Annotated in this window: 43 protein-coding genes and 2 pseudogenes (1 of these 45 cut by a window edge); 29 read left to right on the forward strand and 16 right to left on the reverse strand. The window is 57.7% G+C overall.

Annotated elements, in window-relative coordinates:
• Together ALO43_RS22060 and fecA are read left to right on the forward strand one after the other, a co-directional pair.
• A protein-coding gene (locus ALO43_RS22060) for a FecR domain-containing protein (RefSeq protein WP_054998051.1) crosses the window boundary here: on the forward strand, nucleotides 1-452 show its 3' end. It extends 526 nt beyond the left edge of the window; only the last 452 of its 978 coding nucleotides appear in the window; the start codon falls outside the window, past its left edge; the stop codon is at nucleotides 450-452.
• Between the two features lie 219 nt (nucleotides 453-671).
• Nucleotides 672-3,020, forward strand: a complete 2,349-nt coding sequence (gene fecA / locus ALO43_RS22065; RefSeq protein ID WP_054998052.1) for a TonB-dependent Fe(3+) dicitrate receptor FecA — start codon at nucleotides 672-674, stop codon at nucleotides 3,018-3,020.
• A 208-nt stretch (nucleotides 3,021-3,228) separates the two neighbouring features.
• Here fecA and ALO43_RS22070 read toward each other — a convergent pair.
• Nucleotides 3,229-5,731 (reverse strand): annotated as a pseudogene (locus tag ALO43_RS22070) (TonB-dependent siderophore receptor).
• Between the two features lie 245 nt (nucleotides 5,732-5,976).
• On the opposite strand from ALO43_RS22070, the gene ALO43_RS22075 reads away from it, so the two are divergent.
• Nucleotides 5,977-6,405: an HPF/RaiA family ribosome-associated protein gene (locus tag ALO43_RS22075; protein ID WP_005891304.1), complete on the forward strand. Its 429-nt coding sequence runs from the start codon at nucleotides 5,977-5,979 to the stop codon at nucleotides 6,403-6,405.
• Between the two features lie 84 nt (nucleotides 6,406-6,489).
• Here the strand turns inward: ALO43_RS22075 and ALO43_RS22080 are convergent, their stop codons facing one another.
• Both ALO43_RS22080 and ALO43_RS22085 read right to left on the reverse strand, forming a co-directional pair.
• Complete coding sequence (locus ALO43_RS22080) at nucleotides 6,490-7,452, reverse strand: FecR family protein (RefSeq protein WP_053931908.1); 963 nt, start codon at nucleotides 7,450-7,452, stop codon at nucleotides 6,490-6,492.
• A complete protein-coding gene (locus tag ALO43_RS22085; protein ID WP_005891300.1) occupies nucleotides 7,449-7,991 on the reverse strand; it encodes a sigma-70 family RNA polymerase sigma factor in 543 nt (180 codons plus the stop codon). The genes ALO43_RS22080 and ALO43_RS22085 overlap by 4 nt, the downstream gene beginning before the upstream one ends.
• A gap of 164 nt (nucleotides 7,992-8,155) precedes the next feature.
• Between ALO43_RS22085 and ALO43_RS22090 the strand changes: the two genes are divergently transcribed.
• Complete coding sequence (locus tag ALO43_RS22090; protein WP_005891299.1) at nucleotides 8,156-8,488, forward strand: DUF3509 domain-containing protein; 333 nt, start codon at nucleotides 8,156-8,158, stop codon at nucleotides 8,486-8,488.
• A gap of 19 nt (nucleotides 8,489-8,507) precedes the next feature.
• On the opposite strand, the pseudogene ALO43_RS31635 reads toward ALO43_RS22090, so the two are convergent.
• Nucleotides 8,508-8,627 (reverse strand): annotated as a pseudogene (locus ALO43_RS31635) (sel1 repeat family protein); the annotation flags it as partial.
• Nucleotides 8,628-8,870: 243 nt separating this feature from the next.
• On the opposite strand from ALO43_RS31635, the gene ALO43_RS22095 reads away from it, so the two are divergent.
• A complete protein-coding gene (locus ALO43_RS22095) occupies nucleotides 8,871-9,203 on the forward strand; it encodes a YXWGXW repeat-containing protein (RefSeq protein ID WP_024671361.1) in 333 nt (110 codons plus the stop codon).
• 61 nt (nucleotides 9,204-9,264) lie between these two features.
• Here the strand turns inward: ALO43_RS22095 and ALO43_RS22100 are convergent, their stop codons facing one another.
• Nucleotides 9,265-9,753: a phosphate-starvation-inducible protein PsiE gene (locus ALO43_RS22100; RefSeq protein ID WP_005891296.1), complete on the reverse strand. Its 489-nt coding sequence runs from the start codon at nucleotides 9,751-9,753 to the stop codon at nucleotides 9,265-9,267.
• A 399-nt stretch (nucleotides 9,754-10,152) separates the two neighbouring features.
• On the opposite strand from ALO43_RS22100, the gene ALO43_RS22105 reads away from it, so the two are divergent.
• From ALO43_RS22105 to ALO43_RS22140, 8 genes are all read left to right on the forward strand, one after another.
• Nucleotides 10,153-10,419: a YebG family protein gene (locus ALO43_RS22105; protein WP_005891294.1), complete on the forward strand. Its 267-nt coding sequence runs from the start codon at nucleotides 10,153-10,155 to the stop codon at nucleotides 10,417-10,419.
• A 707-nt stretch (nucleotides 10,420-11,126) separates the two neighbouring features.
• Complete coding sequence (gene wecB, locus ALO43_RS22110) at nucleotides 11,127-12,377, forward strand: non-hydrolyzing UDP-N-acetylglucosamine 2-epimerase (protein ID WP_053481652.1); 1,251 nt, start codon at nucleotides 11,127-11,129, stop codon at nucleotides 12,375-12,377.
• A 171-nt stretch (nucleotides 12,378-12,548) separates the two neighbouring features.
• The gene (locus ALO43_RS22115; RefSeq protein ID WP_054998053.1) at nucleotides 12,549-14,762 is read left to right on the forward strand and encodes a cellulose biosynthesis cyclic di-GMP-binding regulatory protein BcsB; all 2,214 of its coding nucleotides are present in this window, start codon (nucleotides 12,549-12,551) and stop codon (nucleotides 14,760-14,762) included.
• 12 nt (nucleotides 14,763-14,774) lie between these two features.
• Nucleotides 14,775-16,895, forward strand: a complete 2,121-nt coding sequence (locus tag ALO43_RS22120) for a glycosyl transferase family protein (RefSeq protein WP_024671363.1) — start codon at nucleotides 14,775-14,777, stop codon at nucleotides 16,893-16,895.
• Nucleotides 16,892-18,856, forward strand: a complete 1,965-nt coding sequence (locus ALO43_RS22125) for a bacteriophage N4 adsorption protein A (protein ID WP_054998054.1) — start codon at nucleotides 16,892-16,894, stop codon at nucleotides 18,854-18,856. Before ALO43_RS22120 ends, ALO43_RS22125 begins: the two co-directional genes overlap by 4 nt.
• A gap of 31 nt (nucleotides 18,857-18,887) precedes the next feature.
• Entirely contained in the window at nucleotides 18,888-19,760 is an 873-nt protein-coding gene (locus ALO43_RS22130; protein ID WP_005891287.1) for an alpha-amylase family protein, read from the forward strand.
• 86 nt (nucleotides 19,761-19,846) lie between these two features.
• Entirely contained in the window at nucleotides 19,847-20,650 is an 804-nt protein-coding gene (locus ALO43_RS22135) for a SirB1 family protein (RefSeq protein WP_005891285.1), read from the forward strand.
• Between the two features lie 139 nt (nucleotides 20,651-20,789).
• Complete coding sequence (locus tag ALO43_RS22140; protein WP_005891283.1) at nucleotides 20,790-21,293, forward strand: MEKHLA domain-containing protein; 504 nt, start codon at nucleotides 20,790-20,792, stop codon at nucleotides 21,291-21,293.
• 223 nt (nucleotides 21,294-21,516) lie between these two features.
• Here ALO43_RS22140 and ALO43_RS22145 read toward each other — a convergent pair whose 3' ends face one another.
• Nucleotides 21,517-22,074: a hypothetical protein gene (locus ALO43_RS22145; RefSeq protein WP_054998055.1), complete on the reverse strand. Its 558-nt coding sequence runs from the start codon at nucleotides 22,072-22,074 to the stop codon at nucleotides 21,517-21,519.
• A 287-nt stretch (nucleotides 22,075-22,361) separates the two neighbouring features.
• On the reverse strand, nucleotides 22,362-22,814 hold the full coding sequence (locus tag ALO43_RS22150; protein ID WP_054998056.1) for a flavodoxin: 453 nt from the start codon (nucleotides 22,812-22,814) through the stop codon (nucleotides 22,362-22,364).
• Here ALO43_RS22150 and ALO43_RS31770 point away from each other — a divergent pair.
• The 8 genes from ALO43_RS31770 (at nucleotide 22,813) to ALO43_RS22185 (ending at nucleotide 26,901) form a co-directional block, all read left to right on the forward strand.
• Nucleotides 22,813-22,941: a hypothetical protein gene (locus ALO43_RS31770; protein ID WP_268811973.1), complete on the forward strand. Its 129-nt coding sequence runs from the start codon at nucleotides 22,813-22,815 to the stop codon at nucleotides 22,939-22,941. The genes ALO43_RS22150 and ALO43_RS31770 overlap by 2 nt on opposite strands.
• Nucleotides 22,942-22,999: 58 nt before the next feature.
• Complete coding sequence (locus ALO43_RS22155; protein ID WP_054998057.1) at nucleotides 23,000-23,605, forward strand: hypothetical protein; 606 nt, start codon at nucleotides 23,000-23,002, stop codon at nucleotides 23,603-23,605.
• A gap of 149 nt (nucleotides 23,606-23,754) precedes the next feature.
• On the forward strand, nucleotides 23,755-24,324 hold the full coding sequence (locus tag ALO43_RS22160; protein ID WP_024671368.1) for an antibiotic biosynthesis monooxygenase: 570 nt from the start codon (nucleotides 23,755-23,757) through the stop codon (nucleotides 24,322-24,324).
• 237 nt (nucleotides 24,325-24,561) lie between these two features.
• Nucleotides 24,562-25,272, forward strand: coding sequence for a dihydromonapterin reductase (folM, locus tag ALO43_RS22165; RefSeq protein WP_005891271.1), 711 nt, complete (start codon nucleotides 24,562-24,564; stop codon nucleotides 25,270-25,272).
• A 20-nt stretch (nucleotides 25,273-25,292) separates the two neighbouring features.
• On the forward strand, nucleotides 25,293-25,856 hold the full coding sequence (folE, locus tag ALO43_RS22170; protein ID WP_005891270.1) for a GTP cyclohydrolase I FolE: 564 nt from the start codon (nucleotides 25,293-25,295) through the stop codon (nucleotides 25,854-25,856).
• A complete protein-coding gene (gene folX, locus ALO43_RS22175) occupies nucleotides 25,856-26,227 on the forward strand; it encodes a dihydroneopterin triphosphate 2'-epimerase (RefSeq protein WP_005891269.1) in 372 nt (123 codons plus the stop codon). Before folE ends, folX begins: the two co-directional genes overlap by 1 nt.
• Before the next feature lie 43 nt (nucleotides 26,228-26,270).
• Nucleotides 26,271-26,567 (forward strand): DUF1244 domain-containing protein, encoded by a 297-nt coding sequence (locus tag ALO43_RS22180; protein WP_005891268.1) that lies wholly within the window; start codon nucleotides 26,271-26,273, stop codon nucleotides 26,565-26,567.
• The gene (locus ALO43_RS22185; RefSeq protein WP_024671369.1) at nucleotides 26,560-26,901 is read left to right on the forward strand and encodes a HopJ type III effector protein; all 342 of its coding nucleotides are present in this window, start codon (nucleotides 26,560-26,562) and stop codon (nucleotides 26,899-26,901) included. The genes ALO43_RS22180 and ALO43_RS22185 overlap by 8 nt, the downstream gene beginning before the upstream one ends.
• 152 nt (nucleotides 26,902-27,053) lie before the next feature.
• Here the strand turns inward: ALO43_RS22185 and trxB are convergent, their stop codons facing one another.
• Nucleotides 27,054-28,016 (reverse strand): thioredoxin-disulfide reductase, encoded by a 963-nt coding sequence (gene trxB, locus ALO43_RS22190; protein WP_005891266.1) that lies wholly within the window; start codon nucleotides 28,014-28,016, stop codon nucleotides 27,054-27,056.
• A gap of 363 nt (nucleotides 28,017-28,379) precedes the next feature.
• On the opposite strand from trxB, the gene cysZ reads away from it, so the two are divergent.
• Both cysZ and ALO43_RS22200 read left to right on the forward strand, forming a co-directional pair.
• Nucleotides 28,380-29,141 (forward strand): sulfate transporter CysZ, encoded by a 762-nt coding sequence (gene cysZ, locus ALO43_RS22195; RefSeq protein WP_005891265.1) that lies wholly within the window; start codon nucleotides 28,380-28,382, stop codon nucleotides 29,139-29,141.
• Between the two features lie 187 nt (nucleotides 29,142-29,328).
• Nucleotides 29,329-29,673: a hypothetical protein gene (locus tag ALO43_RS22200; RefSeq protein ID WP_024670440.1), complete on the forward strand. Its 345-nt coding sequence runs from the start codon at nucleotides 29,329-29,331 to the stop codon at nucleotides 29,671-29,673.
• Between the two features lie 97 nt (nucleotides 29,674-29,770).
• On the opposite strand, the gene ALO43_RS22205 is transcribed toward ALO43_RS22200, so the two are convergent.
• Nucleotides 29,771-30,367, reverse strand: a complete 597-nt coding sequence (locus ALO43_RS22205) for a hypothetical protein (protein WP_053931905.1) — start codon at nucleotides 30,365-30,367, stop codon at nucleotides 29,771-29,773.
• A 319-nt stretch (nucleotides 30,368-30,686) separates the two neighbouring features.
• Between ALO43_RS22205 and ALO43_RS22210 the strand changes: the two genes are divergently transcribed.
• Together ALO43_RS22210 and ALO43_RS22215 are read left to right on the forward strand one after the other, a co-directional pair.
• On the forward strand, nucleotides 30,687-31,004 hold the full coding sequence (locus ALO43_RS22210) for a hypothetical protein (RefSeq protein ID WP_054998058.1): 318 nt from the start codon (nucleotides 30,687-30,689) through the stop codon (nucleotides 31,002-31,004).
• The gene (locus ALO43_RS22215; protein ID WP_054998059.1) at nucleotides 31,001-31,498 is read left to right on the forward strand and encodes a hypothetical protein; all 498 of its coding nucleotides are present in this window, start codon (nucleotides 31,001-31,003) and stop codon (nucleotides 31,496-31,498) included. Before ALO43_RS22210 ends, ALO43_RS22215 begins: the two co-directional genes overlap by 4 nt.
• Nucleotides 31,499-31,541: 43 nt before the next feature.
• On the opposite strand, the gene ALO43_RS29425 is transcribed toward ALO43_RS22215, so the two are convergent.
• Nucleotides 31,542-32,039, reverse strand: coding sequence for a flagellar protein FlhE (locus ALO43_RS29425; RefSeq protein WP_235662555.1), 498 nt, complete (start codon nucleotides 32,037-32,039; stop codon nucleotides 31,542-31,544).
• 269 nt (nucleotides 32,040-32,308) lie between these two features.
• Here ALO43_RS29425 and ALO43_RS22220 point away from each other — a divergent pair, with 269 nt between their 5' ends.
• Nucleotides 32,309-33,520, forward strand: coding sequence for a glycosyltransferase family 4 protein (locus ALO43_RS22220; RefSeq protein ID WP_005891257.1), 1,212 nt, complete (start codon nucleotides 32,309-32,311; stop codon nucleotides 33,518-33,520).
• Here the strand turns inward: ALO43_RS22220 and ALO43_RS22225 are convergent.
• The 4 genes from ALO43_RS22225 to ALO43_RS30405 form a co-directional block, all read right to left on the reverse strand.
• Nucleotides 33,489-34,592 carry an NADH:flavin oxidoreductase gene (locus ALO43_RS22225; RefSeq protein WP_005891256.1) on the reverse strand — a complete coding sequence of 368 codons (1,104 nt, stop codon included), beginning with the start codon at nucleotides 34,590-34,592 and terminating at the stop codon, nucleotides 33,489-33,491. The genes ALO43_RS22220 and ALO43_RS22225 overlap by 32 nt on opposite strands.
• A 186-nt stretch (nucleotides 34,593-34,778) precedes the next feature.
• Nucleotides 34,779-35,267: a glutathione peroxidase gene (locus ALO43_RS22230; protein ID WP_054998060.1), complete on the reverse strand. Its 489-nt coding sequence runs from the start codon at nucleotides 35,265-35,267 to the stop codon at nucleotides 34,779-34,781.
• Between the two features lie 129 nt (nucleotides 35,268-35,396).
• Nucleotides 35,397-35,882 (reverse strand): FKBP-type peptidyl-prolyl cis-trans isomerase, encoded by a 486-nt coding sequence (locus tag ALO43_RS22235; RefSeq protein ID WP_005891250.1) that lies wholly within the window; start codon nucleotides 35,880-35,882, stop codon nucleotides 35,397-35,399.
• Between the two features lie 149 nt (nucleotides 35,883-36,031).
• Nucleotides 36,032-36,196: a hypothetical protein gene (locus tag ALO43_RS30405; RefSeq protein WP_155495993.1), complete on the reverse strand. Its 165-nt coding sequence runs from the start codon at nucleotides 36,194-36,196 to the stop codon at nucleotides 36,032-36,034.
• 80 nt (nucleotides 36,197-36,276) lie between these two features.
• Between ALO43_RS30405 and pta the strand changes: the two genes are divergently transcribed.
• Nucleotides 36,277-38,367 carry a phosphate acetyltransferase gene (gene pta / locus ALO43_RS22240; RefSeq protein WP_005891247.1) on the forward strand — a complete coding sequence of 697 codons (2,091 nt, stop codon included), beginning with the start codon at nucleotides 36,277-36,279 and terminating at the stop codon, nucleotides 38,365-38,367.
• 62 nt (nucleotides 38,368-38,429) lie between these two features.
• Nucleotides 38,430-39,347, forward strand: coding sequence for an acyltransferase (locus ALO43_RS22245; RefSeq protein WP_024670445.1), 918 nt, complete (start codon nucleotides 38,430-38,432; stop codon nucleotides 39,345-39,347).
• A gap of 121 nt (nucleotides 39,348-39,468) precedes the next feature.
• Here ALO43_RS22245 and ALO43_RS22250 read toward each other — a convergent pair whose 3' ends face one another.
• Complete coding sequence (locus ALO43_RS22250) at nucleotides 39,469-40,158, reverse strand: OmpA family protein (RefSeq protein WP_024670446.1); 690 nt, start codon at nucleotides 40,156-40,158, stop codon at nucleotides 39,469-39,471.
• Nucleotides 40,159-40,607: 449 nt separating this feature from the next.
• On the opposite strand from ALO43_RS22250, the gene ALO43_RS22255 reads away from it, so the two are divergent.
• Entirely contained in the window at nucleotides 40,608-41,804 is a 1,197-nt protein-coding gene (locus tag ALO43_RS22255) for an HD-GYP domain-containing protein (RefSeq protein ID WP_053931902.1), read from the forward strand.
• Nucleotides 41,805-41,816: 12 nt separating this feature from the next.
• Here ALO43_RS22255 and ALO43_RS22260 read toward each other — a convergent pair.
• Nucleotides 41,817-43,403, reverse strand: a 1,587-nt coding sequence (locus ALO43_RS22260) for a helix-turn-helix transcriptional regulator (RefSeq protein ID WP_217999786.1), incomplete at its 5' end; no start/stop codon positions are given.

Raw genomic sequence — 43,403 nt, forward strand, 5'->3', positions numbered from 1 at the left:
TGAGCGCCGAGGGCACAATCAGGGCTTCGACAGCCAATAGCCGTTTCAATCTGCGTCAACTGGACGGCCAGACGCAGTTGGCGGTGTTTGCCGGAACGCTTGAAATCGCCCCGGCCAACAGAAGCGACCCGAGCCTGATACTGCGGGCCAGTCAACAGGTGACGTTCAGCCGAGATGCCTGGACCAGCGTGCAGACGGTGGATGCGAGCAACGGTGCGTGGGCCGACGGCATGCTGGTGGCGTCGCGCATGAAGCTGTCCAACTTCCTCGCAGAGCTGAGTCGTTATCGGCGCGGCCGTCTGAACTGCGACGCGAAGGTGGCCGACCTGTTGATCTCCGGCAGCTATCCGCTGGCCGACAGCGAGCGCATCCTCGACATGCTCCAGCTCGCCCTCCCCGTGCGCGTGCAGCGTTTCACCCGGTACTGGGTGAACGTGCAGGCGCGGGCTTGATAGTAATTGCTGGTTCCCACGCCCTAAGCGCAGAAGCGCCTCGCTCCAGTTTACAGCCCGACTTCGTCAGATTCCTTCGCGATAAAAAAGCGCTTTTACGTGCGCGAGAAGCGAAAGTTGGACCTTGAAAAATAATTTCAAAAACCGTGAGCCGTTTTCTGTTGCTCGCGTGACAGACAGGGAAAGCATCTCTCAACCTTCCGGTCAAAGGACTCTTGCATGTCAGCCCGCCCTACCCAATTTTCACCGCTGGTGCGCACGTTGCGCCATGTCATTTTTGGCGCCAGCCTGTCGGTCGGCAGCTTATCCATGGCATACGCTGCGGAAGTGGCGCCCAAGGTGTATCACATTGCGCCGAGCGAGCTTGAAGCTGCGCTGAGCCAGTTCGGCCGAGAGTCGGGCGTGCTGATTTCCTATGGTTCGCAGGTCACCAGCGGTTTGAAAAGTCGTGGGCTGGAAGGTCAATACACGCCAGAACAAGGTCTCAATGCCTTGCTTGAAGGGACCGGTCTGCAGGCGGTGGGTGATGGCAACAACGGTTTCACGCTGCAATCGGCCAGTGCAGCTGGCGCACCGATTGAGCTGGGCGTTTCCACAGTGGTCGGTGACTGGCTGGGCGAGGCGCAGCAGACCAATGTTTTCGAACACCCCGGGGCGCGTGACGTGATCCGCCGTGAGGAGTTCGAGCGTGTCGGGGCGACGTCGGCGCGCGAGGTGCTCAATCGCATTCCCGGCGTCAATGCACCGGACAATAACGGCACCGGCAGCCATGACATGGCGCTGAACTTCGGCATCCGCGGCCTCAACCCGCGCCTGGCGTCACGCTCCACGGTATTGATGGACGGTATCCCGGTGCCGTTCGCGCCCTATGGTCAGCCACAGCTGTCGTTCGCGCCGATCAGCATGGGCAACATGGACGCAGTGGACGTGGTGCGTGGCGGTGGCGCAGTGCGCTATGGCCCGCAGAACGTGGGCGGCATCGTCAACTTCGTGACCCGCGCCATCCCCGACGCACCCACGCTCAAAGGCGGCATACAGACCGAAACCAGCCCGTCGTCCAGCCATGACGGCTTCAAGACCACCGGTAACTTGCTGGCAGGCGGCACGGCAGACAATGGCCTGGGCGGCGCGATTCTGTATTCCGGTGTACGTGGCGGTGACTGGCGCGAGCACAGCGATACCCAGATCGACGACTTGATCCTCAAAGGCAAGTACCAGATCGACGAGGCCAATAGCCTCAATGCAATGGCTCAGTATTACGACGGCGAAGCGCAGATGCCCGGCGGGCTGAACGTGGCTGACTACGATGCAGACCCGTACCAGTCGACGCGTCTCAAAGACAAATTCTGGGGCCGTCGCACGATGTTCAATTTCGGCTATCGCTACGAACAGGATGCACGCGTGTTCACCGCCAACACGTTTTTCACCAAGACCTTGCGCAGCGGCTACCTTGACCAAGGCAGCTTTGTGTCCCTGTCGCCCCGTGAATACTGGGTGCGCGGTCTGGAAACACGCTTTTCGCAAGGCTTCGCATTGGGTGAAACCTGGCATGAAGTGGGCGTCGGCTATCGCTACATCAACGAAGCCGGTCATGAACTGCGCTATCGCGAACCTGTGACGGGCGACCTGCCGACCACCGCCAGCCGCAACGACCGCGATACTCGGGGCGCCACCGAAGCGCATGCATTCTATATCGATGACCGGATCGACATCGGCAAGTGGACCATCACGCCGGGCGTGCGCTACGAGATGATCGACACTGCGCAGAACAACAACCTGACCAACGCCCGATACCAAGGCGACTACAGCACCGCGCTGCCTGCATTGAACGTGCTGTATCACCTGACCGACACCTGGAACCTGTACGCCAACACCGAGGGCTCGTTCGGCAGCGTGCAGTACAGCCAGATGCCCAATCGCGTTACCGGGGATGAGGTCAAACCGGAAAAAGCACGCACCTGGGAGCTGGGCACACGCTACGACAACGGCAACCTGCGGGCTGAAATCGGCGCGTTCCTGATCAACTTCGACAACCAGTACGACAGCAACCAGACCAACGACACGGTGATTGCACGCGGCGAGACACGTCATCAAGGGATCGAAACCAGCGTCAACTACGCACTGGAAGGCCTGAGCCCGATACTGGCGGGCTACGATGTCTACGCAACTTATGCGTTCGTTGACGCGACTATTCGCGAAGACGGGCCGAACAAGGGCAATCGTGTGCCGTTCTCGTCAAAGCATAAAGGCACGATGGGCGTCAGCTATACCGAAGGGCCGTGGAAGCTGAACTTCGACAGTTCATTCCAGAGCGACCAGTTTGCCGACAACGCCAACACGGCAGCGGAAAGCACCGATGGCAGCACCGGGAAGATCCCTGGCTACATGCTGTTCAGTACCCGCGCCAACTACGATTTCGGTCCGCAGCTGTCGGACCTCAACGTCGCAGTCGGGATGAAAAACATCTTCAACCGCCAGTATTACACCCGCTCGTTTGACGACAACAACCGCGGCAAATACGTCGGCGAACCACGCACCGTGTATGTGCAGACCTCGGTCGCATTCTAGTTTTCAGAAAAACACAGGGCTCAAGAGCAGTACCATGCGGCCTGGAGAAACACTTACGGTCTGGAGAAACAATCGTGCCCATGCTCCGCGTGGGCATGCATTTCCGGACGCTCTGCGTCCGATCCTCAGCAAGTGGCGCCGCGCAGACGCGGGGCGTCACGAAATGCAGTACCACGCTGAAGCGTGAGTAACGAGAAGCAAACTCCTGTTACCAGCGATAGGTAGCACTCGCCTGCACGGTGCGTTGCGAGCCGTACCAGCACCATGAGTACGTGTAGCAGGACGCGACGTATTCCTTGTTGGTCAGGTTGGTGACGTTCAGCGCCAGTCGCAGGTTGTCCATCGTGTTGCTGATGTTTGGAATGTCGTAATGCACGACAGCGTCGAACAAGGTGTAACCCGGCACTTTCAAGGTGTTGGCTTCATCGCCCCAGCTTGCGCCCACATAACGCGCCCCGCCGCCCACGCCAGCACCTTTCAGTTGCCCGTCATGAAACGTGTAATCAGCCCATGCCGATGCCGTGTGGCGGGGGATCGCAGGCGCGGTGGTGCCCTTGACCGCCACTTCACGTCCCGGCGCGTCATCGATGATGCCTGACGTCACGTTGACCGCGTTATTGGACTTGGTCACCCGGTTGTCCAAGTAGGCATAAGCAGCGGTGATGTCCAGGTTGTCGTTCAGACTGGCCTTGCCTTCCAGTTCGAAACCACGAGACTGCACCTCGCCGGTCTGCACCTGGCACACCGAGCCATTGCACATGTTGCCTTCCGGGTCCTGGGTCAGCACGTTGGATCGGCGCAGGTCGAAAATCGCGGCAGTGATAAAACTGTTGCTGCCAGGCGGCTGGTATTTGACGCCCAGTTCGTATTGCGTGCCTTCGGTCGGATCGAACAATGAGCCATCCAGCCCTGTACCGCTCTGCGGCTCGAAGGATTCCGAATAACTGACGTAAGGCGCTAACCCGTTATCGAACAGGTAAACCAGGCCCATGCGCCCGGTGAATGCTTCGCTGTCGGCAGAAGACCGGGTTTTTACGCGCGACGTCAGGTTGCTGGAACTGTTGCTGCTCTCTGCCCAGTCGTAGCGACCGCCCATCAACAGCACCCACTTGTCCCACTTCAACTGCTCCTGCAGATACAAGCCTTTCTGCTGATCACGCTGCGTGCCGGACTCGGTATAGGCAGGCACCTCGACGGGCGAACCATAGACCGGATCGAAGATATCCAGCGTCGGCCCTGTGCCGTAGCCGGCCTTGGTGTCGGTGCTGGTGTTCTGGTAATCCGCACCCAGCAACAGCGTGTGCTGCAGCGGGCCGGTGTCAAAACTGGCCTGCATCTGATTATCGAGCGTGTACGAATCCAGGTTCACGTCAGTGGCGATGGTGGCCCGCCGGGAGGTGCGATAGTCGGTCTCCAGAGTGCCCCAGCCGTTATAGATACTTCGATAAAGCCCTTCGCTGCGCATATAGCGGGCGTTCTGGCGGAAGGTCCAGACGTTGTTCAGATGATGTTCGAACATGTAACCCACTGCGTGATATTCACGGTCACTCTTTTCGAAGTCTTTCTCGCCATCATAGAAATCGAAGTCGATGTGCCGCCCGGTCGGACTGTTCACGACTGAGCCGTAAGCAGGCATGGAGCCATAAGAAGCGCCCTTGGGGTCGCTCTGATAATTGGCCAGCAAGGTCAGCGAAGTGGCGTCATCAGGCCGCCAGGTGAATGCCGAGGCGATAGACTGACGACGCGTCTCGGTGTGTTCGATCTGGCCGTCGGCATCATCGTACAGACCGGACAGACGATAAGAGTAAACGCCCTGATCATCGACAGGGCCGCCAAAATCGAAGGTGGTGCGTTTCTTGTTGAAGGTGCCGTAGGTCAGGCCGATCTCATGAAATGGCGTGTCGGTAGGCAACTTACTGACCATGTTCACCACCCCGCTGGGGCTGGCCTGACCGTACAGCACAGATGCAGGACCGCGCAGCACTTCCACCCGTTCCAGATCGAACGCGTCCTTTTGCGGCGCGGCGTCGCGATTGCCTGGCATGCGCAGGCCGTCCAGATACAACTCGGGCGAGAAGCCACGGATGCTCAGCATGTCCAGACGCGACGCCGTAGAGCCACGTGTCTCAGGCACCACAGCGGCGCTGTAACGCAACATCTGACTGAGATTCTCCGCCCCTTGAGCTTTCATCTGATCCTTGGTCACGACCGAAATCGATTGCGGGGTTTCGATCAGCGCTGTGTCGGTCTTGGTCGCCGACAGCCCGCGTGTAGCCACATAACCGGTCACGGGCCCGGTGGGCGGTCTCGAATTGAGACGCGCCGCTGATGTTGGTGGCCTGCAACTCCATCGAACCCTCGATAGCCTCCGGCGCCGCCTCGATGCGATAGCGATTGGCCGACAATGCCCTCGCGCGCAAGCCACTGCCGCCGAGCAACCGGGCAATCGCTTCGTCGGTGCTGTACGTACCCTGCAGCCCGGTGCTGCGCTTACCCCGCGTAAGCGCCGGGTCGAATGCCAGCGCAAGGCCCGCCTGCTCCGAAAAGCTATTGAGCACCTGGCCCAGATCCCCGGCCGGTATCGAAAAGCTGCGCGCCGCAGTGACGTCCTGATTCGGTACTGAGGATTCGGCTGCGTGCAACGGCATCGCCGCACAGGCCATCAGAACGGCAAGTGCCAAGGGGTGCAGCGAACTGGCGGGACGGGGCATGACAGATCCTTGGTATCGATTGGGTTTCCTTAGCCATGACGCACACGGTCGCAAAACGGACAGGGAATGAGAGGGATTTACATTCAAATGATCGTCAGAAATTTTACGTCGAAATATTTCTTACACATTGGGGTTGAATTGTCTGTCCATTGGCGCCAACACTGTGAATGAGCGCAAACGAAATCGATTCCGCACGGGATCGCACTGTCCAGCCTCACACGAGCAAGCCCTAATAAGGATTAACTATGCAAATCCAGGTCAATAGCGATAATCACATCGAAAGCAGTATCCGACTGGAGGAGTGGGTTCGTACCACCGTTGAAAGCACGCTCGCACATTACGATGAAAACCTGACTCGCGTGGAAGTCCATATCCGCGATGAAAACGGCGACAAGCCCGGCCCGCACGACATCAAGTGCCAGATGGAAGCCCGGCCCAAAGGTCACCAGCCCATTTCTGTTTCCCACAAGGCCGATACGGTAGATCAGGCCGTGGACGGTGCTGCCGTGAAGCTTGATCACGCTCTGGAGCACCTGTTTGGCAAGCTGCGCGGCAAGCGCAGTGCCGCGCCTGCTCTGGCCGAGCAGGACGACGATCCGGTCAGCCCGGATGCATTGCTTGAAGAAGAATTTCTGGAAAAAGAGCAGGAGAAAGAAGCTGCTCGTCTGAGCTGAGGTATGGCTGACACGTTTTGCAAATAAAAGGGCGAACCTGCGAGGGTTCGCCCTTTTTCATTGTCGGCGCCGTTGACCCGCGGCTTATCGATTCGTCGGTTTGACGATTACCAGCAGGTCGGTGAAGCGCTCGACCGTGATCGGCAGATTATCGGCCAGAGTAGCCAACGCAGCGTCGGTGTCATCAAGGCGGAATACGCCTGATACGCGCAGGCCTTCCAGCGCCTGTGCATCAAAACGCAACATACCGTGGCGGTAAACCGCCAGGGCTCGCAACACCTCACTCAAAGGACGGTCATCCACCTTGAGCAAGCCACGTGTCCAGGCCGCAGGATCCTGGTTGTCCAGGGGATGCGGCACCTGCACTCGCCCATCCTTGAGCAAAGCCTGCTGACCGGTGGCCACATTCACCACGTCTGCCGTGTTGGCTTGAGCGGCAATAGCCGATTCCAGCACGCTGACAGTGGTGCCCTCCTCTCCCCGCTGCACCAGAAAGCGTGTGCCCAGTGCGGTGATCGTGCCTTGATCGGTGCGCACCACAAACGGTCGCTGCACATCTTTGGCCATCTCAACCCACAGTTCGCCTTGCAGCAACTCGACCACGCGTTGCCGTCCATCGAATTTTACATTCAGTGCCGAACCGCTGTTGAGCTGCACCTGGCTGCCATCGGCGAGAGCGAATTGTCGTCTTTCGCCAACCTCAGTGTGTTGATCGGCCATCCATACCGGCAGTTGTTCAGCGCCCATCCAGCCACACACCAGAACACCGATCAATGCCACTGCCCGGACAATGCGGGAGGTCGGTTTCGGTCCCGCAGACACGAAAGTCTGACGCAGTGCAGCACGCTTCGGAGGGTCGGACAACTCATCGAAACTGCCCCACAGCGACTGCATCCGCGACAGCGCCAGCTCGTGTGCGGGGTCAGCCTGGCGCCATTGTTCGAAGGCCGTTCTGTCAGCCGCGCTTACCGGTTCGTCATGCATCAAAGCCAACCAGGAAGCGGCCTCGGTGATCATCAGCTCGGAGGGTTCACGAATGTCGCTCATGCAAAATGGCCCGAACCGTGCAGTGTCTTGTAGCAGTGCACCATGACGCTTGCCATGTACTGCTTCACCATGCTGGAGGACACACCCAAGTGAGTGGCGATTTCGCTGTACGTCAGTCCATCAAGGCGATGGAGCAAAAAGGCCTGCCGCGGTTTCTCGGGCAAGCCTTCGAGCATCCGGGCGACCCGCTCCAGTATCTGCAGTGCGACGTGGATCGCTTCAGGGCTAGGAATGCTGGCTTCGTCGGCATGCAACGCCAGTGCGTCCAGGTAAGCACGTTCGACCTTGCGTCGCCGGGTCCCGTCAATCAGCAGCCGCGTGGCGGTCGTCGCCAGAAAAGCGCGCGGCTCCTTGAAATTGAGCGGTTCGGTCAGAGCAAGAATTCGCACAAAAGCATCATGCGCGAGGTCAGCGGCCCGGTGCGAGCAGCCCAGCTTTTTCCGCAGCCAGCCGTGCAACCACGCATGGTGATCGCTATAGAGCTCGGTCATTTGCTGGCGACGACGCAAATCGTCATCAACGGCGGAAAAGTCACGCATACGTCAACGCTTCTCAAACACGAAAAATTATCATTAACGCGAAAGATGACATCAAAACCCATCAGCAGCAAGCGCAGGAGTAACGCAACCGCTGATCTGTCATCGAGAACCAAAAGGACGAATACCCGGTCAACTTACGCAGAACCATTGAGCAGGTGAATGATATGGACAATCCTTTTCAGATGATCACGGACACTTTTCACCCCGATTATCGGGTGAATCTGAGCATTCAAGGGCTGGACGGCAGCATCATGCTGACTCTTTCCAACGAGTGTGGAGTTGTTGCCAAGCGCCTGATCAGCGCCGCACAGCGAAACGACCCACAACGCCTGCGCAAGCTTATCGAAAGCGTGCAGTTCGGCATCGCCATCGAGCGCGGCGAGAGTGCGATCAAGTTCCTCGCGGCGATGACCGATAACGCGACACTGCAGAAAACAACAATGCCTGCGAATGGTCCGTGGTCACGAAATCAGGCAACGGTGACCGCCGGGGCTTGATGCGCACTCACCCTGACCATCAGTCTTTCTTGCTGTAAACAGGTGAGCCTGGCATTGGCTTGCCTGTTTTGGGGTCGAGCATCATGGCCTTGGCCAGTTGCTCGATCAACGCTTCGGAGTGCTTGGGTGGCTGGATGCTCCGCATCGCTTAGCTTGAAATGTCCAAGCATATTGCCGTTTTGCAAGTTGATGTAACCCGCCCCTGAAGCAGCAAACCATCTCGGAAGTGAACATAATCAAGGCCTTGCGCCACCACGTGCCCTCCCTCAGGTTCAGCAAAAGTACAGATACGACCTGCTAAAACAATCCTTGCAGAAACATTCGAGCGACTGGGCATGACGTTCAGCGCCACTGCACCTGCGGATGATTCCGAGGAGGCAACATGTTCTTACGTTACGGGGTATTGATCGCATCGCTTGCGATAGCGTCAGGTTGTGTCGAGGAGCGGGTCGTGCATGAACGATCACACGTACATCATGAATACGTCGAGGAAGTGATTGCGCCGCAAGCGCCACCAGAACGCGTGATCGAAGTGGAGCCTGCGCCTCGCGCCGGCTATGTATGGGCACGCGGTTACTGGCACTGGAACGGTGAGCGATACGTGCCGGTTCACGGTCACTGGGAAGCGGAACGTCCCGGTTATCGCTATGTGCATCCGCACTGGGAAAGCGCGGGTGATGGCTGGCACTGGCATGCCGGAGCCTGGCTCAACTAGGCATCTCTTATCGGTGACAGGCGCTTGGCGACATCTTTCATGGATGCCGCCAGTGCGTCGATCAGACCTCGCCTTTCTCTTCCGTCACGGCACCTTTGACCGCGCTGGATGAGTCGGGGATTTTTGCCGAAGGGTATTTGTACGATGCATAGCGTACAACCAGAATCGCGAACGCCAGCAGCAGAATACCGCCGCACAGGTAGATGATGCCGATGTCGGGCGGGTTGTGGTGGGACACGTCGGAAATCAACAGGCGAGTCAGTGCGGTGATCGCGACGTAGATCAGAAAACGCACGGGCATGTGGTTGGTCTTGAAATAAATCCCGGTCATCGCCCCCAGCTCCAGGTAGATGAACAGCAGCAGAATGTCATCAACGGTGACGTTGCCTTTCTCGATCATTCCCAAAAAAGCGACTACTGATGCCCAGGCGGTGATTGCGCCGATCGCGAACAGCGCCAGAAAGTGAAAGCTTTCGACACACAGGTTGCCCAGTGACTCGGCCTGGCCATGCACACGGTGCCTTATCTTTACTGCCCATTTGTTTCCCATGACGCTCTACCTCTGAACCTTCGTTTATGCCGATCGGATGATGCCGAGGACTGATGACCTTTTGTAGCCTGCTTTCTAAAGCAGGAACAGGGCCATAGGCTATGGTTGAGAGCGTGACGGGATGTCGCAAGGCACATTTGCAGCGGAAAAAAGGTAGTCAAAGGCCATCATTCATACAGTGCTTGATTGCAATCCTGTTTTTACTGTATAAAAACACAGTACTCAGGGATTCACATGCATACGCGTCGGTGAACAGCCTTCAACGGGGTGCCCTGCTCTACCTGACCGGCACGCTGGTCATGCACGATCACTGCTGTTGCATCACCCGCTGGTCAGAGCGTGAAGCGCTGAACGTCCGGGTCTAGCCCTTTCAACACTGGATAAGACGACGAGGCCAAAATGGCTGTTGAAACCCTTTACCGCAGTACCCGCGATCTGGAGACTACTTTCGTGGACCGTAAACTCGCCGATGCGCACGATCAAATGCTCGAGCTGGCCGAGCTTCTCACTGACGTCCTGGTCAAGAACGTACCGGGGATTTCCGAGAAGCACGCAGAGGACGCGAGCATTTACATGGCGAAAAACCGGGCTGTCTTCGCAGCGGCGTTCAAAAACAACGCCACGGCGCTCAACGAGCTGTCGGAGCCTTCCGCTGCGCAGAGCTGACAGCCACCGTGGATAGCGGCCTTTCGCAGGGGGGTCGCTAATCATTCTCATTTATAGATTGCTCAGAGGCGTGGCACCTGCTACAACTCCACCCCTCATACATTCAAATGAATAGTTTCACGCCAACAGTATGTAACGCGACATATGCACTCCTCGCTTTGCCCCTTCGCTTCGGCAACCTTACATATTAAAGTTCCTCACCGTCATAATAGCAGCGCCATTTTTGTGAACCGCATTTCTGTAAATGTCATTAAACAGGCGTCAGGATTTTGCTGTAGTGAGGGACTTCACAGTGCGCCATTTTTTATTTGAACTTTTTGCCATCACCGACACTTTGCATCGCACCTAGTCACACTTTAAAACTCATCAAGCCCGCGCCACTGCGGAGCTAAACCCCTGCAATCACTGGCCGAAACGCCCAACCAGGGCCATTAAACCTTCCACTGACCGTGCTTAAAAATGAAAGTTCAGACCAATCAACACATTGAAAAATAGTTAATAAAAAGTTTGGCTTTGCTAATTTCTTCTGCTAATAATCCGACCAAATCCGGGTAACAAGGCAAATGGCTACATCACACTGAAGTGAACATCGAGTATTAACTCCGATTTTTCCCGCCCGAGAAATTCATCAACTCGCACACCCAACGAGCTGTCCGCAGCCCGGACTCATTGCTGTGCAGAGCGCTAGACAGCGCTGGAGGAAATCAATGGCTGGTCAGCACCCCAGAATGAAGGTTCTTTCAATCTTTGGCACTCGTCCAGAGGCCATCAAGATGGCTCCTCTGGTCAGAGCTCTGGCCGCCGAGCCAGGTATCGATTCGAGAATCTGCATCACTGGCCAGCATCAAAGCATGCTGCAGCAGGTACTGGACATGTTCGAGCTCAAGGCTGATTACAGCCTTGATGTGATGCGCCCTGAGCAGACTCTGAATTCCCTGACCGCTGCGCTTTACGCGGCCATCGACCCGATTCTTGACGAGTTGAAGCCAGACAAGGTTCTGGTACACGGCGACACGACCTCAGCAATGGTGGCTGCCATGTCGGCGTTTCACCGCCGCATTCCCATTGGTCACGTCGAAGCCGGCTTGCGTACGGGCGACATTCGTCAGCCTTGGCCTGAAGAGATGAATCGTCGCTGCATCGACCTGATCTCCGATCATCTGTTTGCCCCCACTGCCGAGTCGCGCCGCAACGTGCTGGGCGAGCGCCTGCAAGGTGTGTCCTTTGTGACAGGTAATACGGTCATCGACGCATTGCATCTGACGGCCGAGCGGATCGACAGCAACCGCCAGTTGCGCCATGCGCTTGATCGCCAATTCTCGTTTCTGGTGCCTGAACGCAAGGTCCTGGTGGTCACCGGACATCGTCGCGAGAACTTCGGTGATGGCTTCCTTAATATCTGCAAAGCCCTGGCTGAGCTGGCCCGGCGCGACGATATCCAGATCGTTTACCCGGTACACCTGAACCCCAATGTTCTGGGTCCGGTGACCGAACATCTGGGTGATCTGCCCAACGTTCATCTGATCAAGCCGCTTGATTACCTGTCGTTCGTGCGTCTGATGCAGCGCGCCCACGTGATTCTCACCGACTCCGGCGGCGTGCAGGAAGAAGCACCGTCACTGGGCAAGCCGGTGCTGGTCATGCGCGACGTCACCGAGCGCCCGGAAGCCGTTGCTGCAGGCACCGTGCGCTTGGTAGGCACAGAGCCGGACGCGATTATTCGCGGCGTGAATGCGCTGTTTGATGACCAGATTCTCTGGCAGAACGCGTCACGTGCAGCCAACCCGTACGGAGACGGCAGAGCCAGTGCGCGCATTGTCGACGCACTGATGGGCCGTCCGGTAGAAGAATTTGTCGCTGAGTTGCCGCGTCAACGTCTCGACCTGCACAGTGCTCAGCCTGACACCCATATCAAGCCTCAGCACCAGCACGTCCAGATGCGCTCGATGGCCGGCTAGATAAAAACTGCGCATTGCGCATTCAGCACACACCAACACCTAACGAATTCGCAGGATGCAGTCGGCAAGCGTAACGGGTATCTGACTTTGGTCAGGTACCCGAAAACGTTTATGCGGATCAGTAGCCTGCATCAAGACCCAGGGCCTTGAGCCCTTAGCGAGATCTGTCCGATGAAATCTTCCGTTACCGTAAACACGGGCGCGTTGAACGTCCTTGCCTGCGGGATGACCCTGCTGGCGCTGATGCCTGCATTCGCCCTGGCTGCAGAAAGCCCTCTGACCCAGGCGATCAACAGGATCACTGCCGACAATCGTCAGGAACGAGTGATCGAGCTGAGCGAGCTGGGTATTGATCGCCCGATCATCCTCGGAGCCACTGACGCGCGCCGGGAGCTTTACCTGCCGGTGCCAGCCAATGTGCCGCTGACCGATGCAACGCTGAACTTCGACGCCAGCTACCTGAACGGTGAAGCTGGCCGCAACACATTGTTGCTGTCGCTGGACGGTTATCCGGTTCGTGCAATGGGCCTCAACGAAGAACAGGGCAATGCCAGTACGGTTTTGGGTGTTGACAAGGCGGCGCGGGAAAACGGCTCGGTCCGGTTGGGCATTGCCTGGACCTCGGTCATTTCGAAGGTGCTCTGCGAAGACCAGCGCGCCATCGGTAACGTACTGCGCATCGATCCGCACACGCGCTTGACTTACAGCTACGACGCAAGCCAGTTGCAGGATGTAGGTGCGGCATGGAATGCCATGCCGGGCAAGCCGGGCCTGATGGTCGCGCCCGGCACGTTGTCCAGTGCCAGCTACGACGCCGCATGGCGTCTGGGTGTGGCGCTGGAAAGAATCGGCAAACAGGCGCGCATCCTGCCATTCCCGGCAGTTCAGGACAGCGTGGACCTGAGCAACCTGAACATCCCTGCAGAACTCAAGCAAATACCCGCGTTTGCCAGCCTCGACGGCAAAGGCCAGTACACGTTGCGCGACCCGGCAGAAATCGGCGCCTTGCTGATGCTCGGTCAAACCCCTGCGTTGCAGGCGGACATGGCCATCAGCGATCCGCAATTGCTCAAGGCAATCGATGATGCACTGAACGCCCTTCAGGCACAGGTGCAGGGCCTCGATGCATCGGCTGCCAGCGCGCTGGGCCAGTGGCGCGAGCGTCATATCAAGCAACCGCTCGCCAACAGCTCCGAGGACGTAAGCCTGGCCCTGCTGGGCAATCGTGCGCTGTTGATGATCAAGCCTGAGTCGGCCAGCAAGGCCATCGGCCTGTTCAGCTCGGCGTGGAACAAACTGGCACGCAATCGCCAGTTGACCATTGGCGAAGAGGCAGCCATGCCCCTCAGCGAAGACGGTCGTGTTGCGCTGACCCGTCTCGGCGGCAAGCCCGGTACGGTCGATGTACTGGCGAAAACCGACTGGAGCGCCTCGTTCCCGCTGGGCAGTGTGGCCTATGACGGTCGCGTACCGGTGACCGCGATGATAGACGTCGCCGCGGCACCCGGCGCGTCGGGAACACCGCCGGTTGCGACGCTGTTCCTCAACGATTACCTGATCGGCGCCATGCAACTGACTGCCGACGGCAAAAAGGAACGCATCGAAGCCAGAATTCCGCAATACGCGCTGGCAGCGCAGAACACCCTGCGGGTCTCCTTCCAGCGTCAGCCGGTCAGCAACCAGTGCCTGGAAACGCCTCAGGCCTTTCCGATTTCGGTACTGCCGACCAGCCACGTAGTGTTGGACAAGATCACCCCCGACGAGAATTTCTCGGGCATGGCGGCGCGGTTTGCGACCGACACTCAGGTGATGGTGCCTAAAGGTTATCTCGAGCGCCCGGCCAGCAGCCTGCCGCAGGTCATTCGTATCGCCAGTGCCTCAGGGGTCTCGCCACTGCGTGCGCAACTCAGTGTCAGCGACGATGCAAGCGTTGCGGTAGCACCGGGCAAATCCTTCCTGGCGTTTGAGTTGCCGATCAAAGACGGCGCCGAGTCAGTCAAGGCAAGCAGCGATGGGCACCTGCTGATCAATCACAAAGAGCAAACGCTGCTCGACCTCAAGTCCCTGAATCATGTGGCCTCGTTGCAAGTGATCGAAGCTGGCGGTCAGCACGGCATGGTCTATCGCACCCTGGGCGGTCAGGCACCGGTCTTCGAGCGTCCGGTATTGCTGGAGCGCGGCAATGCTGCACTGCTGTCCGACAGCGGCTCGCTCGCCACCTTTGACGCCAAGGATCCGACTGGCAGCCAGATGATCGAGGACGAAGAAGTCACCGGCATTGAAGCCTGGCGCAAACCGTCGCTGCTGTGGCTGATTCCGGCCGGCATCGTGCTCTTTCTCATTCTGTTGCTGGCTGGCCGTAGCGCCCGTCGCAATCGCTCGTAACGGGTCGCCTCAATGACGTCGCTTTATTGGCCTTACTGGCTGGCCCATTACTACAGCGTGCTGGAAGTCGCGACGATCATCGTCGGGCTGATCATTCTCGTCTCGAGTATTGACGACCTGATCATCGACATCTGGTACTGGGCCAGGCGGCTGTACCGCAAGTTCACCGCCGAACGCCGCTACCGGCCGCTGACCGCCGAACAACTGATTGCCCGCGACGAACAGCCGCTGGCAATCATGGTCCCGGCATGGCTGGAATACGACGTCATCGCGCCGATGATCGAGAACATGGTGTCGACGCTCGATTACCAGAACTACGTGGTTTTCGTCGGCACTTACATCAACGACCAGCGCACCATAGATGAAGTGGAGCGCATGCGCCGTCGCTATAAGCAGTTGCACCGTGTGGAAGTGCCGCATGACGGTCCGACCTGCAAGGCTGATTGCCTGAACTGGGTAATTCAGGCGATCTTCCTGTACGAGAAGACGCATGCCGTGCAATTCGCCGGGACCATCCTGCACGACAGCGAAGACGTATTGCACCCGCTTGAGTTGCGCCTGTTCAATTACCTGTTGCCGCGCAAGGACATGATCCAGTTGCCGGTGGTATCGCTTGAGCGCAACTGGTACGAATGGGTAGCCGGCACCTACATGGACGAGTTTGCCGAATGGCACGGCAAGGACCTGGTGGTCCGCGAAAGCATGACCGATACCGTGCCGTCGGCCGGTGTCGGTACGTGCTTCTCGCGGCGTGCACTGATGGTGCTGGCCGAAGAAAACCAGAATCAGCCGTTCAACACCGAAAGCCTTACCGAGGACTACGATGTAGGCGCCCGACTGGCGAAGTACGGCATGCAGGCGATCTTTGTGCGTTTCCCGGTGCAGTTTCGGGTGTTGCGCAAGTCGTGGTTCCGCAAGCCATATGAATCAACGCTGGAAATGCCGCTTTGTGTCCGCGAGTTCTTTCCGGACACGTTTCGCACTGCGTTTCGTCAGAAAGCGCGCTGGACCTTGGGCATCGGCCTGCAAGGCTGGGAGCAGATGGGATGGACCGGCTCGCTGGCAAACCGTTACCTGCTGTTTCGCGACCGCAAGGGCGTAGTGACGTCGTTTATCAGCATCATCGCGTACCTGATCCTCATTCAGTTGCTGGCGCTGATCGTTCTGCGCTCCAGTGGCGTCTGGAACACCAGTTTCCCGACACCGTTCGAAACCACCGGGCTGATTCAATACCTGCTGGTGGCCAACGGCATTGCACTGTTGTGGCGGATTGCACATCGCTGCTACTTCACCACTGCGCTGTATGGCTGGCAGCACGGCTTGCTGTCCATACCGCGCATGGTGGTCGGCAACTTCGTCAATTTCATGGCTGCGGCACGGGCCTGGCGAATGTTTCTGGTCGGCAAGGTGCTCAATCGCAAACTGGTCTGGGACAAGACCATGCACGACTTCCCGTCCACCGACCTGGTAGCCGTCGCACCCCGGCGTCTGGGCAGCGTGCTGCTGTCCTGGCAAGCCATCAACGATGAAAGGCTTCAGACCGCGTTGGCCGAGCAACAGACTCGCCAGATGCCGCTGGGCCGTATTCTGCTCAGCCACGGCTGGCTTGACGATGAAACCCTGGCAGAAGCCATCGCCTTTCAAAACGATCTGCCGCGGGTGTTCGACATTGCCGGCAAACGCTCCGCGAACAACCCGCTGGCCGATGAGTTCTGCGTGCGCTGGCGTGTCGTGCCGTTGCAGATCAATGCGCTGGGTCGCCAGGAAATCGCTGTGGCGAGCCCGCTTTCAGAAGAGGGGCTGCAACAGATTACCGAGCAACTGGGCGCCGAACCGGTGCAGTTGATTGCACGCGAAAGCGATATCGTCACGCAGTTGCGTCAGCTCAACGCAGTTGACGGGCTGCCATTGCCATCGGCAGCTCCGTTGCTGGGCGATCTGCTGGTCGAACAAGGCTTGTTGGACCGCGAAGTATTCCGCAAAGCCATGCTCGGCTACCGACCGCATGTACATGGCCGAATCGGCGATTACCTGGTCGATATCGGCGTGCTGCCACGCGCAACTATCGAAGAAGCTGTGGCACGTCAGCACAACCATTACCAATCTGATGCTCAAACGGAGCAGCCACTATGAAGCGCCCCTTCATCCTGTCGCTGCTGGTGACCGGCCTGAGCCTTTCTTCACCGTTCAGCCAAGCAGAAACTCTGCCGTTGCCATTGACCGGTCCTGCGTACGCCATTGCCAACGAAGCCTACATGGCCTACAACCGCAAGGACTACGACCTTGCTATCGCCAAGGCCAACGAAGCGTTGCGTCAGCGGGCCGATGCTGCACAGTTGCGCGATCTGATTGCTCTGGCCGAGCGCGACAAATACCGTCGCGATCATCCGCAACGCTTCCCCAAGGCACGCCCGAAGCCCGGCTACCTGGAAGGCAATCAGGCGCTGCGCGCATACACCAATCGTGATTACGGGGGCTCTGCAAGGCATGCCCGCAATGCCATTGCGCAGGCCCCGAAAAACCTGGATTACCGCATGATGCTGATCGAGGCCCTGCAACGTCAGCAGCGTCTCGACGATGCACAGACAGCCATCCGGGAAACAGAACAGACACTGGGGCCGCAACCGGCTTTGACCCGACGTCTGCAGGCTATTCAGGAACAGGTCGCGGTCGACAAGGCGGCCAGAGGCTATAAGGCCCTGGCACGCGGCGACAACGAAACAGCTGTCAGCGAGGCACGGGATGCGGTCCGCAGCTTTCCGAAACAGATGGCTTACCGGAAACTTCTGGTCAGCGCGCTGATGGCGCAAGGGCAATACGAAGAGGCGCGCTCTGCCGCCACCGAAGCCCTGGCGCTCAATGGCAACGATGCCACCCTGCTCGCCCAGCGCGGGCAACTGCGTCAACGCCTCGGCGACCAGAACGGTGCGCGTCAGGACTTTGCTCAGGCACTGGCCGTCGGCAACCTGCCGCTGCGCGAACAAGCCTCGCTGTATGCCACGATGGGCCAGCCGAGAGAGGCCCTGCAACGTCTGCAGCAAGCCCGCGATGCCGGGGAGCTGCAACCGGGCGACGAGGTACAGATTGCGTATTTCCTAAGCCAGGCAGGCGATGATCAGGGCGCGCTGGACACGTTCAAGCGCGTTGATCGCCAGGCAGGCCTGAAGCCTCGTGAAGTTCAAGATGCGGCCTACACCGCCATGCGCACATCGGAAGATGCTCAGGCCATCGCCTGGTTCAAACGAGTGCTCGACTATCAGCGGGCCGGCGATTTGCAGATGCCGGCCCAGCAAGTGTTCGACACTCGCCGCGCCGTTTCCGACCTGTCTCGCGTCTGGGGCCTGACCAATACCACGACCTATCGCGGTGCCAGCACCAGCAGCGGGCTCAACGGCGCGCCGACCAGCAACACCGACAGCGTGCAGAACAGCACCGAAGTGTTCTGGCGCCCGTTCGGTTATCGCAATGCGCGCTTCGTCGAGCTTTATGGACGTGTGACCGATACCCTCTGGAGCAAGAGCGGCGAGTCCGATACCGGCGCCGATGCCCTGCAAGGCGCACTCGGGATACGGGCCAAGCCGTTCAGCGAAGTCAACATTATCGGCGCGTTCGAACGCACGTTCCCTCTGGGTAACTCCAATGCCGATGGCGACTGGCTGGTGCGCCTGGGTTATGGTTCCAGCATCGGCACCGACCTGCGGGTCGATGTACCGAGCTGGTGGACCTCGCAGCTTTACGCCGAAGGTGGGCGTTATCTGCAGGACAAACGCAACTATTTCAACAGCGAATGGCAGGTCGGCCGCAGCTTCCGCCTGGACAGCATCAGCCCGCGGCTGGTGGTGTTTCCGCATGTGGTCGCAGCAGTGGACTACGATTCGAAGATGCGCAGCGAGGTCGACACCCTCGGCCGCAGCAGCACGTCATCAGGCAACGCCGGCGGTTTGGGCGTGGGGACCGGCGTACGCTACTGGTTCCGCGAGGATACGTACAAGGCACCGCAGTCGTATGTCGATTTCTCGGTGCAATACCGCGAGAAAATCTTCGGTGATGATCGTGCAGAAGGCGTCTTCGCACGCATGACATTTTCGTGGTGACCATCGCGAATCATCTATCAGGGAGTAATGTTTGAAGGTTTTGACCGCACTGCTACGCCAGACAACGCTGGTCAAGACCTCGCTGGCGGCCGTGCTGATAAGTGCGCTGACCTTTGTTTCCAGCGAGCTGTACCAGTTGATACAGCCCAAGGGGCCTGGAATCGTCGGCATTGTCTGGCAACCGGATAATGCGACGGTAGGTATCAGCGGCGATTGGGACAAGCTCGGCGCACGACAATTGCTCGTACAGTGGACGGCGGTCGATGATCAATCCTTCATACCCGGCGCAGGCCTGCCGACCGTGCCGGTAGTGCCGGACTGGTCGCGCATCGGCAAACAGCCTTGGGCGCAGGAAGTGATTCTGGGCCTGGCTGGGTACTTCAGCGAGAATCGCTCGCGGGACAATATCGAACAGCTGGCGTTGCTCTCCGCCCAAATGGCCAAGGCCAAAACCCCGCTCAATGTCACGGGCTGGTACTTTCCGGCCGAGGTCGACCCCAGCTGGAGCCGCGCCAAGGAGTTACCTGCCCTGCTGGCAAAACTGCCAAGACCGTTGTGGATCAGTGTTTACGATGGTGCCAACATCGGCCCTGCCGCCACTGCCGACTGGCTGAAAACCTGGCTGCCGGATGACATCGGAGTGTTCTTTCAGGACGGCGTGGGTGTCTATGCCCGAACCGCACCAGTCGCCCGAAACTATGCCGATGCCTTGCGCAAACGGCTGGGCAAAAACCGGGTAAGGATCATCGTCGAAGCGTTTCGCCCACAGGTCGGTGGCGGTTTTCGCTCGGCGACCGCCGCCGAACTGCAACCGCAAATCGACGCCTATGACGGCTATCCGCTGTACCTGTTCGACGGCCCGCATTACGTGACGCCTGAACTGGTGGAGGCACTGAGCCGGTAGGTACAGGCGGCGCTGGACGAAAACTGCATACAGGGCTAAAAAGAGTCTCTGAACTCAACGCTCGAACGTCGGTTACGGAGTGGTCGATGACTCCACGTCAGCATTGCCTGGCTTGTCTGCAACGAACGCCGCCTGCGGTGTTTGATGCCGCGCTGTGGGTCTCGGCAGAACATGACGCGCAGTTTGCACGGCAAGACGTGATGGGCGAGCTGGACCATCTGCAGCGCCAGGCCGGTGCGGCACTGCCGGTATTGCCGGCATCTGAACTGGCGCAACCACTGCTGAGACAGCTCGCCGCGCTGGGTTTTCAACAGGACGACTGGAACCCGCCCAGGCCGGAAGCGGCGTTGCTGCATGCAATCGTGCTGCGCAAACGAGGCCAGCCGCTCGGGCTGGCACTCATCACTCTGGAAATAGCACGACGGCTCGAGATCCCGCTGGAAGGGGTCAACTTCCCGGGACATTTCCTGTTGCGCGTGCCCGGCGCCGACCATCTGCTTGACCCCTGTGGTGGACGCAGGCTCTACCCCGCAGACTGTCGCGAACTGCTCATTCGACAATTCGGTCCGACCATGCATCTGCGTGCCGAACACATGGTGCGCGCCACGCCGGTCAACATGTTGCAGCGGCTATCGCGCAATCTGCGGCACTTGCACCAGATCAATGACAACCCTGTCGCGGCGCTCAAGGACGCTGACAGAATCATCGAACTGGGGCAGGCAACCAGCAGTGATCATCTGGCCCGCGCCACCCTCTACAATCTCCTCGAGTGCCCGCAGGCCGAGCGTTTCGATCTGGAACACGCATTGATGCTCAGCGAAGATCCGATCCAGCGGCTCAGGCTGACAGAGCGTCTCAGCCAGTTGCCGTCGAGGCGCAGCGTTCATTAGATTGGTCTGAAAAGTCGGCGCGAGTAGAATTGCCGCCCGAAGCCCATGATGACCATCCCGCCGTTGGCCTAAATAGGCGCGGTGGCCGGGGTGCGCTGCTGACGGGCAAACGTTTCCGACTGACGATGCGAGGTGATGTGTGTCCCTGCAAGAACATTTCATAAACGTGATCGATGAAAGCTACCGACACTGGACCGGCCAAGGACTGCCTTCGCCTGGGCAACTGGACCCGCAACAACGCCTGAATTGGCTGCATACCCAGGCGCCCTACAGCCTGTTGGCCCATGACGGCGCCGCAGACCCGCGTTTTACCTACGTGAACGAATGCGCACTGCAATGCTTCAAGTACCCGCGCGAGAGCTTCATCGGCATGCCCTCACGCTTCAGCGCTTCGGAGCTCGATCGCGCTGCGCGACAGGTATTGCTGGAGCAAGTGACCGCCAACGGCATCGCCGATGGCTACAGCGGCTGGCGAGTGGATGCGGATAATAAACCGTTCATGATCTACGCCGGCGTGGTGTGGACCCTGTTGGACACACAGGGGCAGGTCTGCGGACAAGCCGCGTTGTTCTGGCCGGATGAGCAGCGCATCGGTGTGCTGGATCAAGAGTTTTCAGAACAACTGGCACCTCCTCCAGCCTGAGCATGGCGGCTAGTTGATGCCCAAGGGTGCAGCCCGCCGACGATTGTTACCTGCGCAGTAACGCTGCATATCCTGCGCAGGGATTTTTCTAAAGCATGCAGGCAGTTACCCTGCGCACGTTGAAATAGACGTGGATTTGCAAGCTCCCTTGATCCTGCGTTTTGTTTGGCCGCTGCGTATCCATGCAGCGGCCTTTTTTATGGCTGCGGGTTTTGATCATCACTTACCCTTTGGCATTAGGGGTCTTTTTCACCAGCCCATTCTTTTCCATATCCTTTATCTTGAGCATTTCACGACTGTCCCCTGATTCAGCGAAAGCCTGAAGGTTTTGCATGATATGAATGGCCTTGATGTAATCGGGCAGTAATAGCTTGGCGTAGGGGTCGCCGCCCAATACCCGCTCTTTCATTTCGATAATCTGCTTGGCAAAAAACTCCACGGCGTTGATCTCTTTACTGGCGTCGACCAGCTTGCCACTCTTGTCGAACTCGTCGCCGGTTCGGCTAAAGAGTTCAGCGGTATGATTGTCGATCATGCCAAACTTGTACAGAATCATGCCGGCTCTGTTCAGGTCTTTAGGGGTTATCTGCTCGGGGTTAAAGCCCTTGAACAAAGGCTTCATCTTGCGTTTTTCCATGGCCAGAGCGTTAAGCGCTAACGAGTTCTCGCCTATGTCCTGCAGTACTTTCCCTACCTGTGCCTCCGCCTTCTTCAGCGTGATCCTCGCAGGCGGCTCCGCAAAGGTCAGCTGTGGAAACTCACCCCAGATTGATCTTGTCATGTGATAACTCCGATATGAATGCATACAAGACTCATATCGGAGTGGGGCGAACTTAGTTGATAGCCAAAGACAAATCCATACAAAGACTACATAGCCATAGGACACTTCTTACATGGATAAGTAAAGCTTCCTATAAACAGTGTTCATTTAACACAGGCAGTCAGAAAACAGGCACGTATTGATCATGGACGGCAGGCTGACAGATATATCCCGCACAGCTCCCATAGGGCACGCCACAATCAACACACGCTGTACTGAATCATCTTTGCTAACGGAGCGGGATGGCTTCAGCCAAGAAGCTCAATGAACGCTGCCAGCCAGGGTTCAGCGTCGGTTTCAGGGGTGACGCTCTCGCTGCCGTCCAGACGCAGCATGTCCTGCAACTCGACAATGCCCAGTTCAGCGAACAATTCTCGCATCTGCTCGCCGCCGGCACAGAAAGTGTCGCCATAACTGGCATCACCCAACGCGATCACGCCGCCTGGCAAGCCACGCAAAGCGGCAGGCAACAGATCACGCAGTTGCACGTAAAGGGGCATGAGGTTATCGGGCAACTCTCCCATACCAGTGGTCGAGGTCACGGCCAGCACAGCCTGCGGTCCGAACGTCAGCAAGTCCGGCAGCGCAAGCCGGGGGTTTACCAGCGTCTCGTGCCCAGCGGCCCGCAACAGCGTGGCTGCATGCCTGGCGACTTCCTCGGACGACCCGTAGACGGATCCACACACGACGGCGATTTTCATGGCTATTCCTTTGCAGCTTAAAAAATTGAAACATTATGCCTTAGAATGCCGTCTGATTTTTCTGTTGCCCCGAAGCTATCGCCCAGCAACAGAAATGCTGAAATTCGAAAAAATGACCAGCGGTTGAAACACTTTGCGGAAACAATGGTCTTTGTTCTCAATAACCGGTTAGACCGAGCACCGTCATGCAACCCGATTCACTTCTCACCCAGGCTGAACTGGATTTCATTCAGAGCATGCAGCGTAACCCGCAGTTAAACGTGCGAGACAGCACGCGCAGCCTGCTGGTCAATGGCGGCGTGCAGATCCAGGATCTGCTGACCCGGCTCGCAGCACATGAACAGGTCACGATTCACGCACAGTTCGAAAACCAGCAGATGAATTTTCCGCTGCATCTGGTGGAAGACGAGTTTCATGCGCTGCACCTCGAACTGGGTGCGCCCAGCATTTTCGAGGAAGGCCCGAAGATTCGTCCTTGGCGCCTCGTGCTGTCGGAACCTGTACCGCTTGAAACAGCAAAGGGCTCGCAGACGGCACTCTGGGTTAACGAGCTGTCATTCAAGGGGGTTCTTCTCGAGTACCGGAAAGACGGCAAGCTGCCGAGGAATTTTTCGGCCTGGTTCAACCCTGAGGGTGAGTCGCCGATTCCGATGCGCGGCAAGCTTGAACGAATGATCGACACGAATTTCGGCGCGTATCACTTCAGCAAACATGGCAAGGAAGATGGCGAGCGTCTGCGCCAGTACATCTTGCAAGAGCATCGCCGTAAACACCCCTCTCTGCACAAGTAAACGTCAATGTGTCGAAGCGCTACCGGTACAGCGTGGTTTCAGGAATAATCCTTGCTTGCTTTTCAGTGAAGCTGTCGCGACCCACCACCCCGGATCGCGGCATGTGACCTCCCTACCCGGGAACCTCACGCCTCTACCGGAGATACACGATGTCTACCTCACCCGTCACCTTGATGGTTGCCCGCCGGGTCGCGCACGGTCGTTACCAGGAAATGATGGCCTGGCTGCATGAAGGCGAGCTTTTAGCTACGGATTTTCCAGGCTACCTGGGGTCAGGCGTGTTAGCGCCGCCGCCCGGAGATGACGAATTTCAGATCATTTTCCGCTTCACCGATCAGCACACCATGCACGCCTGGGAGCATTCAGCCTCTCGGCGCTCCTGGCTGGTGCGCGGCAGCGGCCTGTTTGCACAACCTTCCGAGCACCGGGTCAGCGGGATCGATGGCTGGTTCGGCGCGGTCGATCAGCGCCCGCCACGCTGGAAGCAGGCCGTGGCTATCTGGCTGGCGTTCTTTCCGGTGTCGTTGATCTTCAACTTTCTGCTGGGTCCGCTGCTCAACCATCTGGACCTGTTGCCGCGAATCATGATCAGCACGGCGGTGCTCACCCCGCTGATGGTCTATCTGTTTATTCCATTGTCCACACGCCTGCTCGCCTCCTGGTTGCACACCACGCCTGCATCGCCTGCACAGTCAACGCAGTCACCCTCCCCTCGATAGCCCCCCTTCAAGACCTGTACACGCTCCGTGCTCAGGTACAGGTCTTGATCTGCTCAGAACAGGCTCTCCCCACTCGATAAGCGGACGGCAAGCAGGTCTGGACAGCGTTGTGGGCGAGTTTAATGTTGGGCAGGGTTGTACAAAAAAATTCTCTGGTATAACTTTGCCTCTCAACCGGAAGACACAATCGACCGTAAAACCCGCGTCCTTCCCGGACCTCTGATACGTGAGCTGTCGATGCCATTATCTTCTGCACCCATCCTGATTACCGGCGCCAGCCAGCGTGTCGGCCAGCACTGTGCGCTGCGACTTCTGGAGCATGGGCATCGGGTGATCATCAGCTATCGCACCGAGCACGCAAGCGTGACCGAGTTGCGTCAGGCAGGTGCAGTGGCGATCCATGGCGACTTTTCGAGCGAAGCCGGGGTCATGGCCTTCATCGAGTTGCTTAAGGCGCACACCTCCAGCCTGCGCGCGATCGTGCACAACGCGTCAGAGTGGCTGGCAGAGGCACCGGGCGACGAAGCCGAGAACTTTACCCGGATGTTCAGTGTTCACATGCTGGCGCCCTATCTGATCAATCTTCATTGCGAGGCACTGCTCACCGCGAGCGAAGTTGCCGACATCGTGCATATCAGCGATGACGTGACTCGCAAGGGCAGCAGCAAGCACATTGCCTATTGCGCAACCAAGGCAGGGCTGGAAAGCCTCACGCTGTCCTTCGCCGCCCGGTTCGCCCCGCTTGTCAAAGTCAACGGCATAGCTCCGGCGCTGTTGATGTTCCAACCCAAGGACGATGCGGCCTACCGCGCCAACGCCCTGGCCAAATCGGCCATGGGCATAGAGCCTGGTGCAGAAGTGATCTACCAGAGCCTGCGCTACCTTCTGGACAGCACTTATGTCACCGGCACAACACTGACCGTAAACGGCGGACGGCACGTAAAGTAAGCCGCCCCGAGGACCTTCTGATGAGTTCATCACTGCCACAGCATTACCGGGACATTCTGCTCGGACTGGGTGAAAACCCGGACCGCGAAGGTCTTCTGGACACACCTAAGCGCGCTTCCAAGGCGATGCAATACCTGTGTCACGGCTACAACCAGAGCGTCGAAGAAATCGTCAACGGTGCGCTGTTCGCCTCCGACAACGATGAAATGGTCATCGTCCAGAACATCGAGCTTTATTCACTGTGCGAACACCATCTGCTGCCCTTCATCGGCAAGGCGCATGTGGCCTATATTCCGACCGGCAAGGTACTGGGCCTGTCGAAGATCGCTCGTATCGTTGACATGTTTGCAAGGCGCCTGCAGATCCAGGAAAACCTCACCAAGCAGATTGCCGATGCCATTCAGAACGTCACAGGCGCAGCAGGTGTAGGGGTGGTCATTGAAGCCCAGCACATGTGCATGATGATGCGCGGCGTGGAAAAACAGAATTCGACCATGAACACTTCGGTCATGCTGGGCGCCTTCCGCGAGTCGAGCACCACCCGTATGGAGTTTCTGCAACTGATCGGACGGAGCAGACAATAATGGCAAGACTCGAGCCCGGCACCGCCCGCATCCGCGTCAAGGACCTGCGCCTGCGTACCTATATCGGTATAAACGAGGACGAGATCGTCAACAAGCAGGACGTGCTGATCAACCTGACGATTCTTTACGCGGCACAGGAAGCTGTTCGCGATAACGATATCGAGCATGCGCTCAACTACCGCACGATCACCAAAGCCATCATTCAGCATGTCGAGGGCAATCGCTTTGCATTGCTGGAACGACTGACGCAGGAAGTGCTGGACCTGGTGATGACCCACCAGGCGGTTATCTACGCCGAAGTGGAAGTCGACAAGCCACATGCCCTGCGTTTCGCCGAATCGGTGTCGATCACGCTCGCCGGTCAACGCTGAAACTCTTATCATGACGCGACTTACTGACTGAACAGAGCCCGTCATGACCGAACAAGAACGCCTCGAACTCGAAGCCGCAGCCTTTCGCCGACTGGTCGCACATCTGGACAGCCGCAAGGATGTCCAGAACATCGACCTGATGAACCTGTCCGGCTTCTGCCGTAACTGCCTGTCCAAATGGTACAAGGCCGCTGCCGATGAAAAACACATCGACATCAGCCTCGACGATGCTCGCGAAGTGGTCTACGGCATGCCGTACAGCGAATGGAAAGCCCAGTACCAGAAAGAAGCCAGCACCGAACAGCAGGCCGCGTTTGCCAAGGAAACCAGACATGACTGATCTGAACACCCTGCGTGCCAGCCTGCACAGCGGCGAACACATGTTTGCTGACACGCTGGCATTTATTTCAGCAGGCTACGATTACCAGCCTCAGCCTTTCAAAAATGGCGACGTTGAAAACGCTGCCGGGCAGAACGAAGGTTCATGCAAGACACTGGGCCTGGCGTTACTGGAAGGCTTGAGTGATGAGGAAGCGCTGTTGGCATTTGGCGAACACTATCGCTCGGTACAAGCGACGCCGGAAGACAGCGATCACGGCAACATCCGTGCGCTGATCGCGAAGGGTTTGGCGGGTGTGCAATTTGCAGGCGAGCCGCTCAAGCGCAAGGTTTGATCGGAGCCCCATGGCTATCGTTCCTCACCCTCAGGGTGGGAATGTCCAGACTGGGACGCGCGACGCGACGTAGATCTGTGACACGCAGCCCAACCAGATGCATGCCAATGCAGAGCATTGGCATGCGAGTCATGTGCGGCAAGTATGGCTGATTAAAACGAAACGTTGGCCAAGCCGTCCAGGTAACGTTCGACGTCCAGTGCAGCCATGCAACCGGCACCGGCAGAGGTGATCGCCTGGCGATAAACGTGGTCAGCCACGTCGCCTGCCGCGAATACACCCTCGACACTGGTTGCAGTTGCATTGCCTTCACGGCCACCCTGCACAACCATGTAGCCATCTTTCAAGGCCAACTGCCCCTCAAACAACGAGGTGTTCGGCGTGTGGCCGATTGCAATGAATACACCGTCGACTTTCAATTCGTCGCTGCTACCGTCATTGTTTTTCAGACGCGCACCAGTCACGCCCATGTTATCGCCCAGCACCTCATCCAGCGTGGCATTGAGCTTGAGTTCGATCTTGCCTTCGGCAACACGCGCGTGCAGCTTGTCGATCAGGATCTTCTCGGCACGGAACGTCTCACGACGGTGAACCAGCGTTACTTTGCTGGCGATGTTGGCCAGATACAGGGCCTCTTCCACGGCGGTATTGCCGCCGCCGACAACGGCCACTTCACGGTTGCGATAGAAGAAACCGTCACAGGTCGCACAGGCGGAAACGCCTTTGCCCATGAACGCTTCTTCCGAAGGCAGGCCCAGATAACGAGCGCTTGCGCCTGTGGCGATGATCAGTGCGTCGCAGGTATAGGTTGCGCTATCACCTTGCAGGCTGAAGGGCTTGCCGGCCAGGTCCACGGAATTGATGTGATCAAAGACGATTTCGGTCTCGAAACGCTCGGCATGTTCGCGCATGCGCTCCATCAGCGCGGGGCCGGTCAGGCCATGGGGGTCACCCGGCCAGTTGTCGACTTCAGTGGTCGTGGTCAATTGACCGCCAGCCTGCATGCCGGTGATCAGCAGTGGCTTCAAATTGGCGCGGGCAGCATAAACCGCCGCGCTGTAACCGGCAGGGCCGGAGCCGAGAATAATCACTCGGGAATGACGTACGTCTGACATGACACACTCCTGTCGACCGGCTGTATAACGCCGCGGTCGTACCGCTGGATAAAAAAGGACTGCCGAAACACTTGGGGAAGTGCATCAACCCGGCAGGTCCTGAAAGTTCTGACTCCTGAGACAAGTCTTGAAATTGCTGCCAAGCCTATCGGGGTAGCAGAGGTTAAGGAAATATCGTTTCACAATCCACCCCATAGGTCACTTCTATAGAGCGACCGGCAGACAAGAGTGTACTCGCGTGGGCACTCGTACTCGCGACGCGCGCTACACGCGGCGAACGGTCTTGACCGTCAACATCTATCAGCTCTTTCACGGCTATCACAAAGCCGGTAAGGTCACGCCTTTCAGCATTCGGAGGCTGCCATGCCCGCTCCTGCCCTGTCCGGCCCGCAATACCTTAGGGAAGGCCTGAAACTGGTTCTCAGTCCCGGCCTGCGCCTGTTTGTCCTGCTGCCGCTGAGCATCAACCTGGTGCTGTTCTGCGGCCTGATCTACCTGGCGGTGCATCAGTTCGAGCTGTGGGTCGATACATTCATGCCCACCCTGCCTCACTGGCTGAGTTTTCTCAGCTATATCCTCTGGCCACTGTTCGTGGCGCTGGTACTGCTGATGGTGTTTTTCACTTTCACCATGGTCGCCAATATAATAGCCGCGCCTTTCAACGGATTTTTGTCTGAAAAAGTCGAAGCCGTGATTCGCGGCGTGGATGAATCGCCGGACTTCAGCTGGGCCGAACTGGTCGCAATGGTCCCACGCACACTGGCCCGCGAAGCGCGCAAGCTGGGCTATATGCTGCCGCGCATGCTCGGGCTGTTCATCCTGTCATTTATTCCGGTGGCCAACATTATCGCCGCACCGCTGTGGCTGCTGTTCGGCGTATGGATGATGGCGATCCAGTATATCGACTACCCGGCCGACAACCACAAACTGGGCTGGAACGAGATGCTCGGCTGGCTGAAAAGCAAACGCTGGCAGAGCCTGAGCTTCGGCGGCATCGTCTACGTCGCTTTGCTTATCCCGGTGGTCAACCTGCTGATGATGCCCGCCGCAGTGGCAGGCGCCACGTTGTTCTGGGTGCGTGAACGCGGCGCCGATGCACTGCCGGTGACACACGCACGCGGCTGAATGCAGACTTGCCGAGGCGTGCACCGCGCGCCCGGCTTGACTGAAGGGCAAAAAAATTCATGCGCTATAACTATTTACCGCACACAGCACTGGCGACCGGGGCTAAATAGGGCCTCAACCAACCCGTTCATGTGAAGCTCGCTTCCATAGAACATGCGACACATGAACTTAACAAGGAAGTTAAATCATGAACACCCCGGTAAACCCCGCTGCATTTGCCGCCGAAAACGCAACAGTCGAAGAAAAGATTCGTGCTTTTCTGGTAATTGAACTGGCCGAATGGTCGATCAATCCGGACAACGTTTACATCAACGGCGTAAACGACCCCGAAGAGCGCATTGTCATCAGCTCCAATTCCCTGACTGCCGAAGCAATCGCTCGCGTTTTCGAAAAAGACGCTCCGTCTTATTCCACCCGCACAGCAGGTCTGTTCAGCGTCGCTTATTCGTATGCTGACGAACATCGCCTGGCTGCACCGGATCTGGCCAAGGTAGGCGAATTGATCGGCCAACTGGTCAACGACCTGGGCTGATCGTTCTGATTGACAGGCCGAGTGACGACAACGCCTGAAAGAGCACCGGACAGCTAATGGATTAGCTGTCCGGTACTTCTTCTGGTATCAAAACTGTCTAACCTAAAGTAGAAGCGGAAAGATAGGTCGGTATACTGACCAACCATATGGCACATCCGATAACAATCCACAATCCATTGGCAAGTGTCAATCTTGAGTTGCTGCTCCCATCCGGATCATGCGCGGCGAGATTTATCTTTGACTGCACCAGCATCATATTAAGCGTCTGCGCAGTGGCCAACAGAACGACCCATACCAGCCAGCCACCGACCAGCTCAAATCGCAAGTTCCCTGACACACCCTGCGCCAGCAGGATTCCCGCAATAGTCAAGGCAAGCAACACCGAAGCGCTAACCGGCCAGTACGCCATGTGACCAAGCCCCTGTCGCCGCAGACTTCTATCCACATTACGAAACAGTGGAAAAGCGTAAATAGCGGCGAACATAACACGCGCCACGGGCCACACATTACTGCCCAAAAACTTCTTGTTCAGCGACCAGTTTTTATAAAACCAGTAAGTCGCGTAAAAACCGGATGTCAAAAAATACAGAATGAGAAATTTCTGTAACGACACGACATAAAACTCTGGGCCGGCACTGTCCGATTCATCCTTATCCAGACTGGCTTTGGGGGGTGCATACATTAAATCCGACATTTTATGTCCTTCTGAAAAGGGGCCGACTCTATCAGACCAACAGAAACCCTGCAAAAAAGATAAACATAAAGACGTTTCCTACAAAAGAAAACTCCAAGTCTCACAATCAAAGCCAAAAGCTAATAAATGGCTGCCGGCAAACTGTTGCCGCTAAAGACCAAACGTTGCCAGCGTTTCAAAAAGTGTTATGTAGTCCGTTTCTGTAGGCTAACTAAATCAGCATCCCTCCCGCTTGACTCAAGTGTGTAGGACTCAACCAATTATCTATATTGGCATTGCGCTTGCTCTATTGCCTCTAAACAACAGGAGCTGTAGAACAATGGAAAACACCGTAAATATTGCAACAGCCAACACAATCAACACAATCAACACAATCAACACCACCCGACCTGCCGGTCTCGAGACCATCCCGCAATCGCGATCAGATAGGTTTGCTCAGATATTGAGAGATAGACACGCTCAGGAAGAGGAAAAATCTTCGGTTGCAGATCCCGCAGCACTCGGCAAGCCAGCGACGCCGCGCTCGACTCGCTTCATGAATACCATGGATATCAGCCAACGCAGATCCGCTGTGGAGGACAAAGACTTCTTTCCTATGCCCGCAGCAATGGAAAGCAAAAGAGGAACGCTGAAATGACCTGCAGTAGTCCCACGCCGTTTCTGAATGTTACACCGTTGGGGATACGCCAAAAAACAACATCACTTACCACCACATCGACACCTGGAATCTTCGCTAACGCGCTCCAAAAAGCCATCCACGATAAAGAGACGCCCCATTGCGGAAAGACAATTTTCCGAGGGGGAGAGCTCAGGCACAAACTGATGGCACAAGCTGAAAACAACCCAAATGAAGCAAGCTTCCTTGCCAAGCAATATGCTCACAACTCATTGAATGGTGAAGGTGTGGATCTATCTGATTATCCTGTCATTCGTTACTGTGCCACTGGAGAAATCGTGACACCCGAGTCAAGCGCTTACTTCCAGAAAACAGAGCGCTGGATGCAGAGAGAGAGAACAACTCTTTATGAAGAGGAATACTTGAAAGGTACGCCTGCTGCTAAAATTCTTGAGAAAATATTAAACTTTAATGACGCTCTTCCTGAAGCATTCCGAGACATGGCAAATTGGTAGCATGAGTGCCCTCCCCTCCTGAGGGGAGGGCAACTTTGAAGAATCACCAATCGACAGTGATTCGTCCTTGTTGTCCAGCTACAGGGACCCTTCCTGCATTTCCAATCTTCATCGTGTAATAAAACTTGCGACTTGCCAACTGATTATCGAAAAACGCTGTGGAGCCCGTTCGCTGGCGTGAGACGTTCAAGCACAAGCTGTCCCCTTGACACAAATGGACCTCAAGCCGCTGAGGCCAACCCGCCACGTTCCAGTTCCAACTGACATTTTTGATCGCTGCCGCCGCAGGCGCATGCCTGCTCACTGGCAGCTCGGCAGTGTGAAGGTAGCCCTTTGAATGAATAACCGGCAGAGCGACCGATGATTGATAGTTCCCAGCCAATGCAAGATTTGAACAGGCTAAAAGCGCCAAAGCCATTCCTGAGGCCGAACGAACCCGCTCCAACTTTTTAGTGTTGAATTTTATTTTATTTTCCCAATTTTTTTGGTACGCAAGAGCAACTGAAAAATCAGTCTTTCCAGTTCGAAAGTAACGAACCACAAAGTTCGATGACCAGACATTACTAGGGAGACGGATAATATCAACACCTGTTCAAGCGAACTACATACCTTTAGGAAAGCATTTAAATATTTGTAGGACACCACCAAAACCAATCGTGGACTTTATAGAAAGCCATTTACAGCCACTATTTTTCCCTGTTAGCTATTCAGCGCAGTTTTAAACCAGCTTAACCCTCTTGCCAACGCCCCATCACCAATCCATCACACAACCGCCACATAACCGAAATATAACCAGCCGAAACTGCTCTCATGAGCCAATTTCTTAATGTCACCCTTATCACTGAAACCTTCACTCCCGAGATCAACGGCGTTGCCAATACACTGGGGCGGCTTTGTGACGGGTTGCGGTTGCGCGGGCACCGGGTCGAGCTGGTTCGCCCACGCCAGAGTGAAGAGCTTCTTTCTGGCGCGGCCGACGACCTGATGTTGTGCCGGGGCTGGCCGATACCCGGCTACCCAGGGCTGCAATGGGGTCAGTCTTCGATGCACAAGCTCTTGCGGCGCTGGCAGCGGCGTCGGCCTGACGTGTTGTATATCGCCACTGAAGGCCCGCTGGGGCTATCGGCGCTGAGGGCTGCGCGGCGTCTGGGGATTGCGGTAATCAGCGGTTTTCACACCAACTTCCCGCAATACACTCAACAGTACGGCATGGGTTTCATAACCCGCCTGCTGACGCACTACCTTCGCTGGTTCCACAACCGTTCGCGCGTCACGCTGGTGCCGAGTATCAGCCAGAAAGTCGAGCTTGAGCGTCGCGGCTTCGAGCGGATAGAGCTGTTATCTCGCGGCGTGGACAGCCAGCTGTTCAGCCCGTCGAGGCGTTCGCAGACGCTGCGCGACAGTTGGGGGCTGCAAGCGAACGATGTGGGAGTCCTGCATGTCGGGCGTCTTGCGCCGGAAAAGAACCTGGGCTTGCTCAAGGCCAGCTTCGAAGCGCTCAAGGAAAGCTACCCGCAGCGCACTCTCAAGCTGATCGTGGTCGGCGATGGACCACAGCGTGCCCAGCTCGAACAACAGATACCCGACGCGATTTTCTGCGGGACTCAACGCGCAGAAGTATTGGCGACGCACTATGCCTCGGGTGATATGTTTCTGTTTCCGAGCCTGACCGAAACGTTCGGCAATGTGGTGCTCGAAGCGCTGGCGTCAGGGCTGGGTGTCGTGGCTTATGACGAAGCGGCTGCCGGGCAGCACATTCGTCATGGGCATAACGGCGCGTTGGCGATGCCGGGCGACGAGGCCGCATTCATAGACGCCGCCCGCTGGATGCTTGAAGACAGCGAAACCCTGCGCCGAGTGCGCCTGAATGCACGGCAGCATGCTAGCCGCCAAGGCTGGACGGCTATCATCGATCAGTTCGAACGACAATTGCGCGAGGCATGCCCAAGCGCAAATACCAAAGAGATCAGACCGGTGCGCGGGAAAAGTATCAGACCAGTGTCGTCAGTGCCTCTCGACTGAACGGCAGAATGTCCTGCTCACGCCCGTCGCGGACTTTGACGGCCCAGTCCGGGTCGACCAGCAGCGCCCGCCCTACCGCCACCAGGTCGAACTCGTCGTTGCCCAGCCGCTCAAGCAGGTTTTCGAGACTGGCTGGCTGGGCGACCTTGTCAGTGTTGACCATAAACTGCAGAAATTCGCCATCCAGCCCTACGCTACCAACGGTGATGGTCGGCTTGCCGGTCAGCTTGCGTGTCCAGCCTGCCAGATTCAATTCGGAGCCTTCGAATTCAGGCTCCCAGAAACGTCGGGTAGAACAATGGAAGATATCCACGCCTGCCTCAGACAATGGCTGAAGAAATTCGCCCAACGCTTCAGGTGTCTGCACCAGACGCGCGGTGTAGTCCTGCTGCTTCCACTGTGAGAAACGGAAGATGATCGGATAATCAGGCCCTACAGCCGCGCGCACGGCCTTGATCAGCTCGATGGCGAAACGCGAACGGTCGCCCAGGCTGCCGCCGTACTCATCAGCGCGCTGATTGCTGCCCTCCCAGAAGAACTGATCAACCAGATAACCATGAGCGCCATGGATCTCCACACCATCCATGCCAATAGCCTTGGCATCGGCTGCCGCCTGGGCGAAAGCAGAGACAACTTCATCGATGTCCTGTTTGCTCATGCCATGCACCAGTACCTGACCGTCCTTGATTTTCTCCATCGGTCCATAAGCAGGCACGCTGCCATCCGGCTCTGTGCCGAGACGACGAACCGCGCCCACATGCCAGAGCTGCGGTACGATCTTGCCGCCCTCGGCATGGACAGCGTCGACCACTTTTTTCCAGCCGGCCAAGGGCGCCTCACCGAAAAACTGCGGAACGTTCGGGTAGCCGTTGGAAGCCTTGTGATTGATCGTCGTGCCTTCGGTCACGATCAGGCCAACCCCTGCCGCCGCTCGACGCCGGTAGTATTCGACCACATCGGAATTGGGCACATGCCCCGGCGAGAACGACCGGGTCATCGGCGCCATCACCACCCTTGAAGACAACTCAAGACTGCCCAGACGAAAAGGTGTGAACAAGGCTTCTGCCGACATGCGGAACTCCAAGGGGAAAAGAGTCTATGACTACCAGCGGAACGCGCCAGAGTAAGACGCGCAGGGTATCGCTGGGCGTATGCAGTGGCCCAGTACTATTGATTTAGATGATTTTGGTTCAGAAGCCGGTATGACCGGTATGAGTAGGTCAGTCGGGCGAGCAGGATTGCCTTCCCGACCAGGTATTCAGCTGTGCGCCAAGGCCTTTTCGATCGCCTGGATCACGGCAGCATCGTCTGGTGGTGTGCGTGGCGAGAAACGTGCGCTGACACCACCATTCTTGCCAACCAGAAACTTTTCGAAGTTCCAGGTGATATCCCCTGGAAATTCGGCCCCCTCGCCTGCCAGCAAACGGTAAAGCGAATGCCGATTTGGCCCGTTGACTTCGAGCTTTTCGCCCAACGGGAAGGTCACGCCATAGTTGAGCTGGCAGAATTCGGCAATTGCCTGCTCGGTACCCGGTTCCTGTCCGGCGAACTGGTTGCAGGGCAGCCCCAATATCACCAGCCCCTTGTCCTTGTACTGCTGATACAGGTTTTCAAGCGCCGCGTACTGAGGTGTAAGCCCGCATTTGGAGGCAACGTTGACCACCAGAACAACTTTGTTCTTGAAATCAGCCAGTGGCAGTTCCTGACCACCCAGCGCCTTCAATTTGATGTCGTGAAAAGCACTCATGAGAACCTCTTTTGAAACAAGTAGCCCTCGGCCACAACTTTAAAAGGCACCCTGGCCGAACGCGTAACGAAATCGTCATCGCAGAACAGCCAGGGCGCCTTTTCAGTGACCTGAGCCTGACAGCAAAAATCAGTGCTGATGGCCGCCTTCACCGTGAACGTGGCCATGAGCCATTTCTTCTTCACTGGCGTCGCGAATGGCCACGACCTTCACGTCGAAGTTCAGGCGCTGACCAGCGAGCGGGTGGTTGCCGTCAACGGTAACATCATCACCGTCCAGATCACGAATGGTCACGATCTGCATCTGGCCATCGGGTGCCGATGCATGGAACTGCATGCCGACTTCCAGTTTGTCGACACCTTCGAACATGCTGCTGCTCAGGGTGCTGACCAGTTCGGCGGAATATTCACCGTAGGCATCTTCTGGTTCGACGGCAACTTTCAGTTCGTCACCGACGTCCTTGCCTTCAAGGGCTTTTTCGAGGCCCGGGATGATGTTGCCTGCACCTTGCAGGTAAACCAGCGGCGCACCACCGGCAGAGCTGTCGATGACCTCACCAGCGTCGTTGGTCAGGGTATAGTCAATGGAGACAGCCTTATTGGCGGCGATCGGCATGGGGACAAGACCTTTTGCTTAAGATTGAAGAATGATCAAGTTTAACCAAGCCATCGCCCGAAAGCGAACGCAACTCTGACGGACGGCCCGGATTGGAAAGTTCAACTGTTTTCGATTGGAGACAGGACGAGCAAGCCTGCTGAAATGCGCTACTGTCCTGCTGCCATATGCAGCGCCAACTTCAGTCGCAACGCTGGCAGGTGCCTGCTCCGATCCAGTACCCGGTGCGCAGCGACAGGTGACTGGCAGGCCTTGCGATGCGGCAGTGTGCGAATGCCGCAGATAACGATAATCTTGCCGACGAGAATTCGCACCAGACGATTTCCAGACTTTTTTGGCCAGCCGCTGTTCCATATCTGCTGCGCCCCTTGCACTGCCCAATCGAGAAGCCCGTATGCAGACGTTTTTTATCGCCCCCACGGATTTTGGTGTGGGGTTGACCTCCATCAGCCTCGGCCTGGTGCGCACCCTGGAGCGCGCAGGCCTGAAAGTGGGCTTTTTCAAACCGATTGCCCAACCGCACCCCGGTGACTTGGGGCCAGAGCGCTCGACCGAACTGATGGCCCGAACGCATGGGCTCAAGCCGCCCAAGCCTCTGGCACTGTCGCATGTCGAGCGCATGCTGGGTGACGGTCAACTGGACGAGCTACTCGAAGAAATAATCAATCTTTATCAACAGGCAGCTGTCGGCAAGGATGTGCTGGTCGTCGAAGGCATGGTGCCGACTCGCAGCGCCAGTTACGCCGCTCGGGTCAACCTGCACCTGGCCAAGAGCCTGGATGCCGAAGTCATTCTGGTTTCGGCACCGGAAAACGAAGTGCTGACCGAGCTTTCGGGGCGGGTCGAACTGCAGGCCCAGCTGTTTGGTGGTCCCAAGGACCCGAAGGTGCTTGGCGTGATCCTCAACAAAGTCCGCACGGACGAGAGCATGGCAGTTTTCGCCGCGCGCCTGAAAGACCACTCGCCGCTGCTGCGTAATGGCGATTTCCGGCTGCTGGGCTGCATCCCCTATCGCGCCGAACTGAATGCACCGCGCACCCGCGACGTGGCCGAACTGCTCGGCGCGCAGGTACTGAACGCGGGTGACTACGACCAGCGACGCATGTCCAGAATCATTATCTGCGCGCGCACCGTGCTCAATACCGTCCCGCTGCTTAAGCCAGGTGTGCTTGTGGTCACGCCGGGCGACCGCGACGACATCATTCTGGCCGTGAGTCTGGCGGCCATCAACGGTGTCCCGCTGGCGGGCCTGCTGCTGACCAGCGATACCCTGCCCGACCCGCGCATCCTGGAACTGTGTCGGGGCGCGCTCCAGGCCGGTCTGCCGGTGCTGTCTGTCAGCACCGGCTCATATGACACGGCGAACCGCCTCAATCAGTTGAACAAGGAAATCCCTATCGATGACCGCGAACGCGCGGAAAACATCACCGATTTCGTCGCCAGCCATCTGGATGCCGGCTGGCTGCACCAGCGTTGCGGCACCCCGCGCGAGCTGAGGCTGTCGCCTGCTGTGTTTCGCTATCAGTTGATCCAGCGCGCACAGACGGCCAACAAGCGCATCGTCCTGCCGGAAGGCAACGAACCGCTGACCATTCAGGCTGCAGCAATCTGTCAGGCCCGCGGTATCGCTCGTTGCGTGTTGCTGGCCAGGCCCGAGGAAGTGCAGGCGGTGGCCAGGGCGCACGGTATCGAGTTGCCGCCAGGGCTCGAGATTCTGGACCCCGAGGTGATTCGCGAGCGCTATGTGGCGCCGATGGTGGAACTGCGCAAGAGCAAGAGCCTGAACGCGCCGATGGCCGAGCAACAGCTTGAAGACCCGGTGGTGATAGGCACAGTGATGCTCGCGCTCGACGAGGTCGACGGGCTGGTGTCAGGCGTTGTTCATTCCACCGCAAACACCATCCGCCCGGCCCTGCAACTGATCAAGACCGCACCGGGCTGCACGCTGGTTTCCTCGGTGTTCTTCATGCTGTTTCCCGAGCAGGTGCTGATGTATGGCGACTGCATCATGAACCCGCACCCGAGTGCCAGCGAGCTGGCCGAAATTGCCCTGCAAAGTGCCGACTCGGCGACCGCGTTCGGCATCTCGCCGCGCGTGGCGATGATCAGCTACTCCAGCGGCAACTCGGCCAGCGGTGAAGAGGTCGAGAAGGTCCGTGAAGCGACTCAGCTGGCACGGGAAACCCGCCGTGATCTACTGATCGACGGGCCTCTGCAGTATGATGCCGCAGCCAATGAAGACGTCGCCCGGCAACTGGCGCCGGACAGCCCGGTGGCAGGACGCGCGAATGTCTTCGTGTTCCCGGATCTGAATACCGGCAACACAACGTACAAGGCGGTTCAGCGCAGTGCCGACTGCGTAAGCCTTGGGCCGATGCTGCAGGGGCTGCGCAAACCGGTGAACGACCTGCCCCGCGGCGCGCAGGTTGATGACATCGTCTACACCATCGCACTGACGGCCATACAGGCCGACACACTTTCCTGATACACACCGAGATGCCGCAGGACAGCCTGCGGCGCTCGACAACTTCCGGAGCACTGCCTGTCATGGATTTCCTGCCTGCCCCACTGCGCGGCGTCATTGCTTCGCTGCTGTTGGCGCTGAACACCATCGTCTGTTGTTCGGTGCTGTTCGTGGTCGCCATCTTCAAGCTCTGCCTGCCCTTCTCCGCCGCCCAGCGTTTCACCGACTGGTTGATGAGCCACATCCATGAAACCTGGATCGGCACCAACAATGCCTGGATCAGACTGCTTTGCCACACCCGCTGGCACCTGAGCGGCCTGGAAGGGCTGGATTACCAGCACTCGTATCTGGTCACCAGCAACCATCAGAGCTGGGTGGATATCATGGTGTTGCAGTACGTACTCAACCGGCGCATCCGCCCATTGAAATTCTTCCTCAAACAGGAACTGATCTGGGTGCCGGTGATTGGCCTGGCATGGTGGGCCCTGGGTTTTCCGTTCATGAAGCGCTACTCCAAAGCGTATCTGGCCAAGCACCCGGAAAAGAAAGGCAAAGACCTGGAAACCACCCGCCGCACCTGCGCGAAGTTTCGTCATAACCCGGTAGGGATTTTCAACTTTGCAGAGGGCACACGCTTTACAGCCGGCAAACACGCGCAGCAACAATCGCCCTTCCGTCATCTGCTGAAACCGAAGGCTGGCGGCATTGCCTTTGTGCTTGATGCGATGGGCGAACAGCTGGCATCGATCATCAACGTGACCATCCACTACCCCGGCGGACAACCCGGTTACTGGGATCTGCTGTGCGGCAACGTGAAGGAAGTCGTCGCCCACTTCGAAGAAATCAAAATTCCGCAGGAGTTTCTAGGCAAAAACTACGACCAGGATGGCGAGTACCGTCTGGAATTCCAGCAGTGGATCAATGCATTGTGGGAAGAAAAAGACCGACTGCTGGACAGGCTGCACGAGCAGTACCCAGAGCATCGCGGCGCAGACGTGTGACGTAGAGCGTCACCAAGAGCACTCCGCCCCCTGAGTGTAGGCCTGAACCGGCCCGTGCTCCGCGAGAGGCTGCAATTACAGAGGCGCTGCGTCCGCTCTGAGGCGAACGCAGCGGCGCGTGTCAGTACTGCTGGCCAGGGATCGGCTTGAGGTTGACTTCTACGCGGCGGTTCTGGGCGCGGCCGTTGACGTCGGCGTTGCTGGCGATCGGTTGATCAGGCCCTGCACCGCGCACTGAAAGGTGAGTTTGATCGACGCCTTGGGATGTCAGGTAGGTAGCCACGCTCTGGGCACGTTGCTGTGACAGGTCCATGTTGTGCTGACGGCTACCGGTGCTGTCGGTGTAGCCGACAATTTCAATGTTGTTCTGGTTGAACTGCTTCAGCGAGCTCGCCAGGTTGTTCAACGGCGAGTAGAAGCTGCTGGCAATCGCCGAAGAGTCGGTCGCGAAAGTGATATTACCCGGCATGATCAGCTTGATCTGGTCACCCTGACGCTGCACCTCTACCCCGGTATTGGCCATGCTCTCACGCAATGCAGCTTCCTGCTTGTCTGCGTAATAGCCATAACCTGCGGAAGCAGCGCCCGCAACAGCGGCGCCGATCAATGCGCCCTTGCCACGATGGTTGTGGTCGATGGCCGCGCCAGCGACAGCACCAGCCAATGCGCCAAGCCCACCGTATTTGGCTGTTTTGCTCATGCCACCGGAGCTTTGCGCCTGTCCTTGATTGTCATAGGGGTTGGATGTCGCACAGCCCGAAAGCATGGCAACGGCAGTGGCAACAATAATCAAACGACGCGAGGTAAACATTCAGGAGCTCCTGGTTTTGACGAACGCTGGTAACCGGATTAGAGCATGCCAACTGTCAAAAATTCCTTAACCCCGGCTGAACCGCCCGCCGTACGGGCTTTCAGGCCCCTATTGGCAGCAGCGAAGTGCTGGTCATCAGGGATCGGGGCGCCAGTCAGAGACCAGGACATTTGCGCAAGCATGCCATCTCAGAGACGTGCGCGCGTGGCGTTACATTGCGCAGAATGTGAAGCTTTCGAGGAGTGATCGGCAGGCCGTAAATAGACATGATTTTTTACCTGACCGCCCCGTATACTGGCATTTTGAGATCGTCATGATCAGTGCACTCGGTGAGGTGAAATCATGTCTATCCATAACGGGCACACACTGCGCACACCCTCCGGCGGTCGGTTGCATACACGCTGTGTCGCACCTTGCACGCTCATGCCTCTGCACGCGGGTCCCTGATCATGTTGAAAAAAATTCCCGTTAGCCAGCTTGTTCTGGGCATGCACATTCACAAATTCTGCCGTCGATTGACCAATGACCCTTTCTGGACGAGTCTGGTCGACGTCATGCTCGATGATCCCGAGGTGTTGAAGCGCATTAAAGCCTCGGGCACCAAGGAAGTCTGGATAGAAACCGGTAAATGTCGCGTCATCGAGCCACCTGCCGCCGGCGGTTCTTCCGAGCTTGAGACATTTGTGTCTGATACCGACCCGGTCAGCCTCGACAAGGAGGTGCTGCGCGCCCGGATGATCTGCGCAAAGGCAAGAGACGCGGTCATGCACATGTTCACCGAAGCCCGCATGGGCAAGGCGATGAACGCAGAAAACATGCAATTGCTGGTCGAAGAAATATCCAGCTCCATCTTGCGTCACCCCCATGCGCTGATCAGCCTGTCGCGCCTGAAGACGGCCGACGAATACACCTACATGCATTCAGTGGCCGTTTGCGCGCTGATGGTCGCACTGGCCAGGCGCATGGGCATGCCGGACGAACAGATACGTCAGGCGGGCGTGGCCGGTCTGATGCACGATGTCGGCAAGATGATGATTGACCCGGACGTGCTCAACAAACCCGGGCGACTGACCCATGAAGAATTCGAGCTTATCAAGGCTCACCCGGAACTGGGTGTGGGCATCCTCAACAACAGTCAACCGGTCGCGGAAGCGGTGGTGGATGTGTGCCTGCATCACCATGAAAAAGTCGACGGCACAGGTTACCCACACGGCCTGCAAGGCGATCAGATCAGCATTTTTGCGCGTATGGGCGCGGTTTGCGATGTGTATGACGCCATCACCTCAGAACGCCCGTACAAAAAAGGCTGGGGCGTTGCCCATTCGATTCGCCAGATGGCCACCTGGAAAGGCCACTTTGATGAAGCGGTATTTCAAAGCTTCGTCAAGACCGTGGGTATCTACCCTGTCGGCACGCTGGTGAGACTGGAAAGCGGACGTCTGGGCATAGTGATCGACCAGAGCGGCCAGTCCTTGCTGAAGCCGATCGTGAAGGTGTTCATGTCAGCTCATACCGGCAAGACTTTTGCGGCACAGATTCTTGATCTGGAGGACCCCGCAGAACACGACGTGATCGTTAAAATCGAGTTGCCCGCTGACTGGGGGCTGAAGAACATTGATGCAATGTGGGCAGGAAGCCCAAGCTGATCCGACCGTCCGTTACCCTAGCAGGCCCAGAATCTTCGCCCGCGCCACCGCCTGTGTGCGCCGCTCGACCCCCAGTTTGCTGTTGATGTGGCTGGCGTGAGTCTTGACGGTGTGCAGGGAAATGAACAGCTGCTCGCTGATTTCCTGATTCGAGCAACCTTTTGCAATCAATTGCAGCACACCCAGTTCACGCACGCTGAGGCAGTCGCTGCCATGAGCAGGCTCAGGCGTCAGCGGTATGAAACACGCAGGGAATTTTTCCAGCAGCGCATTGCGCACTTTGCAAGGCGGCGCTTGCAGCAACTGCTCGTGCAGCCACTGGGCATGTTCGCCAAGCAGCGTTCTGAACGGCAAAAGCGCCCCACCGGCAGCCGCATGCAGGCAGCGCAGCAGTAACCCCCGAGCCTCGTCGAGACGCGACTGACCCAGCAAAAGGTCGATCTGCTGAGTCATGGCGATCAACTCGAGCAGTTGCGCACCCACGCACCGCGCACGCTGCTCAAGTGCCTGCAAGCGCTGTTCGCTGGTAACACTATCGCCCTGCGTTCGTTCCAGCACGGAACGCTGCAGTTCAATGTGTTGCGGCAACTGCGGATGACACTCCGGGGCTGCGACACCCAGGCCGCCGTTATAGGTCTGGGTCAGACGCAGCAGCCACGCCTCGGCCAAGTCACTACGTCCCTGCAGCAACCACAGCTCGCATTTGACCAGCGTGATCATGGCCAGGTAGTAGACAGGCGGCACATCCCAAATGTGCATCAGCCGCTCGGCCTCGGCCAGTTCGGCGAACGCTTCGGAAAACCGGCCATCGCAACCGTCCATTGTGGCAATCACGCAGTGCCCTATCAGCACACTGATGTCTCGACAGGCACGCGCTTCGGCCAGCCCGGCCAGTAACAATACCCGCCCTTCGCTAACCTGCAGACGCAGTGTCGATAAATAGCCTTCATACAGCGTCAGGCGTGCACGCACGGCATACAAGCGCACAGTGGAAAGCCCTTTGAGGCGCTGCAGACCGCGCCGAACTTCCTCCAGCGCGCGAAGTACCTCGCCCCGGGCCTGCAGGACTCTGGCGCGGTCATAATGCGCCAGGGCTTCGAACAGCGGATTGGCGACCCTCTGGGCCAGCTCGAGCGCATCTCGGTTCAGCACCCTCGCTCGCCACAGGTCGCCCTCTGCAACCGCCAGGTTGGCCAACGTCGAAAGACAGACCAATCGCTGTCCGTAACGTTTTTCAGGCAGGCTCAGCAAGGCTTCGGCGCAATAGCGTCCGGCCTGCTCACTGTCGCCGCGTCCCCGCGCAATGACACCGCTGAGGGCCAGCCATTGAGCGAGCATCGATTTTTGAGCAGTTGCCGAAGGCGCAGGTAGAAACCGGCTCAGTTGATTGGCCAGTTCCTCGGCAGCATCCAGTTGACAGGCCAGCCCCAGCGCCCATGCGTAAAGGACGATCAAGCGCGGGGTACTGGTCAGCAGCTCATCCGGCAGGTCCATTTTCCAACGCAGTAACATGCCGACATTCTGCTCGGCCAGCAGTTGTTCTTCAGAAAGGTTCTGCACCAGATTGGCCGCAACGTCCAGATGCCCTGCGCGCAGGGC

It is taken from the genome of Pseudomonas tremae, from assembly GCF_001401155.1.
Lineage (GTDB): Bacteria > Pseudomonadota > Gammaproteobacteria > Pseudomonadales > Pseudomonadaceae > Aquipseudomonas > Aquipseudomonas tremae.

Bases quoted from the DNA above. Each gene is read 5' to 3' on its own strand.
- ALO43_RS22145 (WP_054998055.1), bottom strand. From the start codon at position 22,074: ATGACAAGATCAATCTGGGGTGAGTTTCCACAGCTGACCTTTGCGGAG.
- ALO43_RS22255 (WP_053931902.1), top strand. From the start codon at position 40,608: ATGTTGAAAAAAATTCCCGTTAGCCAGCTTGTTCTGGGCATGCACATT.
- ALO43_RS22245 (WP_024670445.1), top strand. From the start codon at position 38,430: ATGGATTTCCTGCCTGCCCCACTGCGCGGCGTCATTGCTTCGCTGCTG.
- wecB (WP_053481652.1), top strand. From the start codon at position 11,127: ATGGCTGGTCAGCACCCCAGAATGAAGGTTCTTTCAATCTTTGGCACT.
- ALO43_RS22115 (WP_054998053.1), top strand. From the start codon at position 12,549: ATGAAATCTTCCGTTACCGTAAACACGGGCGCGTTGAACGTCCTTGCC.
- folE (WP_005891270.1), top strand. From the start codon at position 25,293: ATGAGTTCATCACTGCCACAGCATTACCGGGACATTCTGCTCGGACTG.
- ALO43_RS22095 (WP_024671361.1), top strand. From the start codon at position 8,871: ATGTTCTTACGTTACGGGGTATTGATCGCATCGCTTGCGATAGCGTCA.
- ALO43_RS22200 (WP_024670440.1), top strand. From the start codon at position 29,329: ATGAACACCCCGGTAAACCCCGCTGCATTTGCCGCCGAAAACGCAACA.
- ALO43_RS22205 (WP_053931905.1), bottom strand. From the start codon at position 30,367: ATGTCGGATTTAATGTATGCACCCCCCAAAGCCAGTCTGGATAAGGAT.
- ALO43_RS22235 (WP_005891250.1), bottom strand. From the start codon at position 35,882: ATGCCGATCGCCGCCAATAAGGCTGTCTCCATTGACTATACCCTGACC.
- ALO43_RS22150 (WP_054998056.1), bottom strand. From the start codon at position 22,814: ATGAAAATCGCCGTCGTGTGTGGATCCGTCTACGGGTCGTCCGAGGAA.
- ALO43_RS22125 (WP_054998054.1), top strand. From the start codon at position 16,892: ATGAAGCGCCCCTTCATCCTGTCGCTGCTGGTGACCGGCCTGAGCCTT.
- ALO43_RS22230 (WP_054998060.1), bottom strand. From the start codon at position 35,267: ATGAGTGCTTTTCACGACATCAAATTGAAGGCGCTGGGTGGTCAGGAA.
- folM (WP_005891271.1), top strand. From the start codon at position 24,562: ATGCCATTATCTTCTGCACCCATCCTGATTACCGGCGCCAGCCAGCGT.
- ALO43_RS22250 (WP_024670446.1), bottom strand. From the start codon at position 40,158: ATGTTTACCTCGCGTCGTTTGATTATTGTTGCCACTGCCGTTGCCATG.
- ALO43_RS22105 (WP_005891294.1), top strand. From the start codon at position 10,153: ATGGCTGTTGAAACCCTTTACCGCAGTACCCGCGATCTGGAGACTACT.
- ALO43_RS22085 (WP_005891300.1), bottom strand. From the start codon at position 7,991: ATGCGTGACTTTTCCGCCGTTGATGACGATTTGCGTCGTCGCCAGCAA.
- ALO43_RS22180 (WP_005891268.1), top strand. From the start codon at position 26,271: ATGACCGAACAAGAACGCCTCGAACTCGAAGCCGCAGCCTTTCGCCGA.
- ALO43_RS22215 (WP_054998059.1), top strand. From the start codon at position 31,001: ATGACCTGCAGTAGTCCCACGCCGTTTCTGAATGTTACACCGTTGGGG.
- ALO43_RS22220 (WP_005891257.1), top strand. From the start codon at position 32,309: ATGAGCCAATTTCTTAATGTCACCCTTATCACTGAAACCTTCACTCCC.
- pta (WP_005891247.1), top strand. From the start codon at position 36,277: ATGCAGACGTTTTTTATCGCCCCCACGGATTTTGGTGTGGGGTTGACC.
- fecA (WP_054998052.1), top strand. From the start codon at position 672: ATGTCAGCCCGCCCTACCCAATTTTCACCGCTGGTGCGCACGTTGCGC.
- ALO43_RS22090 (WP_005891299.1), top strand. From the start codon at position 8,156: ATGGACAATCCTTTTCAGATGATCACGGACACTTTTCACCCCGATTAT.
- trxB (WP_005891266.1), bottom strand. From the start codon at position 28,016: ATGTCAGACGTACGTCATTCCCGAGTGATTATTCTCGGCTCCGGCCCT.
- ALO43_RS22160 (WP_024671368.1), top strand. From the start codon at position 23,755: ATGTCTACCTCACCCGTCACCTTGATGGTTGCCCGCCGGGTCGCGCAC.
- ALO43_RS31770 (WP_268811973.1), top strand. From the start codon at position 22,813: ATGGCTATTCCTTTGCAGCTTAAAAAATTGAAACATTATGCCTTAGAA.
- ALO43_RS22225 (WP_005891256.1), bottom strand. From the start codon at position 34,592: ATGTCGGCAGAAGCCTTGTTCACACCTTTTCGTCTGGGCAGTCTTGAG.
- ALO43_RS22185 (WP_024671369.1), top strand. From the start codon at position 26,560: ATGACTGATCTGAACACCCTGCGTGCCAGCCTGCACAGCGGCGAACAC.
- ALO43_RS22210 (WP_054998058.1), top strand. From the start codon at position 30,687: ATGGAAAACACCGTAAATATTGCAACAGCCAACACAATCAACACAATC.
- ALO43_RS22155 (WP_054998057.1), top strand. From the start codon at position 23,000: ATGCAACCCGATTCACTTCTCACCCAGGCTGAACTGGATTTCATTCAG.
- ALO43_RS22080 (WP_053931908.1), bottom strand. From the start codon at position 7,452: ATGAGCGACATTCGTGAACCCTCCGAGCTGATGATCACCGAGGCCGCT.
- ALO43_RS22075 (WP_005891304.1), top strand. From the start codon at position 5,977: ATGCAAATCCAGGTCAATAGCGATAATCACATCGAAAGCAGTATCCGA.
- ALO43_RS22100 (WP_005891296.1), bottom strand. From the start codon at position 9,753: ATGGGAAACAAATGGGCAGTAAAGATAAGGCACCGTGTGCATGGCCAG.
- ALO43_RS22120 (WP_024671363.1), top strand. From the start codon at position 14,775: ATGACGTCGCTTTATTGGCCTTACTGGCTGGCCCATTACTACAGCGTG.
- folX (WP_005891269.1), top strand. From the start codon at position 25,856: ATGGCAAGACTCGAGCCCGGCACCGCCCGCATCCGCGTCAAGGACCTG.
- ALO43_RS22135 (WP_005891285.1), top strand. From the start codon at position 19,847: ATGACTCCACGTCAGCATTGCCTGGCTTGTCTGCAACGAACGCCGCCT.
- cysZ (WP_005891265.1), top strand. From the start codon at position 28,380: ATGCCCGCTCCTGCCCTGTCCGGCCCGCAATACCTTAGGGAAGGCCTG.